The 57671-nt window shown below is 68.2% G+C and carries 43 protein-coding genes, 2 tRNA genes, 4 pseudogenes and 1 riboswitch (1 of these 50 only partly in view); of the genes and pseudogenes, 30 read left to right on the top strand and 19 right to left on the bottom strand.

Annotated elements, in window-relative coordinates; all coding sequences use genetic code 11:
* Positions 1 to 745 carry the 3' portion of an ABC transporter ATP-binding protein gene (locus ASF18_RS08695; RefSeq protein WP_056350879.1) on the top strand. Its footprint begins 1112 nt before the window's first position, so the window shows 745 of its 1857 coding nt (coding positions 1113-1857); the start codon falls outside the window, past its left edge; its stop codon occupies positions 743 to 745.
* A 6-nt stretch (positions 746 to 751) separates the two neighbouring features.
* Here ASF18_RS08695 and ASF18_RS08690 read toward each other — a convergent pair whose 3' ends face one another.
* Positions 752 to 1192: a response regulator gene (locus ASF18_RS08690; protein ID WP_056350877.1), complete on the bottom strand. Its 441-nt coding sequence runs from the start codon at positions 1190 to 1192 to the stop codon at positions 752 to 754.
* Entirely contained in the window at positions 1189 to 2310 is a 1122-nt protein-coding gene (locus ASF18_RS25050; protein ID WP_056350874.1) for a histidine kinase dimerization/phosphoacceptor domain -containing protein, read from the bottom strand. The genes ASF18_RS08690 and ASF18_RS25050 overlap by 4 nt, the downstream gene beginning before the upstream one ends.
* A gap of 424 nt (positions 2311 to 2734) precedes the next feature.
* On the opposite strand from ASF18_RS25050, the gene ASF18_RS08680 reads away from it, so the two are divergent.
* Together ASF18_RS08680 and ASF18_RS08675 are read left to right on the top strand one after the other, a co-directional pair.
* Positions 2735 to 3928 carry a patatin-like phospholipase family protein gene (locus ASF18_RS08680; protein ID WP_056212057.1) on the top strand — a complete coding sequence of 398 codons (1194 nt, stop codon included), beginning with the start codon at positions 2735 to 2737 and terminating at the stop codon, positions 3926 to 3928.
* 158 nt (positions 3929 to 4086) lie between these two features.
* Positions 4087 to 5712 carry an ABC-F family ATP-binding cassette domain-containing protein gene (locus tag ASF18_RS08675; RefSeq protein ID WP_056277513.1) on the top strand — a complete coding sequence of 542 codons (1626 nt, stop codon included), beginning with the start codon at positions 4087 to 4089 and terminating at the stop codon, positions 5710 to 5712.
* An 84-nt stretch (positions 5713 to 5796) separates the two neighbouring features.
* Here ASF18_RS08675 and ASF18_RS08670 read toward each other — a convergent pair whose 3' ends face one another.
* On the bottom strand, positions 5797 to 5925 hold the full coding sequence (locus tag ASF18_RS08670; protein WP_055945825.1) for a hypothetical protein: 129 nt from the start codon (positions 5923 to 5925) through the stop codon (positions 5797 to 5799).
* A gap of 195 nt (positions 5926 to 6120) precedes the next feature.
* Between ASF18_RS08670 and ppk2 the strand changes: the two are divergent.
* Positions 6121 to 7038 (top strand): annotated as a pseudogene (ppk2, locus tag ASF18_RS08665) (polyphosphate kinase 2).
* A gap of 90 nt (positions 7039 to 7128) precedes the next feature.
* A complete protein-coding gene (locus tag ASF18_RS08660; protein WP_056350873.1) occupies positions 7129 to 7923 on the top strand; it encodes an enoyl-CoA hydratase/isomerase family protein in 795 nt (264 codons plus the stop codon).
* Positions 7924 to 7926: 3 nt separating this feature from the next.
* On the opposite strand, the gene minC is transcribed toward ASF18_RS08660, so the two are convergent.
* Positions 7927 to 8592 (bottom strand): septum site-determining protein MinC, encoded by a 666-nt coding sequence (gene minC / locus ASF18_RS08655; RefSeq protein ID WP_056350871.1) that lies wholly within the window; start codon positions 8590 to 8592, stop codon positions 7927 to 7929.
* 446 nt (positions 8593 to 9038) lie between these two features.
* Here minC and ASF18_RS08650 point away from each other — a divergent pair, with 446 nt between their 5' ends.
* The 8 genes from ASF18_RS08650 to ASF18_RS08610 all read left to right on the top strand — a co-directional run bounded on the left by ASF18_RS08650 (position 9039) and on the right by ASF18_RS08610 (position 21045).
* Complete coding sequence (locus ASF18_RS08650) at positions 9039 to 9368, top strand: iron transporter (RefSeq protein ID WP_244472641.1); 330 nt, start codon at positions 9039 to 9041, stop codon at positions 9366 to 9368.
* Positions 9365 to 10894, top strand: a complete 1530-nt coding sequence (locus tag ASF18_RS08645) for a PepSY-associated TM helix domain-containing protein (RefSeq protein ID WP_056277527.1) — start codon at positions 9365 to 9367, stop codon at positions 10892 to 10894. Before ASF18_RS08650 ends, ASF18_RS08645 begins: the two co-directional genes overlap by 4 nt.
* Positions 10891 to 11229 carry a DUF3325 domain-containing protein gene (locus tag ASF18_RS08640; RefSeq protein ID WP_056212070.1) on the top strand — a complete coding sequence of 113 codons (339 nt, stop codon included), beginning with the start codon at positions 10891 to 10893 and terminating at the stop codon, positions 11227 to 11229. The genes ASF18_RS08645 and ASF18_RS08640 overlap by 4 nt, the downstream gene beginning before the upstream one ends.
* 52 nt (positions 11230 to 11281) lie before the next feature.
* Positions 11282 to 12574, top strand: a complete 1293-nt coding sequence (locus tag ASF18_RS08635) for an ArgE/DapE family deacylase (protein WP_056350869.1) — start codon at positions 11282 to 11284, stop codon at positions 12572 to 12574.
* A 96-nt stretch (positions 12575 to 12670) separates the two neighbouring features.
* A complete protein-coding gene (locus ASF18_RS08630; protein WP_244472633.1) occupies positions 12671 to 14197 on the top strand; it encodes a hypothetical protein in 1527 nt (508 codons plus the stop codon).
* A gap of 129 nt (positions 14198 to 14326) precedes the next feature.
* Complete coding sequence (locus tag ASF18_RS08620; protein WP_200917543.1) at positions 14327 to 15655, top strand: MFS transporter; 1329 nt, start codon at positions 14327 to 14329, stop codon at positions 15653 to 15655.
* Between the two features lie 157 nt (positions 15656 to 15812).
* Positions 15813 to 17633, top strand: coding sequence for a translational GTPase TypA (gene typA / locus ASF18_RS08615; protein WP_056212074.1), 1821 nt, complete (start codon positions 15813 to 15815; stop codon positions 17631 to 17633).
* Between the two features lie 436 nt (positions 17634 to 18069).
* Complete coding sequence (locus ASF18_RS08610; protein WP_056350864.1) at positions 18070 to 21045, top strand: N-6 DNA methylase; 2976 nt, start codon at positions 18070 to 18072, stop codon at positions 21043 to 21045.
* A gap of 28 nt (positions 21046 to 21073) precedes the next feature.
* Here ASF18_RS08610 and ASF18_RS08605 read toward each other — a convergent pair whose 3' ends face one another.
* Positions 21074 to 22729: an acyl-CoA synthetase gene (locus tag ASF18_RS08605; RefSeq protein ID WP_056350862.1), complete on the bottom strand. Its 1656-nt coding sequence runs from the start codon at positions 22727 to 22729 to the stop codon at positions 21074 to 21076.
* 522 nt (positions 22730 to 23251) lie between these two features.
* Here ASF18_RS08605 and ASF18_RS24385 point away from each other — a divergent pair.
* On the top strand, positions 23252 to 23404 hold the full coding sequence (locus tag ASF18_RS24385; protein WP_210166755.1) for a hypothetical protein: 153 nt from the start codon (positions 23252 to 23254) through the stop codon (positions 23402 to 23404).
* Positions 23405 to 23869: 465 nt separating this feature from the next.
* Here ASF18_RS24385 and ASF18_RS08595 read toward each other — a convergent pair whose 3' ends face one another.
* From ASF18_RS08595 to ASF18_RS08575, 5 genes are all read right to left on the bottom strand, one after another.
* A complete protein-coding gene (locus tag ASF18_RS08595) occupies positions 23870 to 24151 on the bottom strand; it encodes a hypothetical protein (protein WP_056350857.1) in 282 nt (93 codons plus the stop codon).
* A 263-nt stretch (positions 24152 to 24414) separates the two neighbouring features.
* Positions 24415 to 24489: transfer RNA gene (locus tag ASF18_RS08590), tRNA-Thr, on the bottom strand.
* A gap of 159 nt (positions 24490 to 24648) precedes the next feature.
* Positions 24649 to 25107, bottom strand: coding sequence for an NUDIX hydrolase (locus ASF18_RS08585; RefSeq protein ID WP_056212083.1), 459 nt, complete (start codon positions 25105 to 25107; stop codon positions 24649 to 24651).
* Positions 25108 to 25455: 348 nt separating this feature from the next.
* Positions 25456 to 25920, bottom strand: coding sequence for a MarR family transcriptional regulator (locus tag ASF18_RS08580; RefSeq protein WP_200917550.1), 465 nt, complete (start codon positions 25918 to 25920; stop codon positions 25456 to 25458).
* A gap of 217 nt (positions 25921 to 26137) precedes the next feature.
* Positions 26138 to 27205, bottom strand: a complete 1068-nt coding sequence (locus ASF18_RS08575; RefSeq protein WP_056350855.1) for an HD domain-containing phosphohydrolase — start codon at positions 27203 to 27205, stop codon at positions 26138 to 26140.
* A 244-nt stretch (positions 27206 to 27449) separates the two neighbouring features.
* On the opposite strand from ASF18_RS08575, the gene ASF18_RS08570 reads away from it, so the two are divergent.
* The 4 genes from ASF18_RS08570 to ASF18_RS08550 all read left to right on the top strand — a co-directional run bounded on the left by ASF18_RS08570 (position 27450) and on the right by ASF18_RS08550 (position 31781).
* A tRNA-Ser gene (locus ASF18_RS08570) sits at positions 27450 to 27539 on the top strand.
* 88 nt (positions 27540 to 27627) lie between these two features.
* A complete protein-coding gene (locus tag ASF18_RS08565; protein ID WP_082487271.1) occupies positions 27628 to 29031 on the top strand; it encodes a DUF6538 domain-containing protein in 1404 nt (467 codons plus the stop codon).
* Between the two features lie 750 nt (positions 29032 to 29781).
* On the top strand, positions 29782 to 30351 hold the full coding sequence (locus ASF18_RS08555) for a hypothetical protein (protein ID WP_056350849.1): 570 nt from the start codon (positions 29782 to 29784) through the stop codon (positions 30349 to 30351).
* Between the two features lie 11 nt (positions 30352 to 30362).
* Positions 30363 to 31781, top strand: coding sequence for a hypothetical protein (locus ASF18_RS08550; protein ID WP_244472632.1), 1419 nt, complete (start codon positions 30363 to 30365; stop codon positions 31779 to 31781).
* A 21-nt stretch (positions 31782 to 31802) separates the two neighbouring features.
* Here the strand turns inward: ASF18_RS08550 and ASF18_RS08545 are convergent, their stop codons facing one another.
* Positions 31803 to 32492, bottom strand: a complete 690-nt coding sequence (locus tag ASF18_RS08545) for a hypothetical protein (RefSeq protein ID WP_056350847.1) — start codon at positions 32490 to 32492, stop codon at positions 31803 to 31805.
* Positions 32489 to 34090, bottom strand: coding sequence for an adenylosuccinate synthetase (locus ASF18_RS08540; RefSeq protein WP_056350845.1), 1602 nt, complete (start codon positions 34088 to 34090; stop codon positions 32489 to 32491). Before ASF18_RS08540 ends, ASF18_RS08545 begins: the two co-directional genes overlap by 4 nt.
* A gap of 658 nt (positions 34091 to 34748) precedes the next feature.
* On the opposite strand from ASF18_RS08540, the pseudogene ASF18_RS23610 reads away from it, so the two are divergent.
* A pseudogene (locus ASF18_RS23610) lies at positions 34749 to 35233 on the top strand (transposase); the annotation flags it as partial.
* A 102-nt stretch (positions 35234 to 35335) separates the two neighbouring features.
* On the opposite strand, the pseudogene ASF18_RS23605 reads toward ASF18_RS23610, so the two are convergent.
* Positions 35336 to 35644: pseudogene (locus ASF18_RS23605) on the bottom strand (ATP-dependent RecD-like DNA helicase); the annotation flags it as partial.
* Positions 35645 to 36136: 492 nt separating this feature from the next.
* Between ASF18_RS23605 and ASF18_RS08525 the strand changes: the two are divergent.
* From ASF18_RS08525 to ASF18_RS08475, 11 genes and pseudogenes are all read left to right on the top strand, one after another.
* Positions 36137 to 36646: a sigma-70 family RNA polymerase sigma factor gene (locus ASF18_RS08525; protein ID WP_056350841.1), complete on the top strand. Its 510-nt coding sequence runs from the start codon at positions 36137 to 36139 to the stop codon at positions 36644 to 36646.
* Between the two features lie 97 nt (positions 36647 to 36743).
* Positions 36744 to 37694, top strand: a complete 951-nt coding sequence (locus ASF18_RS08520) for a FecR domain-containing protein (protein WP_056350839.1) — start codon at positions 36744 to 36746, stop codon at positions 37692 to 37694.
* Between the two features lie 112 nt (positions 37695 to 37806).
* Entirely contained in the window at positions 37807 to 40428 is a 2622-nt protein-coding gene (locus ASF18_RS08515; RefSeq protein ID WP_056350837.1) for a TonB-dependent receptor, read from the top strand.
* Positions 40429 to 40485: 57 nt separating this feature from the next.
* Positions 40486 to 42069, top strand: a complete 1584-nt coding sequence (locus tag ASF18_RS08510; RefSeq protein WP_056350836.1) for a PepSY-associated TM helix domain-containing protein — start codon at positions 40486 to 40488, stop codon at positions 42067 to 42069.
* Positions 42070 to 42427: 358 nt separating this feature from the next.
* A complete protein-coding gene (locus ASF18_RS08505; protein WP_056350834.1) occupies positions 42428 to 44209 on the top strand; it encodes an IucA/IucC family protein in 1782 nt (593 codons plus the stop codon).
* Positions 44193 to 47180 carry an IucA/IucC family protein gene (locus tag ASF18_RS08500; RefSeq protein WP_056350832.1) on the top strand — a complete coding sequence of 996 codons (2988 nt, stop codon included), beginning with the start codon at positions 44193 to 44195 and terminating at the stop codon, positions 47178 to 47180. The genes ASF18_RS08505 and ASF18_RS08500 overlap by 17 nt, the downstream gene beginning before the upstream one ends.
* Positions 47177 to 48505, top strand: coding sequence for a DUF6005 family protein (locus ASF18_RS08495; RefSeq protein ID WP_056350831.1), 1329 nt, complete (start codon positions 47177 to 47179; stop codon positions 48503 to 48505). The genes ASF18_RS08500 and ASF18_RS08495 overlap by 4 nt, the downstream gene beginning before the upstream one ends.
* A complete protein-coding gene (locus ASF18_RS08490) occupies positions 48502 to 49344 on the top strand; it encodes a sugar phosphate isomerase/epimerase family protein (protein WP_056350829.1) in 843 nt (280 codons plus the stop codon). Before ASF18_RS08495 ends, ASF18_RS08490 begins: the two co-directional genes overlap by 4 nt.
* A 49-nt stretch (positions 49345 to 49393) precedes the next feature.
* Positions 49394 to 49672: a DUF2218 domain-containing protein gene (locus ASF18_RS08485; protein WP_056350827.1), complete on the top strand. Its 279-nt coding sequence runs from the start codon at positions 49394 to 49396 to the stop codon at positions 49670 to 49672.
* Between the two features lie 52 nt (positions 49673 to 49724).
* Positions 49725 to 50240 (top strand): GNAT family N-acetyltransferase, encoded by a 516-nt coding sequence (locus tag ASF18_RS08480; RefSeq protein WP_056350825.1) that lies wholly within the window; start codon positions 49725 to 49727, stop codon positions 50238 to 50240.
* Between the two features lie 3 nt (positions 50241 to 50243).
* A pseudogene (locus ASF18_RS08475) lies at positions 50244 to 50725 on the top strand (GGDEF domain-containing protein); the annotation flags it as partial.
* 377 nt (positions 50726 to 51102) lie between these two features.
* A riboswitch (cobalamin riboswitch) is annotated at positions 51103 to 51304 on the bottom strand.
* A gap of 96 nt (positions 51305 to 51400) precedes the next feature.
* Here the strand turns inward: ASF18_RS08475 and ASF18_RS08470 are convergent.
* From ASF18_RS08470 to ASF18_RS08445, 6 genes are all read right to left on the bottom strand, one after another.
* Complete coding sequence (locus ASF18_RS08470) at positions 51401 to 51895, bottom strand: AAA family ATPase (RefSeq protein WP_056350820.1); 495 nt, start codon at positions 51893 to 51895, stop codon at positions 51401 to 51403.
* Between the two features lie 50 nt (positions 51896 to 51945).
* A complete protein-coding gene (locus ASF18_RS08465; RefSeq protein WP_056350818.1) occupies positions 51946 to 52908 on the bottom strand; it encodes a hypothetical protein in 963 nt (320 codons plus the stop codon).
* The gene (locus tag ASF18_RS08460; protein ID WP_056350816.1) at positions 52883 to 53701 is read right to left on the bottom strand and encodes an ABC transporter ATP-binding protein; all 819 of its coding nucleotides are present in this window, start codon (positions 53699 to 53701) and stop codon (positions 52883 to 52885) included. The genes ASF18_RS08465 and ASF18_RS08460 overlap by 26 nt, the downstream gene beginning before the upstream one ends.
* Positions 53698 to 54732, bottom strand: coding sequence for an iron ABC transporter permease (locus ASF18_RS08455; protein WP_056350815.1), 1035 nt, complete (start codon positions 54730 to 54732; stop codon positions 53698 to 53700). Before ASF18_RS08455 ends, ASF18_RS08460 begins: the two co-directional genes overlap by 4 nt.
* A complete protein-coding gene (locus ASF18_RS08450; RefSeq protein ID WP_056350812.1) occupies positions 54729 to 55514 on the bottom strand; it encodes an ABC transporter substrate-binding protein in 786 nt (261 codons plus the stop codon). Before ASF18_RS08450 ends, ASF18_RS08455 begins: the two co-directional genes overlap by 4 nt.
* An 83-nt stretch (positions 55515 to 55597) precedes the next feature.
* Entirely contained in the window at positions 55598 to 57550 is a 1953-nt protein-coding gene (locus ASF18_RS08445) for a TonB-dependent receptor (protein ID WP_244472631.1), read from the bottom strand.
* Between the last annotated feature and the right edge of the window lie 121 nt (positions 57551 to 57671).

Below are 57671 nucleotides of genomic sequence, written 5' to 3'. Positions count from 1 at the left end.
AATCGTCTTCGAGGCGGTGGGATTCCGCTATCCCGGCACCGACACCTGGGCGGTGCGCGACCTCAGCTTCCACCTCGCGGCCGGAGAGGTGCTGGCCCTGGTGGGGGAGAACGGCGCCGGTAAGACCACCATCGTCAAGCTGCTCACCCGGCTCTACGACCCGACGGAGGGCCGCGTGCTCCTCGACGGTCGGCCCCTCTCCGCCTACGACCTCGAGGACCTGCGCGGCCGCATCGGCGTGATCTTCCAGGATTTCGTGCGCTTCAGCTTCACCGCCCGCGAGAACGTGGCCGTGGGCCGCATTGAGGCGCGCGACGACCCCGACCGGATCGCCCGTGCGGCCGGGCGCAGCCTCGCCGACGGCGTCATCGGCCGGCTGCCCCTCCAGTACGACCAGCCGCTGGGCAAGCGCTTCGCCGAGGGCGTCGACCTGTCGGGGGGCGAGTGGCAGAAGATCGCCATCGCCCGCGCCTACATGCGCGAAGCCGAGATCCTGATCCTCGACGAGCCCACCGCCGCCCTCGATGCCCGGGCCGAGTTCGAGGTCTTCCAGCGCTTCCGCGAATTGAGCCACGGGCGCACGGCGGTGCTGATCTCGCACCGCTTCTCCACGGTCCGCATGGCGGACCGCATCCTGGTCCTTGCCGGTGGTCGGGTCATCGAATCGGGCAGTCATGCGGAGCTGCAGGCGCTGGGTGGCCGCTACGCCGAGCTGTTCGAGCTGCAGGCGGCCGGCTACCGCTGAGCCGGCCTAGACGCCGAGGGCGTCGCGATAGGCGGGCGCGAGGCGCAGGCCGAGGGGCAGGGGGGAGCGCGGCGGCGGCGCGCGCACGCACTCGCTGAAATACGCCAGGGTGTCGAAGATGACCGCCTCGGTGAAGGGCTTGGCGATCACGCCGGCAGCCCCTTCGAATCCCTCGGGCAGGTGCTGGGCATTGGCGGTGACGAAGACCAGGATCATGGCGGCATCGTCCCGCAACGCCCGGACGATGTCGATGCCGGACGAGCCGCCGCGCAGCTGGAGGTCGACGAAAACGAGATCCGGCCGCACCTCGCGGGCGATCCCGATCGCCTCCGCGGCGGTCGCCGCGCTGCCGAGGACGACGTGGCCGGCATCCTCCACGAGGAATTCCAGCTGCATCAGAATGAGCGCCTCGTCTTCCGCGATCAGTACCCGGAGGGGTTCGCTCACGTGCTGTCCTTGGCGCCCGGGGATTCGCGCGGGAGGCGAATGTCGATCGACGTTCCGGGATCGCCCGGTTGCCAGGCGATACTGGCATTCAGCTGGCGCGCCAAGCTCTCGATCAGGCGCTTGCCGAAGGAGCGCGTGCCGACGACCTCCTGGGGCATGCCGATGCCGTCGTCGATGATCCGGATGCCGAAGTAGCGTCCATCGGGCTGGACCCGGATCGAGAGGCGTCCCGGCCGGTTGCTGGGGAAGGCGTGCTTCAGCGCGTTGGTGATGAGCTCGTTCATCATCAGCGCCACGGGCGGTGCCTTCTCCACCGGCACCTCCACGGGCTCCAGGTCGAGGTGCAGGCTGATCTCGGATCGGCCGGAGCCGCGCACGAGGTCCGTGGCGAGCTCGCGGGCGAACTCGGCCACGTCGAAGCGCTCGACGTCGTGGGACTGGTAGAGGCGCTTGTGCACCGTTCCCAGGGCCTCGACCCGGGTCAGCATCGACTTCATCGCCTCGCGCGCCGTGGGGTCCGAGATGCTCCGGGTCTGCATCGTGAGGAGCGAGGCCACCATCTGGAGATTGTTCTTCACCCGGTGGTCGACCTCGTGCACGAGCATGGTCTTGGCCGCCAGGGCGTCCGACAGCTCGCGCGTCCGCTTGGCGACCTCGCGCTCGAAGTGCTCCTTCTCGTTCTGCGTCCGCATCTGCGCGTCGACCCGGTCGGTAACGTCGAGCTGCGAGGCGAAGAAGTAGTGCAGGTCACCACCCTTGGTGATGACCGGACTCATGTAGAGGGCGTTCCAGAACGAGCTCCCGTCCTTGCGATAGTTCAGGATGTCGACGGAAATGTCGCGCCGGGCACCCACGGCCTCGCGGAGCTGCTGGATCGCGTTCGGGTCGGTGTCGGGGCCCTGCAGGAAGCGGCAGTTACGCCCCATGATCTCGCCGCGCTCGTAGCCGGTGAGGCGCAGGAAGGCATCGTTGACGAAGACAATCGGATTGTCGTCGCGGCGCGGGTCCGTGACGATCATGGGCATGCGGGTGGCCCGGATGGCGGCGGCGAACGGATCGCCCTTGCCGTGCTCGACCATCAGATCGCCCGTCAGGTGCCACGCGTCGTCTCGTTCCATCGCCTCTGCCTCCTCGCGCCACCGATCCCTGGGGCTGTCCTGCTCACGCCGTCATCGTCAGGACCATCGACGGCACATGCGGGCGGCACGGCCGCTCCGCGTGAGCGCGACCGGTCGGCGAAAGCAGGTTTCGCGAGGGAAACTGGACGTCGGATCGTGACCGCAACGGTCAACCGTCACCGTATGGTGCTCCAACGGACGTGTGCGCAGGAAGTTCATTTGATGTCGGGCCGGGCCGCGGAGGCTCCGGCCGTCGACGTGCTTCCGCACGATCCCGTGGGATCGCGCGGCTGCTGCCCGAATGCCACACCGGTCCAGCGTCGCGAAGCGTAGCCGGAACACGGCAACGGCCAAGCTCATTTTCCGTGCTAGGGTCGTGCCGGGGTCGGGCTCCGGGATTGAAGCTGTGGACTTGGCTGTGGACATGTCGAACCTGCGTCGTCGCCGTTGGACCCGGGGGCTCCTGGCCCTGCTCGTTGCGGGCCAGGTCGCGGCCTGTGGCAGCACGCCGCGCACGCCCTACACGGCGAGCGAGGCGGCCGACGCGGTCCTGCCAGGGCTCGATCCGAACGTACGCGCCTATGCGGATGCCTCGGAGAAGACCTTCACCGAGATGTCGGCGCGCCCCCAGAACAGCAGGGTTCCGTTCGCCTACCTCGCCCTGTCCGGCGGTGGCGGCGACGGGGCCTACGGCGCCGGCCTGCTGAACGGCTGGACCGAGTCCGGCAAGCGCCCGGAATTCTCCCTGGTCTCCGGCGTCTCCACCGGTGCCCTGATCGCGCCCTTCGCCTTCGTCGGGCCGGAATACGACGCCATCCTGAAGGACATCTACACCAGCGGCGTCGCCTCGACCCTGGTCCAGTCGCCGAGCTTCGCCAACGTGCTGTTCGGCTCGGGCCTGTTCGGGGACGGGCGCCTGCGGGACCTCGTGCGGCGCTACGTGACGCCGGACCTCCTGGCGGCGGTCGCCGCCCAGCATGCCAAGGGCCGTCGCCTCCTCGTGGTGACGACGAACCTCGATGCCCAGCGCGCCGTGATCTGGAACATGGGCGCCATCGCCACCAGCGGCGGCCCCGCCGCCCTCGACCTCTTCACCGACGTGCTCACCGCATCGGCCAGCATCCCGGCGGTGTTCCCGCCGCAACTCATCGACGTCCAGGCAGCGCAGCGCACCTTCCAGGAGATGCATGTCGACGGCTCCGTGGTGACGCCGGTCTTCACCCTCCCGCAATCGTTCCTGCTGCGCGACGGCCGGTTCAAGGCGGGCGCCAAGTCGGACATCTACGTCATCATCAACGGGCGCCTGGAGCCGGAATTCGACCTCGCCCAGAACAACACGCTCTCCATCGTCGAGCGCGCGTTCACCACGGCGAGCCGAGCCCGCAGCCGCGCCACCCTGGCCTCGACCTATGCCTTCACCCGCAACAACGGCATCGGCTTCAACCTCGCCTACATCGACGAATCCGCGCCCAACACCTCCACGGCCCGCGGCTTCGACACCGGCTACATGCGCAGCCTGTACGAGACCGGCTACGAGACCGGCCGCACCGGCACGTTCTGGCGCAAGAGCGTGCCCGTGGCGCCGCTGGTGAAGGCCTCGGTGGTGGCCGCGCAATAGGCCGGCGCCCGGGTCGTTTCCCGCCCGGGCACGACCCGAGGCGCGTGGGGCGAGGGGGCCGGTTGCGTGCCGCACCCCTCGCGCCGGATGGTGCGGTGCGATAGGGTCCGGCCCGCGTCCGGGTCCGTCCGGTGCCCCCGCCCCCGACGAGCCCCCGCATGATTCAGATCGACGACCTCACCTTCAGCGCCTGGGGCCGGCGCTTCTTCGATCGCGCCAGCGTCGCGGTGCCGCCCGGCGCCAAGGTCGGGCTCGTCGGCCGCAACGGCGTCGGCAAGTCGACGCTCTTCAAGATCATCCTGGGTGAACTGCAGCCGGACGGCGGCGCCATCCTGCTGCCGAAGACCGCCCGCGTCGCCTCCGTCGATCAGGAACACCCCGCGACCCCCGTCAGCCTGATCGATACGATCCTGGCCGCCGACGTGGAGCGGGAGGCCCTGAACGCCGAGCTGGAGACCGCCGCGCCCGAGCGCCTGGGCGAGATCTATGCCCGCCTCATCGAGATCGACGCCGACCGGGCCCCGGCGCGCGCCGGCGAGATCCTCGCCGGCCTCGGCTTCTCCGTGGAGGACCTCACCCGGCCGATGGCGGAATTCTCCGGCGGCTGGCGCATGCGCGTGGCCCTGGCCGCCGCGCTCTTCGCCGAGCCGGACATGCTGCTCCTCGACGAGCCCACCAACTACCTCGATCTCGAGGGCGCCCTCTGGCTGGAGGCGCGCCTGAAGCGCTACCCGCACTCGGCCCTGATCATCAGCCACGACCGCGAGCTCCTGAACAACTCGGTGGACGCGATCCTGCACGTGGCCGGCGGCAAGCTCGAACTCTACACCGGCGGCTACGACGACTTCGAGAAGCGCCGGGCCGAGAAGGCCCGCCTCCAGGCCTCGACCAAGCAGAAGCAGGAGGCCGAGCGCGCGCATCTGCAGAGCTTCATCGATCGTTTCAAGGCGAAGGCCTCGAAGGCCGCCCAGGCGCAGTCCCGCGTCAAGCGCCTCGCCAAGCTGGAGCCGATCGCCACCACCATCGAGGAGCACGTGGCACCGTTCCACCTGCCCTCGCCGAAGCGGCCGCTGGCTCCGCCCCTGATGCACCTCACCGACGCCACCATCGCGTATGGCGACGACGCGCCGGTGCTGCGCGACCTCAACCTGACCCTCGACGTCGACGACCGCATCGGATTGCTGGGGGTCAACGGCGCAGGCAAGTCGACCTTCGCCAAGATGGCGGCGGGCGCCCTCGCGGTGCGGGACGGGCGCATGGTGCGGGAAGGGCGCGTGCAGGTCGGCTGGTTCCACCAGCACCAGATCGAGGCCCTCGACCCGAAGGACACGCCGCTCGCGATCATCCGGCGCGAGCGCCCCGACGACAGCGAGTCGGCCCGGCGCGCCAAGCTCGCAAGCTTCGGCCTCGCCTTCGACAAGCAGGAGACGACGGTGGACGCGCTCTCGGGCGGCGAGCGGGCGCGCCTGCTGCTCAACCTCGTGGCGATGCAGGCGCCGCACCTGCTCATCCTCGACGAACCGACCAACCATCTCGACATCGACAGCCGGAGGGCGCTCCTCGACGCGCTCAACGATTACGGCGGGGCGGTCATCCTCATCACCCACGACCGCTCGCTGATGGAGCTGGTGGCGGATCGCCTGTGGCTGGCGGCCGACAACACGGTCAAGCCCTTCGCGGGCGACATGGACGATTACGCGAAATTCGTGCTCGACCGGACCCGGGCCGGCCAGCGCGCGCCGGGCCAGGGACGCGAGAAGAAGGCCAAGCGCCGGGCGGCCTAAGCCGCGAGCACAGTCCGGAGCCGGGCGGACTCAGCCGCCCAGGGCTTTGGAAACCGGGCGGCCTCGGCCGCCCGGAGAGCGCTCTTACTTCCGCAGGATCTTGGTCACGAGGCGGCCGAGCGGCGTGCCGGAATCGTAGTTGCGGTCGTCGCGGACCACGGGACGATCCTCGTTGCCGAGGAGCTTGGTGACGATGCGTCCGATCAGGCTCATGGGTGGACCCTCTAGATGTGTGGGGCGCCGGGCGAGCCGGGCTCGCGGCCCGCGAAATGGCGCAGCTTGTCGTTCAACCCGCGATGTGCGGTCCCCGTTCCCTTGGACCGTCGCCGGCCCCTCACGTCGTATCAAGCCTGTCATGATGCCGTGGTCTAAGCGCGGCCGGCAATTCGGCGGGGACGGAGCTTCCACATGGACGGCGGACAGCGGGCAGCGCAGATCGAGGCGATCCGCCGGGAGGTCGCCGACGATTTCGACGAGGAACTCGAGCTCGAGATGGAGGACGAGCGCCTCGAGCGCCTGGCCGACGGACTCGGGCAGCCCGCCCGTCCGCCCGGCCTCGACCGCAAGGTCTATTTCCGCGAGCTGTTCCGCCTGCAGCACGAGCTGGTGCGCCTGCAGGACTGGGTCCAGGCCCACAAGCTGCGCGTCGTGGTGATCTTCGAGGGCCGCGACTCCGCCGGCAAGGGCGGCGTGATCAAGCGCATCACCCAACGGCTCAACCCGCGCGTCTGCCGCGTCACGGCGCTGCCCGCCCCGAACGAGCGCTAGCGCACCCAGTGGTACTTTCAGCGTTACGTCGCCCACCTGCCGGCCGGCGGCGAGATCGTGCTGTTCGACCGCTCCTGGTACAACCGCGCCGGCGTCGAGCGCGTGATGGGGTTCTGCTCGCCCGACGAGGTGGAGGAATTCTTCCGCTCCGTGCCCGAATTCGAGCGCATGCTGACCCGCTCCGGGATCATCGTGCTCAAGTACTGGTTCTCGATCACCGACGAGGAGCAGGCCTTCCGCTTCCAGATGCGCATCCACGATCCGCTGAAGCAGTGGAAGCTCTCGCCGATGGACGTGCAGTCCCGTCGCCGCTGGGAGGACTACACCAAGGCGAAGGAGGACATGCTGGCCCGGACGCACATCCCCGAGGCGCCCTGGTGGGTGGTCGAGGCGGTCGACAAGAAGCGCGCCCGCCTCAACTGCATCAGCCACCTCCTGACGCAGATCCCCTACGGCGACGTCGCGCATCCGCCCGTGCACCTGCCGGACCGCGAGCGCCACGACGACTACACCCGCCACCCGGTGCCGCCCGGAATGTTCGTGCCGTCCGTGTTCTGAGGCGGGAAGGGGGCCGGCCGCTTGCTCCGCCCGGCCCCGATGGGCGAGAGGAAGGGGCACGCATCCGCGCCCGGCGCCCAGGGACCCCGCATGACCCAGATCGACGAACTCCTCTTCACGGTCGAGGGCGGCATCGCGCGTCTCACCCTCAACCGGCCGCAGGCGCGCAACGCGCTCACCTTCGGGATGTACCAGGGCCTGATCGACGCCTGTGCGCGCCTCGAGGCGGACGGGAGCGTCAAGGCCCTGGTCATCACGGGTGCGGGCGAGAAGGCCTTCGCGGCCGGCACCGACATCGCCCAGTTCCGGAGCTTCACGAGCGCGCAGGACGCGATCGACTACGAGCGCTTCATGGACCGGGTGATGGGCGCGCTGGAGCGCCTGTCCGTGCCCACCATCGCGGCGATCGCCGGCGCCTGCACGGGCGGAGGCGCTGCCATCGCGGCGGCCTGCGACCTGCGGCTGGCCACTCGCGACGCCCGCCTGGGCTTTCCCATCGCCCGGACCCTGGGCAACTGCCTCTCGCTGGGCAACCTGCGGCGGCTCTCCGCCCTGATCGGGCCGGCGCGGGTCAAGGACATGATCTTCACCGCCCGCCTCGTCGGGGCCGAGGAGGCCCTGGCCATCGGGCTCGTCGGGGAGGTCGTGGCCGATGCCGAGGCCCTGGCGGCCCGCGCCACGGAGCTCGCGACCCTGGTGGCCGGTCACGCGCCGCTCACCCTGCGGGCGACCAAGGAGGGCCTGCGCCGCCTTCAGGACGCGGACGATGCGGGCGACGAGCGTCCCGGCGACGACCTGATCCGCCTCTGCTACACCAGCGCGGATTTTCGCGAGGGCATGGAGGCGTTCCTCGCCAAGCGTCCCCCGGCCTGGACGGGCCGGTAGGGCCTAGTCCAGACCGGCCACCTTGATGGCGTCGCCCTCGAGACGGACCTGGGCGGGCAACCCGCGCTGGACCGGGCCGAGGTCGTCGGCGGTGCGGTAGAGCCCGTCGATGGCGATGAGTTCCGGCTCGAACCGGCGGCAGGTGATGCGCGCCTCCGGGTTGCCGGCCGCCCCCGCGATCGCCCGGCCGCGCAGGGCGCCGTAGACGTGGAGCGAGCCGCCCGCGATCACCTCGGCCCCGGAGGCCACAGAGCCCATCACGGTGATGTCGCCCTCTAGGTGCAGGATCGTCTGTCCGGAGCGCACGGGCGCATCGAGGATCAGCGAGCGGAACGGGGCCGGCGCGGACGGCACGACCGGCGCGTCCGGCGCGGCATCCGCCGTCGCTTCCGGGGTCGGGACCGCATCGACCGGGCGCCCGCCCGCCGGGGGCGGGGGCAGGCCGGCCCCGAGCTGGCCCGGATCGGCCCCCTCGATGCCCATCACGGCCACGTCGCGGGCGGCGAGGTCGGTCACCAGGGCGACGAGGGCCTCCCGCTCGAGCCCGAGCCCGGCCACGTCGAGGATGACGGGGCGACCCACGAAGAAGGCCGGCGAGCGCCGGGCCAGCGCGTCGAGCTCGTCGAGCCAGTCCGAGACGGGCAGCACCGGGGCGAGCACCAGGGCCATGAACGAGCGGCCGCGGAAGCGGATCGGGGGACGGGGGGAGCTTGCGGTCACGATCGGGTGTCTTGTTCTCGGGCGGTGTGGGCGGGAAGCGGACGCTGGCCGTCACCTTATCCTAACCCGCAGTCCGGTTGCACAGGGCGCGACCTGCGGCCTGTCAACACGAATTCCGCGCGCCGCCACCGTCCTGCGCGCCGTCGCGCCGTCGCGCGAACCGCGACGCTGCCGCAGGCGCGACGCAGCATCCCAAAGTCGAATTGGAATGATTCCATAACATAGGGTTTGCGAGCCGAAGACCAGGATCGCTATAGCGGGGGTGATCCTCACGCGTTGGGGACTCGGTCGGCGTTTTGTCCCGGCCGGGATTGCCGATCTTGCCTACCGTTGCGGGGCCTGTCTCCGCACCGGTCTCGCCCGTGTAAGTCTCGAAGGGTTTGCCCGTGACGGAGATTTCCGGTCCCCTCGACAGGGCCCGCTTGCGACGTGGCTGGCGCTACCGCTCCGCGGTGGCGGCACGCGTGGGGCTGGCGGCCTTCGGCGGATACGCCCTGGCCGGGCTCGCGACGGCGTTCCTGTCGCTGACCCTGCCGATGGTGCGCTCCGAGGCGGTGGCCACCGCGACCCTGATCAGCTTCGCCATCCTGGCCGGCGCCGTGATCTGGGTCTTCGCCGCCCGGACCCTGCTGCGCGCCGCTCTGGGCCTCGGGCTTCCGATCGCGCTGGTGGGCCTCGGCCTCTGGCTGGCCCTCGACGGCGTCGCGATGGGACCGCCCGCATGAGACAGGGATTTCGCCAGTCTATGGCCTGGCTCCACACCTGGGCCGGGCTCGTCACCGGGTGGGTGATGTTCGCCGTGTTCGTCACCGGCACCGCCACCTATTACCGCGCAGACCTCTCGCTCTGGATGCGCCCGGAGTTGCACGCCGGTCCCTCCGATCCGGTTCCGGCCGCCGAGCGCGGCGTCGCCTACCTGAAGGCCCATGCGCCGAAGGCCATGGCCTGGTACGTCTCCGTGCCGCAGCCGGACCGGCCGATGATCGCCGTCTACTGGATGGACAGCCTGGAGGCTCCCCTCGGGCAGGCCATGCTCGACGTCGAGACCGGCGCGCCCACCAAGGCACGCGACACCCAGGGCGGCGACTTCTTCTATCGCTTTCATTACGAGCTCCAGATGATGCCGGTCCTCGGCCGCTGGATCGTCGGCGCCGCGGCGATGATTCTTCTCATCGCCCTGATCTCCGGCATCGTCACGCATCGGCGCATCTTCGCCGATTTCTTCACCTTCCGGCGGGACAAGTCGGCCCAGCGCGGCTGGCTCGACGCCCACAACGTCACCGGCGTCCTCGCCCTGCCGTTCCACCTGATGATCACCTATACGGGGATCGTGACCCTCGGCGTGATGTACATGCCCTGGGGCGTGACGGCGGCCTACAAGGGCGACGACCTGCGCTTCTACGTCGAGGCGGCCCAGACCACGACCTGGCGCCCGGCCGCCGGCCGACCAGGCGAGGCCGTGCCGCTGGCGCCGCTGCTGGCCCGGGCCCAGGGCGAGGTGTCGGAACCCCTCGAGATGGTCATCGTCAACAATCCGGGCGATGCCAACGCCACCGTGGTCGCCGTCTTCGAGGAGCCCCACGGCCTCGCCCACCAGCATCCGCAGATCGCCTTCGACGCCACCTCCGGGACCGTCGTCGAGCGGGTCGAGCCCTTGAAGCCGGCCGCCCAGGTCTTCACCAGCTTCATGGGCCTGCACGAGGCGCATTTCGCCAGCACGGCCCTGCGGGCACTGTTCTTCCTCTGCGGGCTGCTCGGCTCGGCCACCATCGCCACGGGCCTCGTCCTCTGGACCGTCGCCCGGGCGCCGAAGGCGGGCGAGGCGCCGGGCTTCGGCCTGCGCCTGGTGCGCGGCCTCAACCTCGGGACGATCCTCGGCCTGCCCATCGGCATGGCGGCGTTTCTCCTCGGCAACCGGCTGCTGCCCGTCGACCTCGCCCACCGGGCGACCTGGGAGGGAAGCGTCTTCTTCGGCGCCTGGGCGCTGGCTGCCTTCGTGTCCCTGCTTCGCCCGCACCGCAGGGCCTGGACCGAGCTGGGCCTCGCCGCCGGCTTCCTGTTCGGCGCCGTGCCGGTGGTCGGCGCGCTGACCACGGATCGCGGCCTGGATTTCCTGGCCTTCGACGCCGCCATGCTGGGGCTGGGCCTCGCCCTGGCCCTCGGGGCGCGCAAGGTTTCCGACTACGAGGCGCGCCGGCAGGCCGCACGCCCCGGCCCGGCCCGGGTGCCCGAAGGTTTCGCGGAAGCATGACGCCGCTCTCCATCGCCCTCAACCTCGCCCTCAGCTTCGCCGGGCTGGCGGCCCTCTGCCTCGCCATGGACCGCCACCACCGGGCCATCGCGGGGCGCAGCCAGACGCGGACCCGCGCCGGGGCGCTGCGGCTCGCCGGCTGGGCCGCCATCGCGGCCTCCTTCGCGGCCGCCGTGGTCACCTCGGACTGGAATTTCGGCCCTGTGCAGTGGATCGGCTCGCTCACCGGCGCGGCGCTCCTGGTGGTCGGGCTGGTGTCCTACCGCCCGGCCTGGATCCGCCCGGCGGCCCTGCTTGCCCTGCCCGTGGCGCTGGCGGCGGCGCTGCTCGCCTGAACCGGCCGGCACCGCTATCCTGGCCGCACCCCTCGCCAGCGCCGGAGCGCCGATGCCCCTCGATCCCGCCCTTGCCGCCCGCATCGCCGAGGCCGTCGCGGCAGGATTTCCCGAGCAGGTCGCCCACACCCAGGCCCTGGTGCGGTTCGGGTCGACGCGGGGCGCGGAGCACGCGATCCAGGATTTCGTCTTCCGGGCCTTCCGCGCCCGCGGCTATGCCATCGACCGCTTCACCATGGACGGGGCCGCCCTTGCCGCCCATCCGGGCGGGGCGGCGATGTCGGAGGCGCATTCGCAGGCGCCCCTCGTCGTGGGCATCCATCGGCCGCGGGCCGAGACCGGGCGCTCGCTGATCCTCCAGGCCCATGTCGACGTGGTACCGCCCGGCCCCGCGGATCTCTGGACCCATTCGCCCTTCGAGCCCGTCATCGACGGCGACTGGATGTACGGCAGGGGGGCGGCCGACATGAAGGCGGGCCACGCCGCCAACCTGTTCGCTCTCGACGCGCTGGCCCGGATCGGCCTTCAGCCCGCGGCCACCGTCACCCTGCAATCCGTGGTCGAGGAGGAATCCACCGGCAACGGCGCCCTGATGACCCATCTGCGCGGCTACCGCGCCGATGCCGTGCTGGTCCCCGAGCCCGAAGACGAGAAACTCGTGCGCGCCAATGTCGGGGTGCTGTGGTTCACCGTCGAGGTCCGCGGCCGTCCGGTCCATGTCCGCGAGATGGGCGTCGGCGCCAACGCCATCGACGCCACCTATCGGGTGATCGGCGCCCTGCGGGCCCTCGAGGCGCGCTGGAACGCCGAGAAGGCGGCCCATCCCCACTTCGCCGACCAGCCCGACGCCATCAACCTCAATGTCGGTCGGATCGCGGGCGGCGACTGGGCCTCCTCGGTGCCGGCCTGGTGCCGGATCGACTGCCGCATCGCCCTCTATCCGGGCGTTTCGGCGGCGGAGGCCGCCCGCGCGGTGGAGCAGGCGATCGGCGATTTCGCCCGGGACGACGCCTTCCTGTCGAACACGCCGCCCCGCGTCAGCTTCGATGGCTTCTTCGCCGAGGGCTACGCCCTGGCGGAGGGATCGGAGGCCGAGGCGGCGCTCGGCCGGGCACACCGGACCGCGACCGGCGCGGACCTGCAGAGCTTCATGTCGCCGAGCTATCTCGATACCCGGGTCTACGCCCTCTACGACCGGGTGCCGGCGCTCTGCTACGGCCCGATCAGCCAGAACATCCACGGCTTCGACGAGCGCGTCAGCCTCGCCTCCGTGCAGCGGATCACCACCGCGATGGCCCTGTTCATCGCCGAGTGGTGCGGGACGGAGGCCCGGGACGCTGGCTGACCCGGCGACCCTGCGCGGAAATGTGAGGACCGACGGTGTGGATGGCGCCCCGGCGAAGCCTTGTCGAACCGCGGGGCTACGCTAACCCTCTCCACCGTGACACATCCGCGGACCTTCCCCCTCGCTGCGCCCTCCGGCGTTCCCCGTCAGCCGGCTCGCCCGCGGGTCGTCCCGTCGGCGTTTCTGCCGCTTCTCCTGTGGTTCGCGGCAAGCCCTGCCGGCGCGCAGACCACCGATACGAGTTGCTACGTCACCGGCGGCGGCACCCTGGAGATCTGCCGGGGGAGCGAGGCCGAAGGGGTGTTCTTCGCGCCCCCGGCCTGTGAATCCGCCAGCGGCGTGCAGGTGATCCGCACGACGCCCGGCACCGGACCGCTCCAGGCCGTATACCAGGCCGAGACGCCCCTGATCGCCAAGAAATCCCGGCGCGGCGCGGCGGACGGGGCCTGCGCGCCGCGCCGTGCCACCGACCCCCTCGACGGCGGCTCGGTCCGCTCCGGGGCGATGCCGGAGCAACTCGCCACCACGATGCCGCCGACCCAGGGGCGCCTGTGGGAAATGGCCCGCGAAGTCGCCCGCACCCAGGAGGGCGCCGGCGCCCAGGAGCGTGGACGCCGCCGCGGCCGTCGCCGGGCCGAACCCGCACCGGCCCCGGCGCCCGAGCCGGCCGGCGAGGGCATCGCGGCCCGGCATCCGATGACGGTGGCGGGACGCGCCTGGGGCGGGGATGCCTACAGCTACGTGTTCTTCCTCGCGGCGGTGCCTACCGAGGCCGGCAACCGGCACGCGCTGCTCCAGGCCCGCACGCTGGACTTTGCCAGCTTCGACATCCGCGGCCGCACGGAGGCGGGCACGGTCTGGACGCCGTTCGGCGGGGACCGTCCGGAAGCACGCTCCCGCCGCGGCCGGTCGCGGACGCCCGAGGCGCCGAGCCCCAGCGCCGTCCTCGACGAGACCGGGGCGGCGCTCATCGGCAACTGCGCCGGGCAGGGCTTCGACCGCACCGATCTGGTCGGCGCGATCAGCGTGGTCGATCAAGTCTACCACTACTACTACACCGACGTGCTGCCCTCGGACTGCAACGAGCCGGCGGCGAACCGGCGAATGGGCCTCTACCTGCGCACCAGCCGGGATCTCACCGCCGACCGCGTCTGGTCGCCGGCCCGGACCGTCGCCGAGCCGCTGCCGGCCCAGAGCCTGGTGCGGGTGGCCAAGGCCCGGGACATGGACCGCTGGGTGGCGGCCTATCGCTGCAACCGCCCCGCCAACACCATGGACGGTCCCGTGGCCGACATCTGCGTGCAGTACACCGCCGACCTCGCGCCGGGCTCGCTCGCGGGCCTGACCTGGTTCTCGGAGCCGCAGGCGATCATGCGCTCCACCGCCTATCTCGGCCTGCGCTCGGGCGGCGACGGGTCGGGCCGTTTCGGGCGCGGCCAGCATTTCTGGATGACGGACCGGTACGGCAACCTCGCAACCCCGACGAACTACCGCGCCAAGGCCGGCTTCCTGACCTGGCTCGACCGGCTCGCGCCGGGGCCGGGCGGCGCGAACGCGTCCAGCGTGTTCGGCCGCCCCGTCTACTGGGCCACCTGGTCCGTGCGGCCGGTGGCGGCGAAGTAGCGGCCGGGCCCGGCGCGTATCGGTTGGAGCGGGGCATCGGGCTCGACCGTGTGCCCCATCGCGTGCGGTGCGGTCCGGGGCTTGCTGGACCGTCCCTCCGCCCCGCTCGATCGCCCGGGAGACCACCGCATGTCCGAACCTTCGATGCCAGAGTCGGCGCCGAGCCAGCCGGCCCGGGCCGCCATCGCCGCCTTCGTGGGCACCACGATCGAGTGGTACGACTTCTTCATCTACGGCACGGCCGCCGCCCTGGTGTTCGGGCCGCTGTTCTTCGCCGAGGCGACGCCCTTCGTGGCGACCCTGGCGGCCTTCGGCACCTTCGCGGTCGGCTTCTTCGCCCGGCCCCTCGGCGGGCTGGTCTTCGGGCATGTCGGTGACCGGCTCGGGCGCAAGAAGGCGCTGGTGGTCACCCTGGTGATGATGGGCCTGGCCACCACCGGCATCGGTCTGCTGCCGACCTATGCCAGCATCGGCATCTGGGCGCCGATCGCCCTCGTGGTCCTGCGCATCCTGCAGGGCATCGCGGTCGGCGGCGAGTGGGGCGGGGCGGTGCTGCTCGCCGCCGAGCATGCCCCGAAGGGACGCTCGACCTTCTTCGCCTCCTTCGCCCAGCTCGGCAGCCCGGCCGGGCAGATCCTGTCGCTGCTGGCCTTCCGCCTCGCCGGGCTGATGGACAGGGAGAGCTTCCTCGCCTGGGGCTGGCGCCTGCCCTTCCTCGTCAGCGTCGTGCTGCTCTTCGTGGGCCTTTTCATCCGCCTCGGCGTCGGCGAATCACCCGACTTCCAGGAGGATCGAGACGCCGCGAGCCGGACGGCCGCCCCGGCCCAGGCCCCGATCCGCGAGGTTCTGATCACCAGCCTGACGCCGCTCGCCCTGGCGGCGGGCGCCAACACCTTCGCGATCGGATCGGTCTACCTCTTCAACACCTTCATGATCACCTACACGACCCAGTATCTCGGCCTGCCCCGGGCGACGATCCTCGACGCGCTGCTGGTGGCGGCCTGCGTCCAGTTCGTGATGACGCCGGTGGGCGCGCGGATCGCCGAGGCGATTCGCAACGAGCGCCTGTTCCTCCAGGGCACCCTGATCTGGGCGATGCTGGCGCCCTATCCCCTGTTCCTCCTGGTCGATCTCGGCTCCGTCCCCGCCCTGATGCTCGGCCTCGCCCTCAACGTGCTCGGCAGCGCCACCTTCTACGCGGTCATCGCCGGCTACGTGGCCGGCGCCTTCCCCACGCGGGTGCGCTACACGGCGATCTCCGTCGCTTACCAGGTCTGCGGCGCGATCGCGGGCGGCCTGACCCCGATCGTCGGCACCCTCCTGGCCGAGCGCTTCCAGGGCCATTGGTGGCCCATCGCCGCCTTCGGTACCACGCTCGCGGCGATTTCGTTCGTGTGCGTCACCGCGCTCGGCCGCTACCGGGTCCGGGCCCTGCGCCTGGAGGCCGCCCGCGCCTGACGGGGGTGGGGCATGCTTGGTCCGACGGCGGTCGCCCCTTGCCCCGGAGCCTCACACCTTATATTGCGACGCGATAGCTCGATCCCGTGACCCGGCGCAGCCGGCCGCATTCCTGCGGCCCGTCGCGTGACGGGCTCTTCTCGCTTCCGGATACCCTATGAAGCTTCGCAACATCGCCATCATCGCCCACGTCGACCACGGCAAGACGACGCTCGTCGACAAGCTGCTGTCGCAGTCCGGATCGTTCCGCGAGAACCAGCGCGTCGAGGAACGCGCCATGGACTCGAACGATCTCGAGAAGGAGCGCGGCATCACCATCCTGGCCAAGGCGACCTCGGTCGTCTGGAAGGACACCCGCGTCAACGTCGTGGACACCCCCGGCCACGCCGATTTCGGCGGCGAGGTGGAGCGCATCCTCTCGATGGTCGACGGCGTGATCGTGCTCGTCGACGCGGCCGAGGGCCCGATGCCCCAGACCAAGTTCGTGGTCGGCAAGGCCCTCAAGATCGGCCTGAAGCCGATCGTGGCGATCAACAAGGTCGACCGTCCGGACGCCCGCATCACCGAAGTGGTGAACGAGGTGTTCGACCTCTTCGCGGCCTTGGACGCCACCGACGAGCAGCTCGACTTCCCGATCCTCTACGGGTCCGGCCGCGCCGGCTGGATGGCGACGGCGCCCGACGGCGACCAGAGCGAGGGCCTCGCCCCGCTGTTCGACCTCGTGCTCGAACACGTGCCCCAGGCCAAGGTCGAGGAGGGTCCGTTCCGGATGCTCGGCACCCTGCTGGAGGCCAACCCGTTCCTCGGTCGCATCATCACCGGCCGCATCGCGTCCGGCACCGTGAAGCCGAACCAGGCCATCAAGGTCATGGACCGCACGGGCAAGCTCGTGGAGACCGGTCGCGTCTCGAAGATCCTGGCCTTCCGCGGCCTGGAGCGCGCGCCCATCGATGTGGGGGAGGCCGGAGACATCGTCTCCATCGCGGGCCTCGTGAAGGGCACCGTGGCCGACACCTTCTGCGATCCGCAGGTCGAGACCCCGATCCAGGCCCAGCCGATCGATCCGCCCACCGTCACCATGTCCTTCATCGTCAATGATTCGCCGCTGGCCGGCACCGAGGGCGATAAGGTCACGAGCCGCATGATCCGCGACCGCCTGTTCAAGGAGGCCGAGGGCAACGTCACGCTCAAGATCGAGGAGGCGGCCGACAAGGATTCGTTCTTCGTCTCCGGCCGCGGCGAACTCCAGCTCGCCATCCTGATCGAGACCATGCGCCGCGAGGGCTTCGAGATCGCCGTCTCGCGTCCCCGCGTGGTGCTCTCCAAGGACGAGAACGACAACGTCCTCGAGCCGGTCGAGGAGGTCGTGGTCGACGTCGACGAGGAGTATTCCGGCGTCGTCGTGCAGAAGATGTCCGAGCGCAAGGCCGAGATGATCGAGATGAAGCCGTCGGGCGGCTCCCGCCTGCGCCTCGTCTTCCATGCGCCCACCCGCGGCCTCATCGGCTACCAGGGTGAGCTCATGACCGATACGCGCGGCACCGCGATCATGAACCGTCTGTTCAAGGCCTACGAGCCCTACAAGGGCGAGATGCCCGGCCGCCGCAACGGCGTGCTGATCTCCAACGACAAGGGCGAGGCCGTGGCCTACGCCATGTGGAACCTTGAGGATCGCGGCCCGATGATGATCGAGCCCGGCGCCAAGGTTTACCAGGGCATGATCATCGGCGAGCACAACCGCGAGAACGATCTCGAGGTGAACGTGCTCAAGGGTAAGAAGCTCACCAACATCCGCACTACCTCGAAGGACGAGGCCGTGCGCCTGACGCCGCCGATCCGCATGACCCTGGAGCGCTCGCTCGCCTGGATCCAGGACGACGAGCTGATGGAGGTCACGCCGAAGTCGATCCGCCTGCGCAAGACCTACCTCGACCCCAATGAGCGCAAGCGCTTCGAGCGCTCGGGCGGCGTCGCCTAAGCACGCACACCCTTCTCAAGCACAGACGATGGGAGGCCGGGCGAAAGCCCGGCCTTTTTTCGTTTTTCCGTCCCGCCTCTCGCGCCCTCGGCGGCGCCTCAGGATCGCGAAATAATACCTAGAATATATTTATTACCAACGTTAGGTTGGAACATGTTCAGCGTTCCCGCTTTCGATCGCCCCCGCCCTGCAGCCTTCCCCAGGTGGCCCCTGCAACGACCTCGATCCCGCCCCGGTCGGAGACCGGCCTCTTCGGGTCTGCCCGGTCCGTTCGGACGCGAGTCGCGGGCGCCCGCGCTGTGGTGCTCCGCAATGCCGTGCGGACAGGCCCGGCAGGCGGCCGGGCCTGTCCGTCTTCGCCCCGGTGCCGGTCCGGCGATCGGATGACGCCGGAACACGCGGTCGAGATGGATGCGCAAGCGTTGGAGTGTTTCGGATGGACCTGCAGCGAGGCCGCGAGTTCGATCAGTTTCTCGTCGTCCTGGACCGGTTGTGCCAGCGCTTCGCGAAGTATCGTCCGGAGTATCGCAAGGGGCTGGACGAGTACTCGCTGCGGAACGAGTACCTCGATCCATTCTTTGAGGCGCTGGGCTGGGACGTCAGGAACACGAAGGACGACCCGCCCTTCATGCGCGACGTGCGGGTCGAGTACAGGGCCTATGACGGCGTCATCAACGGCAAGGCGGATTACGTCTTCCGGATCGGCGGGTTCGATCGCTTCGTCTGCGAGGCGAAGAAGTTTCCCGAGAAGCTGGAGAACCACCGGTTCCAGCTGCAGAACTACGTCTACAACCTGCGTCTCTGGATCGGCCTGACGACGAATTTCGACGAGTTGAACCTGTTCGTCGTCGGGGGGAAGCCGAGTCGGGAGAAGCCGTTCAGCGTCGTGCCGGGCTGGCGCCTCTGCTACCAGGATTACCGGGATGCGGCGCCCAAGATCTGGGACCTGCTGTCACGGCAAGCCGTCGCGGCCGGATCCCTGGAAGCCTTCATCCAGAACCTGCCCAAGGTCACCTCCCGGACCGACCGGCAACTCTGGCTGATCAAGCCGGACCGCAACCGGGCCGTCGATACCGATTTCCTGCAATACCTCGAAGGCGAGCGCGCCCGGCTGGCCAAGTCCCTGATCCGGCACAACGCAGCCCTGCACTGGGACGTGGAGTCGATCAACGAGGCCGTCCAGGTGATCCTCGATCGCCTCATCTTTCAGAGGGTCTGCGAGGACCGCGATATCGATACCTTCCAGACGCTCCGGCAGGCGTTGTCGCTCTGGGAACGGCACGGACGCCGGAAGGGCGAGCTGTGGACCGTGATCGTCGGCAACCAGGCGAACATGCGGGCGGCCTTCAACGGCGGGCTCTATGGACGGGCCGGAGCGCCGGCCCACTTCGTCGAGTCCTGCGTGGTCGATGACCGATGGCTCGCCGATTTCATCGATCATCTGGCCGGTGACGAGTCGCCCTATCTCTTCAGCACCCTGCCGATCGAGATCCTGGGGTCGGTCTACGAGCGCTTCCTCGGTTCGGTCATCGACGAACAGGGGAACGTCACCCCGAAGCCCGAGATCCGGAAGCAGGGCGGCGTCTTCTACACGCCCGAGCACATCGTCGCCCACATCGTCGACGGCGCCCTGGCGCCGCTCCTCGACGGCAAGACGCCGGAACAGATGCGTCGCATCCGGATCCTCGATCCGGCCTGCGGGTCCGGAACCTTCCTGATCCGTGCACTGGAAAAGCTCTTTCAGGCGCATATCCACTATTACCACCTCAACGTGGACAAGCGGGACGGCAAATCCGTCTATCTCGACGCCCATGGCGACCTGAAGCTGACCAGCGAGCTGAAGAAGCGCATCGCCAAGGATTGTATCTTCGGCGTCGATATCGATCGCCAGGCCACCGAAGTCTCGGAGATGTCGATCTATCTCAAGATCCTCGAGGGCGAGACCCAATCCACCCTGGGGCGGCAGAGGGTACTGTTCCCGAACGAGACGTTTCTTCCGGACCTGACCGGCAACATCCATGTCGGAAACAGCCTCGTCGGACAGGATGCCTACGCGCTTCTGCCGGCCGGCCTGCGGATCACCGAGGCGAAACCGTTCTCTTGGGAGCTGTCGTTTCCGGAGGTCCGTGCCCGCGGCTGGTTCGACGCGGTCATCGGCAATCCGCCCTACGACGTCATCGAGAAGGAGCGCGGCGCGGCCTCCTGGCCCCACGACGTCTTCCGCGCCTACCTCGCCCGGACGGACCGACTGGACGCCGCGAAGGGCGGCAAGCTGAACCTGTTCCGGTTCTTCCTGATCCAGAGCCTGCAGCTCGTCAGGCACAACGGTTCCCTGGGCATGATCGTGCCCATGGCGCTGCTCGCCGACTTCAGCTGCAAGACGACGCGCCTCGCGGTCCTGGATCAGGTCGACGAGCTGAACGCGCGGGCCTTTCCCCAGAAGGACATCCGCCAGCATCGCGTCTTCTACGATGCCAAGCTGTCGACGGTGATCGTCGGAGGCCGCAAGCGCCCGCCGTCCCGGCGCAAGCACAACCCGCGCATCAGCCTCCACGTCTATCCCCGGGCGTCGTTCGACGATCCCTCCCGGGACGTCACGATGCGACGGAGCGAACTGGCGGCCATCGATCCCCTGGGCCTGCCGATCCCGATCACCGATCAGGCCTCATGGGAGCTGGCCAAGAAGCTGCATCAGGCGAACTCGGTCGCGCGCCTCGACGGAATCGCGGGGATTCGGATCGCGCGCGGCGAGATCAACCAGACGATCTACCGCGCCTACATCACGGACGATCCCCGACACAGCAGGCTCCTGAAGGGCGTGGAGGTCTCCGCCTACGCGATCCATCGCACCCTGAGCCAGGGGCGCGTCGAATGGTTCGACCGTGCGCGCTACGAGCAGGCCCACATCACGCCGGATGCCGTCGGCGTCCGGCGCATCGCGACCCAGAGGATCACCGGCGTCGACGAGCGGCATCGGATCGTCGCGACCCTCTCGGAGCCGGGCTGGTACTTCGCCGATTCGACCAACGCGGTCGTCGTCGCACCGACCTGCGATCTGTCCCCGGAATACATCCTCGCCTGCCTGAACAGCCAGCTGCTGCAATGGCGATTCCAGCTGACCAGCTCCAACAACAATGTCGGAACGAACGAACTCGCCGCCCTGCCGATCAAGTTGCTCGACCTCGGAGATGCCGGCGAGGCCCGGACGCACGCTGCGATCGTCGCCCAGGTCGGACACCTGATGCAGCTGGGTGCGCGCCTCAATGCCAATCCCAGCGTGAAGGTCCGGGCGGAGGCGATCGAGCGCTTCCGAGAGGTTCGCTCCAATCTCGATCGGACGATCGAGACGCTCTACAGCCTGACGACGGATGAAGCGGCTCTGGTCCATCGCAGGTTCGCGGCCCCACCGTGAGCGGGCGACGGGCGGGGCCGTCGCCCGCTCACGTCTCCTTCGCCCGTTCCCGCAGCAGGTACTTTTGCACCTTGCCGGTCGAGGTCTTCGGCAGCTCTCCGAACACGATGTGGCGCGGGAGCTTGTAGCCGGCCAGCCGCTCGCGGCACCAGGCGATGAGGACGTCGGCCTCCACGGTGGCATCGGGCTTCAGCTCGACGAACGCCATCGGGGTCTCACCCCACTTCGCGTCGGGGCGGGCCACGACCGCGGCGGCGGAGACGGCGGGGTGGCGGAACAGGGCGTCCTCCACCTCGATGGAGGAGATGTTCTCGCCGCCCGAGATGATGATGTCCTTCGAACGATCCTTGAGCTGGATGTAGCCGTCCGGATGCTTGACCCCGAGGTCGCCGGAGCGGAACCAGCCGCCCGCGAAGGCGGCCTGCGTCGCCTTCGGGTTCTTCAGGTAGCCGCGCATCACCACGTTGCCGCGGAACATCGCCTCGCCCATCGTCTCGCCGTCGGCGGGCACGGATTCGCAGGTCTCGGGATCGCGGATGTCGAAGCCCTCGAGCACGGGATAGCGCACGCCCTGGCGCGCCATCCTGGCGGCGCGGACCTCGTCGTCGAGGGCGTCCCAGTCCCGATGCCAGGCATTCACCACGGCCGGGCCGTAGGTCTCGGTGAGACCGTACAGGTGGGTGACGTCGAAGCCGGCGGCCCCCATGGCGCCGAGAACCGCCTGGGGCGGCGGCGCGGCCGCCGTCAGGAAGGCGACCCGCCGGGGCAGGGGGCGGCGCTCCGCCGCGGGCGCGTTCAAGAGGAGTTGCATCACGATCGGCGCGCCGCACAGATGCGTGACGCCGTGCTCGGCCAATGCAGCAAAGAGCGCGCCGGCCCGGACCTGGCGCAGGCAGACATGGGTGCCGGCGACCACCGAGAGGGTCCAGGGAAAGCACCAGCCGTTGCAGTGGAACATCGGCAGGGTCCAGAGATAGACCGGGTGCTGCCCGAGGTTGCCCGTGATGACGTTGCCGAGGCAGAGCAGGGCGGCGCCGCGATGGTGGTAGACCACGCCCTTCGGGTCGCCGGTGGTGCCCGACGTGTAGTTCAGCGAGATCGCGTCCCACTCGTCGCCGGGCATCGCCCAGTCCCAGGCCGGGTCGCCCTCCGCCAGCAGGGCCTCGTAGCCGAGGCTGCCGACCGCCGTGCCGGGGCCGGTGAATTCCGGATCGTCGACGTCGATCACCAGGGGCTTGACCCGGGCCTGGGCCAGCGCCGGGGCCACAACCTTCGAGAATTCCCGGTCGGTGATCAGCACCTTGGCCTCGCCGTGGTCGAGGCAGAAGGCGAGACCGGCGGCGTCCAGGCGGGTGTTCAGGGTGTTCAGCACGGCGCCGGTCATCGGCACCCCGTAATGGACCTCGATCATCTCGGGCGTGTTGGCAAGGACGACCGCGACGGTGTCGCCGCGCCCGATGCCGCGTGCCGCGAGGGCCGCCCCGAGGCGGCGGCAGCGCGCGTAGAGCTCGGCATAGCTGCGCCGCAGGGGGCCGTGGATCACCGCACAGTGATCCGGGAAGACCCGCGCCGACCGGTCGAGGTAGCTCAGGGGCGTCAGCGGCTGGTAATTCGCCGGGTTCCGGTCGAGGTCCCGATCATAGATCGATGGCGCGGCCCTGGCGGCCGTCGTTGAGGCGGTCATCGGCGTATCTCCCTGGCGAGAGAGTACCCCGTCGCGGCGTTCCGACAAATCGCCCCGGATCATCGCCCACAAGGGGCCTTGCGTGGCGACGCAGGTTCGAACGGCCGGCAGCTGCGGCAGCGGCGCCCTGTCTCAGGTGGTAGGCGATCTCCCGGCCGCCGGAGCGGATCGGCGACGCGGTGCCCGGGGGAAGGGTGTCCCCCGCGAGGGAGACGAGGCGCGGCTGGGTCTGCCCGAGCCCGTTCGGGAACAGGGACACGGCCATCGTGCGAGAGAGCAGACCCTCCGCCGCGATTCCAGCGTCCTCGGTTCGGACCGGACGGACAACCTCCTGAACGCGCACATCCAGGCGACGCAGGGTAGTGAGCTGCCGACGGCGCGGACATGACGATCCGCGGGAGCTGACGGGCTGCCAGACGAATGCGCTGCTCCGAGCGACCGTAAGGCAGATGGATCCTGCGCGTCTGCGTTTCGCTCAGAACGCTTTGCTTCGGATCTGGCGAATGCCGGATACGCTGCGGCATGAAAGCCGATCACGACATCGGCCTCAGCGTCGCTCCCCATTCCGCCCTCCCGCTGGCGGAGGCCGTATCGACGCATCTTCCGCAGTCCAGACTTGCTGCCCAGGCTGCCGCAATGCGGCAGGCGATTTCCATAGCGATATGCGCGGCGTGACATGGTTACGATATCATCGCCCGGCTTCTCTTAGCGGCTGTCGGCAAAGCTTGTGCATGCGGCAACGTTTCAGGCGCCGCGCTCCCTCGCTCGGTTCATGACCCTCAGGCGAAGGGGGCGCCCCGCGACGGCACCGCCGAGACCGTCCGTGATCGAGAGCGGGAAACACCGCGCGATGCCCCCGAGTACGCCAGCGAGGAACTCTTTCTGAGCCGCATCGTCGCCCGTAAGCTTCGCGTGCGTGATCCGCGGTTGCCCCTGGAGGCTGCCATCACGCCTGATGCTGAGCAGCACCGTGACCTCTGAGCCGGCCGAGCCTGCCGGGCCCCCCACCGACTGCGAACACGAGCCGAGAGCCTGCCACAGCCCGGCCAGGGTCGATGCCGGCTCAGCGCGGGCGGCGGGAGTGGTCGCGACGGCCAGTAGCAGGGCGAGGATCGGAGAGCGCATGCGGTCCGCAGACGATCAACGGGCCTGCGGCTCGGCGGGCTGAGCCCCACGGAGGGCCTCCCCGAGATCGTCGTCCTCCTCGTCATCGGGCTCCTCGGTGGAGTACCCGTCCCGGTCCGGAGCCGACAGTTCTCTTTGCCCGCGTGGCTTCCCGTCCAGGCCGAGATCACGCTCACGCTTCGTGCGTGGCGCTTCGCGCGTGCTCGGGCCATCGGATGGAGGCTGAAGGCTCTGCGCGCTCGCATGCGCCGCCATGAACAGGCTGATGGCCACCAGCGATAGGGTCGCGCGTTTCATGGGAATGCTCCAAGGCCGGCGGTTCCAGACCCATGCACGGTCCTACACCCTGCTTCGCCCCGTGTCCGCTTCCGCCATCCGCTGCCGGTCGGGGGGCTTCGAACGGCCGATAGCAGGGTCGTACGGGGCGTGCGGGCGGCTTACGCAAGGGTGCGAAAACCGCGTTCCGAACCTGGACCGCCCGCGTGCTGCCCAGACCAAAAGCCGGACCGGGCGGCAGTCGGCACCATCACCCCGAACGCGCTGTTTTTGTTGGAGAATAATGGTGCTGCTGGACAGGATTGAACTGTCGACCTCCTCATTACCAATGAGGTGCTCTACCACTGAGCTACAGCAGCTAAACGTCCTGGGTTGCGGCGAGGGCCGTGCGAACCGGACGGACGGGCAATTAGCCGATCATCATCCCCTTGGCAATCGCATCGCAGCGAATTGTGTCGGTTTCTCTCGGGGCGGTGGCCGAATTCCCACGGGCGCGGCGGGGACGTCGCCCGCCCGTCTCAGGCGAGGGCGCCGGTTTCCCGCTTGCAGGCGGCACGGATGATCGCGGCGAGCCCCGCCTCCGCCACGGCGTCGGCCGCCTCGGACGGCTTGAACCAGCGATCCTCGCGCTGATGGCGCTCCGGCCAGTGCTTGAGCTGCTTGCGCACCTCAAGGGGAAACACCTTCACCTGGCACAGGACCGCATCGCGGCTCTTCAGGCGCTTCTCGTAGAGGTAGAAGCCGAGGGGACGCTTGCCGACGGTGCCGAGGAGGCCGGCCTCCTCGTAGGCTTCCCGGGCGGCGGCGTCGTAGGGCTTGCGCCCCTTCATCGGCCAGCCCTTCGGGATCACCCAGCGCCGGCTCTCCCGCGAGGTGATGAGCATGATCATGAAGCCGCCATCGGGCATTCGCCGGAACGGCAGAACACCAACCTGCCGTCGCGGGGCCAGATCCGCTTCGCCCGCATGCGCACTCATCGGTCGGAAACGCCGGACCGACCGGCAAGTTCGACCCTGATGCGTCCTGGCCCGGACACGCCAGCGATCGACGGGCACGGCCCGGGGAATCCGTTCGTCGGAACCGGGGACGGGGTCGCGATGGCCTGCTGAACCAGTCGGTGGGAATCCACGATACGCTCAATCCCGCACAGGTTGTGAACGAGGGCTTGTCCGCGGCATCGCGCGCTCGACAGCACCGCCTTAGCGGCACTGTCCCGTTCGGTTCAAGAAAAACTTATCCGGCAAAATTCCCGGCCTTCCAGGGAGCGGCGGCGTCCGAAGCCGGGCTCGGCAGCCCGGCGGGGTGCGGGGCCGGCGCTCCGGTCGTTACCCGGCCGCACTGAGGTTCTCGATCAGGGCGTTCAGGTCCGCCCGCATGGCCTGCACCTCCGGCTCCGACATGTTGAGCTGGCACATCACGGATTCTCGCACTGCGGCCGCCTCGGCCCGGAGCCCCTGTCCGCGCGGCGTGAGCGCGATCTCGACCTCGCGCTCATCGGAGCGCCGTCGGCTCCGGACGAGGAAGCCCGCCACCTCCAGGCGTTTCAGGACAGGGGTCAGGGTGCCGGAATCCAGGCGCAGGCGCCGCCCGATCTCCGAAACCGTGATGCCGTCGGTCTCCCACAGCACCAGGAGGACGAGGTATTGCGGGTAGGTCAGGCCCATCCGCTCCAGCATCGGGCGGTAGGACTTCGTCATCCGGTGGGCGGCCGCGTAGAGGGCGTAGCAGAGCTGGTTGTCGAGGAGCAGCGGATCGGTGAGGGGCGCGGTTGTCTCGCGGGAAGCGTCCATCATGCATGCCATGCCACTGAAATCCCGAAGCCCGCGACCGCGGCGTCCCAGCAAGACGACGGGGACCGCCCCTGCGGACAATCGAGGATAGCGGACGTAGATGCCTCTAGTATATGCCTGTTTCGCCGCAGCGGTAACAGGATCCCGGCCTTCTGTCGCCCTCTGGATCCGGTGATGTCTCGCCGGCCGAGCCGGGATCCGCGGCGTCCGGCCGGGGTCAGGCGGCCGCGTTCTCGGGCGGATGCTCCGCGATCAGGCCGACGATGTCGGTCCACCGCGAGACGAAGGCGGCGACGCAGTCGGGATCGAAATGCGTCCCGGCCTGTGCCTCGATGTGCTGGCGAGCCCGCTCCAGGGACCAGGCCTTCTTGTAGACCCGCTCGGAGATGAGGGCGTCGAACACGTCGGCCACCGCGATGATCCGGCCGGCCAGGGGAATCTCGGTGTTCCTCAGGCCCTGGGGGTAGCCTTCGCCGTCCCAGCGCTCGTGATGGGTGAGGGCGATGTCGGAGGCGAGCTGCAGCAGGTGGGACGGGCTGTCATGGAGCATGCGGTAGCCCCGCAGGGCATGCTGCTTCATCTCCTCGCGCTCGGCCTCGGTGAGGGCGCCCGGCTTCATCAGGATATGGTCCGGGATGCTGATCTTGCCGATGTCGTGCATGGTCGACGCGAAGGCGATGTCGTTCGCCTCCTGCTCCGGGAGGCCGAGGCCCTCGGCGATCGCGATGGCGCAGCCGGCGACGCGGGTCAGGTGGCCCCCCGCCTGGTCGTCGCGGAACTCCGCGGCCAGCATCAGGCGGCGGATGATCTCCCGCTCCCGGGCTGCGGCCTCGACGACGGCCCGCTCGACGGTGTGGGCCGCCAGCCGGCCCTGGTGCTCGGCGGCCCGGCGGGCGAGGGCGAGTTCGATCAGGTTGCCGACCCGGGTCCGCAGATCGAAGGGATCGACCGGATACGCCATGAGATCGGTGGCCCCGGCGGCCGCGGCCGCGCGCCGGACCGGTGGCGCATCATCGGCCGCGATCAGCAGGATGGGCGTCCGAGCCTGCGCCCCCAGGCCGCGCACCCGTGCGATCAGCGCGAGCACTGCGCAGGACTCCTGGGCGCCCGCCTCGACGATGATCAGGTCGCAGGCCGGCAGAGGGCCGCGATCGGTCGCGAGATCCTGGGGCAGGCCGCTGACGGGGCGGATCACGCAGCCGAGGGGGGCCAGGACGCGGATGAGATGCAGGGGCGCGGAGCCGGCCAGGACGGCGATCACGGCAGTGGCGGCGTCCGATGCCATCCCTGGGCTTCCCGATCCTGTCAATCCCCGTACGGCGTCCAAGGCGTCGCCGACGGGTTTCCGATTCGCGTCCCGCAGACCGTCGCACCGCCCCGGTTAAGCAACGCTGAAGACCCCGGCGCATCCGAACCGCGACACCGCCGGCTCCCTCGTCTTCTCCTCGGTCACGCTTTCCCGCGATCCCCGCTTGTGAAAGCCGGAGCACTCGTGCTAGTGACCGCCCGTCTCATCGAGGCGCCTTCGCGGAGAGGTGGCAGAGCGGTTGAATGCACCGCACTCGAAATGCGGCATGCCTGCAAGGGCATCGGGGGTTCGAATCCCCCCCTCTCCGCCACGCTACCCTAACCAGTTGATATATAAGCGAAATTTATCCCCTGAGGGGGCGTTTGCCGTCGTGGTGGTACACAAAGGTGGTACACACGATGGTTCTGGCGATGGCCCGACCGTGGCGTCACCCGAAGACCGGCATGTACTGGTTCCGGCGGCGCGTCCCGAGAGAACTGCGGTCCCTTCTCGGAAGGAACGAGGAGCGCAAGACCCTCGGTACGAAGGAGCCGGCGCTCGCCAGAACGCGCTATCTGGAGAAGGCCGCCGAGGTCGAGGCGCGGTGGTCTCGGCTCCGTTCGGGCGAGACTGCGCTCGAGGCGCAACCGATCGCAGGTCATTCTACTCCCGCTACGTGCAACCACGACGTGCCTGCCGCTCGTTCCTTCGGAGGATGGCCCAGACGCCACGTTGCCGTCCATTCGGGTTTCTCCAACGGAGCGGCTTTGATCTACGATGGAACGCATCCGCTGCAGCGACCGGCGCCCTGGCGCCCCGTCTTCGAAGCCTATGCCGCGGAAGCCAAACTCGCTCCTTCGACGATCAAGCGCTGGACCGGTGTTCTGGCCTCCCTCGAAGGTGTCATGGAAACGGACGATCTCGCCCGAATCACGCGCCACGATCTGATCGAGTGGAAGACGGCCTTGCTCGCCTCCGGTCGGGATCCGCGTACCGTGCGCGATGCCTACGTCGCCGCGGTCAAGGCGGTCATGAACTGGGCGGTCGCCAACGGGCGCTTGACCACCAACGCCGCCGCGGGTGTCACGGTCCTCGTCCCCAGCAAGCCTCAGACGCGGGATCGGGAGTTCACGGATGTGGAAGCCGATACGATTCTTCGGGCATCGCTCGGGCCGCACAGCCCCCGCCTATCGCGCGAAAAGGCGGCGTCCCGTCGCTGGATCCCATGGCTCTGCGCCTATGGCGGAGCACGCGTGAACGAAATGACCCAGCTTCGGGGGCAGGATGTCAGGCTTGAGAATGGAATCTGGATCGTCCGAGTCACACCGGACGCAGGGCGCGTAAAGACCGGCCGATGGCGCGACGTGCCGCTACACCTCGATCTCGTCGCCCAAGGATTTCCGGATTTCGTTCGCGCCCGTGGGCACGGGCCGCTCTTCTACGACCCGAAGCGCGGCCGTGGGGGTTCCGCTGCGCATCCGATCTACAAGAAGGTCGGTGAACGGCTCGCCTCTTGGGTACGAACCTTGGGGGTCGACGATCCCGGGGTTGATCCGAACCATGGTTGGCGGCACCGCTTCAAGACGGTGGGGCGTCGTGCCGGCATCGATCCTGCAGTTCTGGATGCCATCCAAGGGCATGCGGCACGGACAGAGGGCGAGCAGTACGGCAGGTTTCCCACGGAAGCCCTGTTCGACGCGATCCGTCGCCTTCCGACCTTCGAAATGGGCGCCGCCGCCGGCTGGTCCTGCGAAGTCCCGTCGGCGGGAGGGAGTTCCGTTCCCCGCCGAGGAGTCCCCACCGCGGCGGAGGCGATCCGCTGAAGCCGGGAGCGATCCGCGGTTCCGATGTCGATGCCTCCGTCGCCCCCTAATGCATCGTCCGCACGGCCGCTCGGCTGGTGGATCCGGAACGGGCTTTGAAAGGCCCTCGGACGAACTGCCCGAACCTGGGAGCTGTCACGCTCGAGCAGCCTCTGCGGTGCCTGCGCCGGACACGGGTGGTCCGACCGAATCGCGGTATCCAGCTAACCTCATGGTAGGAGTTCTCGTCGCATACAGAGACATTGCGCGGAGTCGGACCGGGTCCGAACGCACCGAGAAACGAAGCAAATTATGCATCTTGATGAATAAGCGTGAGCGCAGCTCGGACTAGATCGCGGAACTGTTCGGACTCCCGGAGAGCCTTCAGAGTCCGGTCGATCAGGCGGGCCTCACGTGCGATCTCGGGCGCGAGCTCGTCGGCTATCTCGAAGGCAAGGTCGGAGGCTGCGCTGTTGAGATGGCCCCTTCCGTTGAGAGCTCGCGACACCTGGGACTGTGAGATTTTGAGCCTCTCGCCGAGTTCCGACTGACTTATCCCGAGTTTGACATACAGGCGTTGCAGGGATTGCTGGTCCACTCCGGACCCCTTGTGTCATGCGTGTTCATGCATAACAATTCTCGTGTTCGATCTGCAAGCGTGCCATCGCCTGCGGTTCGGAGTGGTTGCAAAAATGGACAAGTCGGCGCTGCGTCTTGCAGAACGCAAGCCGACCGGTGTTCCGACGGTGTCTGTCGACGGAGGGCAGATCGATGATCGCAGTGAACGTTGCCATCGGCCCGAGGATGATGCTCTCGAGCGGAGCCTGGTTCGATTTCCTCGATCCCGAGAGTAGCGATTTCACGATCGAGGATATCGCGGCCGGGCTCTCGAAGCTGTGCCGATATGCAGGCCAATGCGATGCCTTCTACTCGGTGGCCGAACATAGCCTGCTGGTAAGCGACATCCTTCCTCAACACGCCTTCGCAGCGCTGATGCACGACGCTGCCGAGGCGTTCCTCGGCGACATCACGCGCCCCCTCAAGCAGCTGCTGCCCGAGTTCAAGCGTATCGAGGCACATGTCGAAAGCGTCGTCTTCGAACGCTTCGGCGTACCGACGCCCATGCCCAAGGAGGTCAAGCAGGCGGATCTGCGCGTCCTGGCCGCTGAGCAGATGCAGCTGATGCCTCCGGAGACCTCGAGTTGGGTCTTCAGCGATCGCGTGGAGCCGGCACCCGTCCGCGTCCGTCGGCTCGATCCCGACGCCGCCCGGGAAGCCTTTCTCAAACGCTTCAACGAACTCGCTCCTTCGAGCTCCCATCGCCATGTCCGCGTCGCGTGACCGACGTATCCATGGCCGTCGATATCAACGAAACACTCGACGCGTCGCTCATGTCCGAACCCTACGCATCACCGCAGATCCGCAAGGACCGTTCGCTCGATCGGCTGGCGGACACGGGCAACGTCGCTCAATTCATCAGTTTCTCCCCGAACGCTGGAAGGGTGCGGCAGGAGTACAGCCGGATGGCCGGCCATACTCCGAACGATCCCTTTCTCTCGGAACGCCTCGCGCTGGAAACGCTGCTGAGGCTCAGTCCGGAGGCTTCGATCAATCTTCGAAGCTTCAGTCCGGACAGCCCGCGTAGTCGCGAGTTCGTCTATGGCATCGGCAATGTCGAGGATGCCATGGCCGCGCTCCACCGGCTGCTGGGCGAAGGTCTCTTCGTAATCGCCAACGAGACCGTCGACGTGCGCGACGGCGGCGTCTCCGGTGTCGCCCAGGGTGGCGTGCTCGAATTTTCTCCCGACGACACACCTCGCTGCGTCGAGAAGGATGGCGTTGCCTCCCTCCCCCTTCACATCGGCCTTTCGATGCTGGAGACGATCTACGGCTTTCGACCGGATTTGGGCGATACCCAAGGGGCCCGACTCGAGTTCAGCGTGCATCCCAGGCCGCGCGGCTGGCGGCAGACGCATACTCTTCTCTGGGAACACGAGCATCTCGGACCCGAAGCCCACGTGCCGGCGCTCACATGGCCCAACAATTTCAGTCGGCATATCGGCGACAAGGCCTACGGACTGCTGATGGCGTTCCTAGTAGGCCTTCCAACGCCGACGACCACCGTCATCAGTCGCCGCGTCGCTCCCTTCACCTTCGGAGCCCAGGCTGCGAGCCGCGAAGTCTGGACGAGGACATGCCCTCGCGAACCGGAGCCCGGCCTCTACACCACGGTCAAAGGTTGGGTCGATCCGTTCGCACTTCTGTCGAAGGAGGACGCGACCGGATCCGCCATTTCCTCCGTTCTCAGTCAGGCCGCCGTTCCGGCCAGGTATTCGGGGGCGGCGATCGTCATGGCCGATGGTGTTCTGGCCGTCGAAGGCAAGCAGGGCGAAGGCGACCTGTTCATGTTGGGCGTCAACGCCCCGGAGCTTCTTCCCGGTTTCGTGATCGAGGACGTACGAGCTGCCCATCGCCGACTGCACGATGCGCTCGGACCCGTACGGTTCGAATGGGTTCACGACGGAGACAAGGCGTGGATCGTCCAGCTCCACCTCGGTGCAACTCGAAGCACGGCGAAGGTTCTCGTGCCTGGCGAGGCAGAGCAATGGATCAGATTCGAAGCGCGTGATGGCCTCGAAAAGCTGCGCGTCGCACTCCGCGACCTCCCGACGGATGCCGGCCTTTCCCTAGTCGGCAACGTCGGTCTAACCAGTCACATCGCCGACGTGGTTCGGAAGGCAGGCAAGCCCGCGCGGATCGTCGTCGGCTGAGGACGCGGCGCCGGGTCGCTTTCATGGGCCGTCGTCCAGCGACGATCCGGGACGCCGCCAGAGTTCGGTTGGATTCGCTTGTTCGACGCGGTGGACCGCGATGACATAGTCCCTGATGTCGGGCACGCCGCCGACTACGACGAGTTCGACGACGGCGTCGCTCTTTCCTCTCTTCGTTTTCCAATCGTCGAACGGGTAGTCCGCGATCGGAAGAAACGTCTTCCTGCCGCGTTCGACGGGTTTCATGATCGTGGACCCGCTATTGATCGGGCTGAGCAGGATCGAAGCCTGATGCTTCTCGACCAGCCCGGCCGTGTCGAGGGTCAGCACGACCTGTGGATCCTTCCGGTACGCGCGCGCGCCGAGCAATCTCCTGAGTCGCTTGCGCGACAACCAGAAGAAGCATTGGGAATTCAGGGTGCGATACCAATCGACCGGCTTCAATTCGTCGAGCAGACACTTCTGCAACGCGCTGTCCGACATGGGGATCTGATCCCGGACGATCGCCCCGGGCAGTCCGGGAGCGGCGATGGCCACGGAGCTGGGGCGACGCGTCAGCTCGATCGCCCGACGTTTCGCGCCCTCGTAGCCATATAGATCGAGCAGCGCGCTGGTACTGAGAAGTCCGTGCTCTTGGATCGACGTCCAACTGCCGTCCATCGCCATGTGCCATAGTCGCGGATACGTTGCGACGAGCTCGTCGACGGTCATCGCCAGCTCCTGCGATCGATGATTCCGCGTGGCTCGAACCGCGTGGTGATGAGAGAGACCCGCGCGTTCGTGACCTGTTCGACCCCTTCGATGAAGTCGCGTGTTGCGTCGGTCAGATCCTCGAACCGCCGCGCGTCGCGGTTTGCCACGTCGATGTAGTCCGAGAAGCTGAGTGCGATGTCGGTTGCCCCGTTCAGCACGGCCGCACGACGCACCTGTTCCCAATCGAACTCGCCGATCCTCCGCGCATTGTTCGAGATCGAGCCTTTCTCTGTCTGAGCTATTTCTTCTTCCGATATCCCCGAACGATCCGAAATCTCCTGGTAGGTGATGGGACGGCTCATAGGGCCGGACGTCCCTCCCACACGGATGGGATAGGTTCTCGTCACCATGACGACTTTTCTGACACGCCCGGGTGCGATACCCGCGTCGGCGAGACAGCCGGCGACTGTCGTGTCGCGGGATGTGACGTGCGGATAGGAGCCGTGGTGGAGGCTCAGTTCCGTACCCTGGGTACCTTCGAGAAACACTTTTCGGCCACGCGCGAAGGCGTCTTCGAACAGCGGCGCAGTCGGACGTACGAAGGGCTTCAGTTCCTCGGCTTCGCGGGCGAGACGAACTGCGATTCCGAAAGGTTGCGGGTCGAAGCGACCGAGGATCTTTCTGGCCGTTGCGGCACCGACGCCCTGCTTGGTCGACCCGATGCGGTCGCCATGCTGAGTCTCGTGTTCCCGGTCGGACTGCTCGATGATCATGGCCTGCGGGTCGATCGAAAGTCGATCGGGCGTCAGACCGATGTCGGCGATCTCCTCGAGTAGACGCGGGATCCAGATCGTTGCGCCAGCGCCCAGAACGATCTTGGCATCCGGATTGGCTGCAGAACCTGAGGGTAGATGTACGTAGGTGGTCGGCGTCGACCGGGGCGGCAGAACAGCCTTGTGGCCGGCATTCGGCCCACCCACGCGCACGAGCATGTCATAGCCGGGCGCAAGATAGCTGCAGACATGACCCTTGCCTTCGCTACCGTACTCACCGCCGACGACGACATCCACGAGCCGATCGAGTTCGAGCGGGTAGAGGCCTAGTCCCGCGACTGCCTGGGCGACGACCGAAACAGGATCGCAGCGGGTCGCATCGACGACGCGATCGGCCACGCACTTGAGTGAACGGATCGCGCGTTCCGTCTCGCTGTCCTTTAGCTGATCATAGTCCGCGAATTCAGCAATCTTTCTTTTGCGGCCAGCATAGCGCTCGGCCAGCACGGCGTCGTCTGCGTCGACGAAGACGTGCCAGACGCGCCATTGGCCGCTGAACCTCGTACGGATATGGTCAATCTGCTTTTTGATGCGGATCGCATCCACGATCACGACCTGGTCGGGGTCGGTCTTCAATACCCTTTCGAGTTCATCCGCGACCCATCTACCATCGGTGGTCTGATCAGCCGTCTCGCCGGCGTTCTGCAACTCCTTGCGATCCGAAGCGGTGCCCCGACTCTGAAGCATTTCTCGCGTTGAATAAGTGATTGCGGCGAATCGTTCTTCGAGTACTTTGGTGAAACTCGACTTCCCAACCCCTACAGGTCCGGACAGCGCCAACATCAAACGCACTTTCGATCCTCCCTTGGCCTACCACCTCTTGCCGACACTCGAAGCAATCCGACCTAGAAGCTGTTATGAACCGGCGGCCTGCTAAGTCATTGTTTTTGCTAGGCCGAGATGCAGGCCTGTTTTGGCAGCCCGGCAGATGGACCCGCCCCCGAAGCTTTCACCGGGCAGATCCTCGTGCTTGAACAGTCGCGCGGAAGTATCCCGGTGTGATCCACGTCGGAAATGGCAACAGGGATTTGCGAGAGGTTCATAACAGCCTCTAGGCTTGCGGCATGGCGTGTCGCAGCAACGAGAGGTCGACTTGTTATCTGCTGATAAGCGGCCACATCTTCACGTCTGGAAGGTCGGGGGCGGTCATATTGCAACCGGTCGCCATGGTGGGGCAACCTTCGGTCAAAATCAACTTAAAGAAAAATGTAGATAGCAGGCGCCGAACCCAGGTTGCGCTTTAACCCAGATCGGCTCCGTTTGCTGTCTCTTCGCTCCTTCGAAGCCATTCCTTCGCAGGCGCATCATGTTCCAAAGCGCCGGCATCGGTGTGGACGTGGTGAAGATGCAGGTGCGCCAGCAAGGACCCTGACCCAGCAAACTGGTCCGCGCTGAGCGCAAGTTTTTCGGGCATCCTGAACCCTGAAGGAGGGTGGATGCCATGCCTCGCAAACGCTTCACGAATGAACAGATCGCCTTCGCCCTGCGGCAGGCGGAGAATGGCGTGACGGTGGACGAGGTCTGTCGGAAGATGGGCGTCTCTGAGCCGACATTCTACCGCTGAAAAAAGCAGTTCGTCGGCATGGGCGTGCCGGAGATCCGACGGCTCAAGCCGCTGGAGGACGAGAACGGCAAGCTCAAGCGGCTGGTCGACGATCTGACGTTGGACCGCTCCATGCTGCAGGATGTCCTGAAGGATCAATGGTAAGGCCCGCTGCTCGCCGCGAGGTCGCCGGCCACCTGCAGGTGGTCTACGGCATCAGCGAGCGCCGGGCCTGTCCAGCTACGGGCTTCGGCCGTTCGTCCCAGCGCTACAGGAAGCGCTCGGACCCTTCGGTCGCGCTGCGGATGCGGTTGAAGGAACTGGCCGCCGCACGGGTGCGCTACCGCTATCGGCGGCTGCACATCCTGTCGCGACCGGAGGGTTCTCCCCCCCAAATGCTCGTCGATTGCCTCGATAAGGCCGGTCTGCAGAACGTCCCGGCTGCCGACGAAAACGACACGTTCGATGCCTTGCGTCAGGGCCGTGTAGATCAACGATCGATCCAGTAGCCTTGAGGCGACTATCGGGATCACGACGGTGCGGAAGGCAGAGCCCTGAGCCTTATGCACGGTTATCGCATAGGCGTGGTCCAGATCATCGAGAGCTCGACCAGTCAGGCGATGCTCGGTCCCGTCGAAGAAAGCGATCACGTCGCCGTCCGTCTCGATGGAGACCACCTCGCCCAGGCTGCCGTTGGGGAGATCCCGCCGGCAGTCGTTGCGCAAAAAGACCACCGGCTCGCCGGCGACGAAGCGAGATGGTCCTGCCGTGCCTCCGAGAGAGCCGGTCGGCATAAAAGCGGGTCAGAGCGTGATCGTCGCGCCGCCTAGCGGCAGGTTCCATTTGCATATCTGCCAGGACTAGTTCGCCTCCGAGTTCTGATGGTGTGGGTTGGAGACGGGCGATCCTGATACGATCCGGTTCATCGGTCCAAGCGATTGGATTGAACGCGAAGGGCGGTAAGCCAGCGTCGGGTCGTGCCCTTTGAGGAAACGCGCTTGCGCCCCCCGCCACTCCCGTCGTTTCTCGCCGAGGTCAAGATGTGTGGGCATACTGCAACAGCCTGCGGCATTTGCAATCAATAGAGGGCGAGGCCGTGCGGAGCGTACCGTCCCTCGGGGGTAATGTTTCCGACAGAACGACAGCGCCTTGAAGCACCATGGCCCGTGCATTTTAGAAACTATCTAAACTATTGAAACACTTGCATAATTCCCGAATAGCTGTTTCCTCGGTTCATCGAGATCGAGCGATCACGGATTGATCCAGGGGTGATTGGAGCGGGGTTCATGCAGCCGACATTGATCGAGACGCTGCATCGGAGCGAGGGCGTCAGGCTTCGGCGCTTTCTTCTGCGCCTGCTCGGCAGCCCCGACGCCGCCGCCGATGCTCATCAGGAAACCTACCTGCGGATGCTTGGCGCCGTGTCGCGTGCGCCTGTCGAGCACCCGTCCGCCTTCCTCTTCCAGGTCGCCAACAACGTCGCGCTGCGGATGCGGAACCGGCATCGGCTGGAAGGCACGCTGTTCCAGGCCGTGACCGACGGGGACCTTGCGGAGATCGTCGATGGATCTGCCATGCTGGAGCGCCAAGTGATCGCGCGCCAGGATCTCAGACGGTTGGCGGCGGCCATCGACGCCTTGCCGCCCCGGTGCCGCGAGGTCTTTTTGCTCGTTCGGTTCGAGGGCCTGTCGAACGGTGAGGTCGCCAGCCGCCTGGGCATCACCCGGAACATGGTCGAGAAGCACCTCATCAAGGCGCTCCTGCACTGCCGCCGCCGCTGCGCCGATCTTCTTTGAGAGACGACGTCAGGAGATTGGCGGCCCGTTGATCTGAGGGTGTAGGAGCAGGGGGCTGGGCCGTCCGGGCTTGGTGCATTCCGGATGGAGCAGGGCTGTGGCTGGCCGCGACGAGACCGACGCGCACGACGCGGGAGAAGACCCGGTCTACGAGGCCGCCGCGGCGTGGGTCGCGCGCCTCGCCTCGCCCGATGCGACGGACCGGGACCGGGACGCCTTCGAGGCCTGGCGCGCCGCCGACCCCGCCCATGCCGATGCCCATGCCGAGTTGGAGGGGTTGTGGCGCAAGCTCGGCCAAGTGCCAGATCCCAGGCTTCGCCGCGCATCGTCCAAGGGGGTAGCCGGGATTGCCATCGTCCTCGTCCTCGGGGCCACGCTGGCCTTTCAGCTCGGGCTGATCGACTGGCTGCGTTCCGATCTCTGGAGCGGCGTCGGCGACATCGTCCACGCGACCCTGGCGGATGGCAGCCGGATCGACCTCAACACCGATACGGCCATCGCCCTTCGCTTCAGCGAGACCGAGCGTCGGGTCGAGCTCCTGCGCGGAGAGGCGTTCTTCGACGTGGCCTCCGACCCGCAGCGCCCGTTCGTGGTGCGCGGCGACGGGTTGAGCGTCCGGGCCGTGGGTACGCGCTTCGTCGTCCGCGCCGACAGCGCGGAGATCCCGGTCGGCGTGATCGAGGGTCGCGTCGATGTCGCGGCGTCGGGGCGCCCCGTCCGGATCTCGGCGGGCGAGGCGGTCCGCCGCGCGGAGGCCGAGTCCCTCTCGGTGACGGCGGCGAACACGGACCGGATGACGGCGTGGCGGGAGGGACGCCTGCGCTTCTCCGGCGAACGGCTCTCCGCCGTGCTGGCTGAATTGGACCGCTTCCGTCACGGACGCATCGTCCTCCTCGACGCGGCGGCCGGCGAGCGCCGCGTCACCGGGGCCTTCGACGCGCGCAACACGGACGAAGCCCTCGACGCGATCGCCGCGACCATGGGCGTTGAAGTCACGCGCCTGTCGCCACTCCTCGTCCTCGTCGGATCACCGTTTCGGAAATCGTGAAATAAGTTCGTCATCGAACGTCAGGATTCCGGGGCCTCGTTGATCTCAATCGGTGGGGGGCGAGCGGGCGCGACGCGTGCCGCCTCCCTTCGAGAGATGGACGGGGCTTGGAATGACGGCGCGCGGGCGTGGGATTGCGAATGAACGGCGGGTCGGTCTGGCCCTTGCCGGCGTATCGATGCTTGTGATGGTCCCGCCGGCCGTTCAAGGTCAGGAAGTGCTTGGTCCGGACGAGCACGCCCGAGAGGCGCAGGGCCAGTCTGCGCGTCGCACCCGGCCCGTGCATGAGCGAACCGGGAGCATCCTCGCCCTCGCGCCGGAGGCTTCAGCCCCGAGCACCGCGAAGCGTGTCGCCCTGGCGATCCCGAAAGGGCCGCTCGAATCGGCCCTCGTCGCCTTCACCGAACAGGCCGGGATCAAGCTCGTCTACGCGACCGACCTCACGACGCGGCTAGTAACGGACGGCCTCGACGGCGCCTTCGAGCCCCTCGACGGCCTCGGCCGGCTCCTCGCCGGAACCGGGTTGAGCTTTCGCGCGGTCGGCCCCTCCACCATCACGCTGGTGAACCCGCGCTACGTCCAGCTCGGCGGCGAGCCGGCCAACGCGGTCGCGCTCGAGGAACTCCACGTGGCCGGGTCCGCGCAGGCTCCGGGGGTGGTCACCGGCTTGCCGCCGCGTTCCGGCACCGTGGGGCAACCGCCCGTCCCCTATGCGGGCGGCCAGGTCGGCAGCGGCACGCGGGTCGGCCTCCTCGGCAACCGCTCTGTCCTGAAAACGCCCTTCAACGTGACGGGCTACACGGAGAAGCTGATCAACGATCAGGAGGCACGCTCCGTCGGCGACGTCGTGCTGAACAATCCGTCCGTGCGCAGCGACGCCCCGCCCTACAGCGAGCGCGACTCGTACTTCATCCGCGGCTTCTCGGTCACCAACCTCGACACCGCTTTCGACGGCCTGTTCTACATTGCCAATCCGCGCCGCAGCTTCACCGAGGGGCTGGAGCGCGTCGAGGTCCTGCTCGGGCCGACGGCGCTTCTCAGCGGTGGCACCGGTCGCGTCGGAGGCACCATCAACCTCGTGCCGAAGCGGGCCTATGACGAGCCGCTTACACGGATCACCACGAGCTACTTCAGCGATTCGCAGTTCGGGACCCATCTCGATTTCGGGCGGCGCTTCGGCACGTTTAAGGAGTGGGGCGTGCGCTTCAACGGCGCCTACCGCAACGGCGACACGCCGCTGGACAAGAACGCCATCGAGGTCGGCGTCGCGACGCTTGGCATCGACTACCGCAACGACCGCTTCCGCGCCTCGTTCGATTTCAACCACTCGACCCAGAACATCACGGCACCGACCTCGCTGTTCAATGCGGTCGCGCCCGGCATTCCCGTGCCACGCGCGCCGAACGCACGCCGCAACACCGCGAATGCCTTCGAGTACAACGACAGCCGCTACAACATGGCCGCTGGCCGGGTCGAGTACGACATCCTACCCGAGACGACGATCTACGCGGCCGGCGGTCTCAGCCGATACAACGAGGACTTCCTGACTTCGAACTACCGCGTGATCAACACGACCGGGCTGGCGACGAACTCGCTCGCCATCCAGCCCCTGGAACTGCAGGGGTTCACCGGTGAGGTGGGCATCCGGACGAGCTTCCAGACCGGTATCGTCGGGCATCAATTTACGGTGGCGGCCGTCGAGGCGGTCAACAAGAACTACTCGCGCGGCTTCGTCCCCTTCGCGCTGCCGATCTACAACACCAACATCTACAACCCGGGCGACCTGCCGTTCGGCTCCGTCGCCACGGGCCTGTTCCCCCGCTCCGAACAGCAGCCTCTGTTTACGGAACTCTCCGCGCGCAGCGTCGCCATCGCCGACACCCTGTCGCTGGGCGAGGACCGGTTCCTGCTGACCCTGGGCGGTCGCTTCCAGGACATCGATCTGAAGAGCTACGCCACGCGTCCGGGCCCGACGCAGGGCAACCTGGCCACCAGCTACCAAGAGGGCCGGTTCAGTCCCGCCATCGCGTTGGTAATCCGTCCCTTTGAGAACCTGTCGTTCTACGGAAACTACATCGAGTCCCTCGATGCGGGGCCGTCCGCCCCGGCGACGGCAATCAACTCCAGTGACGTCTTCGCCCCCGTGGTTAGCCGGCAGAAAGAGGTCGGCGCGAAGGTCGATTTCGGCACGGTTTCGCTAACGACCTCACTCTTCGAGATCGAGCAGCCGAGCGCCTTCACCGATCCCGCCACGAACCGGTTTTCCGTGAGCGGCCTGCAGCGCAATCGCGGCATCGAGGTCAACGTGTTCGGCGAACTCGTTCCGGGTGTGCGCCTGCTGGGCGGTGTGACCCTGATCGACGCGAAGCTCGTCAACACGGTGGGCGGCCGGTTCGACGGCAAGGCGGCGCCGGGCGTTCCCGATACGGCGTTCAACCTCTACGGCGAAGTCGACCTGCCGCCGTGGCTGGTTCCGGGCCTGACCCTGACGGGGCGGGCGATCTACACCAGCAGCATGTTCTACAGTCAGGACAACACCCAGTCGGTACCGGACTGGACGCGGTTCGATGCGGGCCTGCGCTACACGTTCGAGGGCGTGAACGGGAAGCCGGTGGTGATGCGCGCCACGGTTCAGAACATCCTCGACGACTCGTACTGGGCCTCCGCCGCGCGCGGCTTTCTCGCGGTTGGCGCTCCCCGGACGGTCATTCTCTCCGCGACCGTCGACTTCTGACGTGACCGGCGGACCCGACATCGTGCGATCCGGGCCGGTGATGCGGGAGGGCCCGGCATGAGGGCAAGCTTTCGCCAGTCCATGGCGTGGCTGCACACCTGGTCGGGCCTGATCGTCGGCTGGGTGCTGTTCGCGATCTTCGTGACGGGCACGGCGAGCTACTACCGGACCGACATCTCCCGCTGGATGCGGCCCGAACTCGGCCTCGCCGAGCCCCTGCGCGGCCCCGAGCTCGCCGACGCTACCGAGCGGGCCGTGGCCTACCTCGCCTTGCACGCGCCGCGGGCCCGGTCGTGGTTCATCGGCCTGCCACGGCCCGAGAAGCCGGTGCTCGACCTGTTCTGGCGCACCCGTCCGGGTGAGCCGCCGGGCCACGTGCACCTCGATCCGGCCACCGGGGCCGAGGCGGTCGTTCGCGACACCGAGGGCGGCGACTTCCTCTACCGGTTCCATTTCGAGCTGCACATGGCGCCTCTCTGGGGGCGCTGGGTGGTCGGCATCTGCGCGATGATCATGCTGGTGGCGCTGATCTCCGGCATCCTCATCCACCGGCGCATCTTCGTGGATTTCTTCACCTTCCGCCGGGACAAGGCGCCGCGCCGCAGCTTCCTCGACGCGCACAACGTCAGCGGCGTGCTGGCGCTGCCGTTCCACCTGATGATCACCTATACGGGCGTCGTCACCCTGGCGACGTTCTACATGCCCTGGGGCGTGACGACAGCCTATCAGGGAAACACCCAGGCCTTCTTTTCCGAGGCCGCCTGGATCACGACGCCGCGCCGGCCGGCGAACCGGCCCGCCGTCCCGACCCCGGTCGGCCCCCTCGTGGAGCGCGCGGTCGCGATGGTCGCCGAGCCCCTGGAACGCCTCACCATCGTCAACCCGGGCGACGCCCACGCGACCGTCGTCGCGCTGTTCTCGGAGCCGCGCGGCATCGCCCGCGACCATCCGCAGATCGCCTTGGACGGCGTCAGCGGCGCGGTGCTGGAGGTGCGCGGACTCGATCTCAGGGCCGCCGCCAAGACCTTCACGACCATGACGGGCCTGCACGAGGCGCACTTCGCCGGCGGTGCCTTGCGCCTGCTGTTCTTCCTCTGTGGCCTGATGGGCTGCGCCACGGTGGCGACCGGGATCATCCTGTGGTCCCTCGCGCGGCTGCCGCGGGCGGGCGAGCGAGCCTTCCCGGGCCTTCGCCTCGTCCAGGCCCTCAACGTCGGCGTCGTGGTGGGCCTGCCGGCGGCCGTGGCCGTCTACTTCCTGGCCAACCGGCTGCTGCCCGTCGGCCTTGCCGGCCGGGCCGAATGGGAGATCCGCGCCTTCTTCGGGGCCTGGATCATCGCCGCGCTGGTGCCGTTGGCCCGCTCGCATCGCCGGGCGTGGTGCGAGGGGCTCTGGGTGGTGGCGCTCCTCTGCCTCGCCGTCGTGGCGGCCGACATCCTCACCCTGCCGCAGCACAGCCTGCGCCGGTCCGGCGCCGATCCGCTCTTCGCGTGGTTCGACGCCGCGATGCTGGCGCTGGCATTCCTGTTCGCCGTCGCGGCCCGGCGGGTCGCCCGCTACGAGGCGCCCGAGCGACGGCACCGGCAACCCCTCATGGCAGGCTCCGCGATGTCGACGCCAGCCACTCGGATCGGCTCGTGAGCACCAATCACCAGACGCATATTGGAAAGACGTAAGTTGGCTCCATCGAGTTTGATTCGCGTCTTGATCAAAAGTAATTCTAATGAAAGTCTCGCAAAAAGACATTACTTGTTTCTATGTTGACTTTGTCATAGGGAATAAGTAATATGAAGCGCGATTTGGTTCATTTTATGGAACCGTTCTGCTCGAAATATCATTTCGAAAGCTAGAATGCTTCATCCAAGGCGAGTTGTCGCCTCGATCTTCTGAGGGATGATCGAGGGACATCTATGGTCCATTCGCGCCGGACAAGCCGGCTGTTGCTGGTCCCGCTCGCGGATCGCTCGATCATCCAGGGCTCGAACGAGGTTCGGTCGTCATGCCACCATCGTCTCAAGCCGTCGCGGAGGCGGCGGCGTTCCGCAGCTTCGCCAACGGCTACCTGCGCGAGATCGACCCCGGCATTCCGGTCCGCCACACGCTGCCGGACGGCCCTACGGCGGGATGCGTGGAGTGGAATCTGCGCAGCCGCCGCCTCGCGATCCGCGCGGAGATCCGGTCCCCGTCCCTATGCGGCGCGCAGGGCTTCGGCCGCCTCTGGACCCGCCATCTCCACGAGCCGCGGTGGCGCGATGTGCCGCCGATGCACGCGCTTCAGGATCTTCTCGGCGAGGCCTATGCCCGCGTCGGCCTGGGCGAGGCCGCCCGCACGCAGGAACTCGAACTGCTCGGGCGCATCCTCGACAGTTATCGCGAGACGGCCCGCCAACTCGACCTCGCCGCACGGGAGACGGGCGAGGATACGAGCTTCATCGGAGCCGAGCGCGCCCTGGTGTTCGGCCACTGGCTCCACCCGACGCCGAAGAGCCGGCAGGGCCTCTCGATCTGGCAGGCGCGCGCCTACGGACCTGAGGAGGCGGGCGGGTTCCGGCTCGCGGTGTTCGCCGTCGATGCGGCCCGCGTCCGCCACGATTCGGCTGTTCGGCGATCCGCGCCGGAGATCGCCCTCGACCTCCTCGGCGCCGATGCCGCGAGCCTGCCGCTGCGCCCCGGCGAGATCGCCCTTCCCATGCACCCGCTCCAGGCCGACGCGCTGATGCTGGAGCCGCATGTGTCCGCGATGGTGGAGGCGCGGCACGTCCGGCGCCTCGGCGATTTCGGCCCTCGCTACACGGCGACCTCCTCGTTGCGGACAGTCTACGCACCAGACAGCCCGTGGATGGCGAAGTTCTCGCTACCGGTCACGCTGACCAATTCCCTGCGGCTGAACCGCTTCGCCGAACTCGAAGCCGGCGTCGCCATGGCACGGCTGCTGGCCCTGAACCGCTTTGGCACCTGCCATTCCACCTTCCGGATCGTGTCCGACCCGGCCTACCTCACCCTGCACTGTCCGGGGCGCGCCGAGAGCGGATTCGAGACGGTTTTGCGCGAGAATCCGTTTCGCGGCGGCGCCGAGCGGGGCGTCGCGACGCTGGCGGCCCTCACGGCCGAGCCGCTGCCCGGCCGCGCTTCGCGGCTGGAAGCGCTGCTGCGCCGCGTCGCTCCCGGTGGCGTCTCCGCGCGGGCCCACGCCGCGCGGGCATGGTTCGGCCTCTACCTCGACTGCATGCTGGAACCCATCGTCGCCCTCTACGATGCCCATGGCATCGCCCTGGAGGCGCACCAGCAGAACGCGCTCCTTGATGTCGCCACCGGCTGGCCTCGCCGGGGCTATTACCGGGACAACCAGGGCTTCTACCTGTCCGAGGCGGCGCGGCCCCGGCTCCTGCGCCAGGCGCCCGAGACGGCCACCATCGCGGGTCTCTACTTCCCTGAGTCGGAGGTGAACCGGCGCCTCGGCTACTACTTGGTGGTCAACCAGATCTTCTCCGTGATCGCCCGGATGGGGCATGACGAGATCCTACCCGAGGCGATCCTCCTCGACGACCTCGCCGCCCGCCTGGAGGCGATGGCGCGCCGCATGACCGGCGCGGGCCGCACCTTCGCTCGTTCGGTGGTGGAGGGATCGACCCTCTGCACCAAGGCCAACTTGCGTGTGCGCCTCGCAGACCGCGACGAGCTCGCCTCGGGGGACGGGACGGACAACTATCGCGATATGGCGAACCCGCTCCGCGCGCGGGCGATGCTGCGCAGCGAGGCCGGCCGTGCCCTTGCCTCTTGAGCGCGTGGACCAACCGGAGGCGCGCGTCCTGCGCCAGCTCGCGGAAGCGGCCCTGTTCGAAGGCCTCGCCGAACGGGAGCCGGCGCAGGATACGGAATACCTCGCCTGGCGGATCGGCGCGCTGCGCCTGCGTGCCATCGGCAGCCTCGGCCCGTTCGACCGCCCGCGTCTCGCCCCCGGAATGATCGAGATGGCGGGGTCGGACGGGTCCTGGCATGCGGCCGACCTCGTCACCCTGGTGGAGGCTCTTCCTGGCGAGGGGGAGCGCCGGGTTCGCCTGCTGGCGGAACTCCGGCAGACGATCGCGCTCTGCCGCTGGAATGCCGAGACTTTGCGCGGGCCCGACCGCCGCGCCCTGACCTTCGCGGCCCTCGACGCCGCGCTATCGGAGGGCCATCCCTATCACCCGTGCTTCAAGGCGCGCACCGGCTTCAGCCTGGACGATCACCGTCGCTACGGGCCGGAATCCGCCGCACCCTTCCGCCTCGATTGGCTGGCCATTCGCCGGGACTCCCTTGCCCTGTCGCTGCCGGGGCAAGAGGCGGCTTTCTGGCAGGCCGAACTCGGCGGGGAGACGCAGGTTCTGGGGCGTCGCCTCGGACAGGCCGGGCATTCCTTCGAAACCCACGCCCTGCTCCCCGTCCATCCCTGGCAGATGCGTCGGCTCACGGTGGGGCCTCTGCGGTCCTGGTTCGCCGAAGGACGTGCGGTAGCCCTGGGATCCGCCGGTCCACGCTACCGCGCCACCCAATCCCTTCGCACCCTGCACAACCTCGACGATCCAGGCGCCGCCAGCGTGAAGCTCGCCCTCGACGTCGTCGTGACGTCGAGCCCGCGAACCCTCGATCCGCGCTTCGTCCTGACCGCCCCCGCCCTGTCGGACTGGCTGGCGGGGATCGTCGCGGGCGACCCGCTCCTGCGCGGACGCTACAGGCTGGACGTCCTGCGCGAATACGCGGCCGTCCTCGCCGACCGCAACGGGTCGTGCGCGGGCCAGCTCGCGGCGATCTGGCGCGAGAGCCCGGATCTCGCTCACGGCGAGGCGGCCGTGCCCTTCAACGCCCTGATGGTGTGCGAGGCCGACGGTACCGCTTTCATCGAACCTTGGCTGGCGCGCCATGGGCTGGCGGCGTGGCTCGACCGCCTCGTCGAGATCGCGCTCCTCCCGGTCTGGCATCTTCTGGTGGCTCACGGCATCGCCCTGGAGGCGCACGGCCAGAACATGATCCTTGTCCACCGCGACGGCTGGCCCGAGCGGGTGATCTTGCGCGACTTCCACGAGAGCGCGGAATACGGCGTCGACTTCGTCGCCGAGCCGGGGCGCGTGCCGGATTTCGGCGCCATCGACCCTGCCCATGCCGGCCCGGTGGATGACCGTTTCCATGCCATGCGTTCGCCCGCCGTGCTGGCCGAACTCGTCAGCGACAGCCTGTTCGTCTTCGGCGTCTCCGAGATCACCCACCTGCTCGGCCGGCTGCACGGACTGGACGAGGCGAACTTCTGGCGCGGCCTCGGCCTTCGGCTGGCGCGGCACGCCACCGAGCACGGCCTTCAGGACCGCTTCGCACGCCTCTGCATCGACGCTCCCTCGCTGACGGTGGAGGCGCTGCTGGCGCGCAAGCTCGGGCTGGCGGAGGCGGATTGCAGCCGCCGCGTGTCCAACGCGCTGTTCTTCTTGCCCCGACAATCTTCCGGAGACGCCATGATCGAGATCGACGGATGCACCATCGATACGGATGCGATGGAGGCCGCCATCTGCCGGGTCGGGCGCCAGGCCCGGCTTACCGGCGGCAGCGGCGAGCGTGTCGCCATGCGCCTGCGCGACACCACCGAATGCCTCGCCTTCATCCTGGCCGCGCGCCGGGTCGGCGCGACGCTCCTGCCCATCCACCCCGCTGTCCCGGATGACGGTGCCCGGCGGCTCGCCGCCCGCGCCGGCTGTCACCGGATCTTCCTCGATAACCTGGACGGCGAGGCGATCGCGGACGCAAGCCCACCGGTCCCGGGCGAGGGGCAGCTCCTTCAGATGAGTTCCGGCACGACGGGCGAGCCCAAATGCATCGCGCGGGCCTGGAGCGCCGTGGAGCGCGAAGTGGAGAGCTATGTCGCCGCCTTCACCGAGCCGGCCGGGATGACCCCGGTCGTCGCCTGCCCGATCACGCATTCCTACGGGCTGATCTGCGGGGTGTTCGTCGGCCTGCGGCGTGGACGCGTGCCGGTGCTGCTCGACACCACCAATCCGAAATACCTGCTGCGCCGCCTGCGCGAGGTCGAGCGTCCGCTGCTCTACACGGCGCCGGCCCTCCTCCACACCCTCACGCGGATGCTGCCGGAGGACGCGCGCATCCACGCGGCCATGACCTCTGGCACCCTCCTGCCCGCGCCCTGGTTCGAGACCATCCGGGGCCGGGTCGAGCACCTCTTCCAGCAATACGGCTGCTCGGAGGCCGGTTGCATCGCCATCAACCCGAATTTGCAACAGCCCAACGCCATCGGCCGCTCCCTGCCCCATCACCGCGTCGCGGCGGGCGCAGAGGCGGACCACCCGGCCGAGATCGTGGTGGAGACCGAGGCCGGGTCCATCCGCACCGCGGATCTTGGGTATCGCCGGGCCGACGGCATGCTGATCTTCGTGTCGCGCCTCGACGACACGATCAACGTCTCCGGGCTCAACGTCTATCCGGGCGAGGTCGAGGACGTGGTGATGGCGATGCCGGGCATTACCGACGCGGTGGCCTTCGCCCGGCCCGATCCCTTCGCGGGCGAGCGGGTCACGCTGATGTTCAGCGCCGAGGCGCCCGTGCCGCCCCGAGCCCTCCAGGATTGGTGCCGGCGCTGGCTCGCCGGCCATCAGGTCCCCGGCGAGGCCGTTCAGGTCGCGGCGATCCCCCGTCAGGCCAACGGCAAGATTTCGCGCCGCGCTGTGGCCGAGCGCCATCGCAGTGGCCTCCTCGAGGAGGCCGAGGCATGAAGCGCGAGACCATCGTCACCGCCATCGGCACCGTGCTGCGCGAGGAGATGCACCATCCCCACCTCGACGGCTTCGGTCCGCAGGCCCGGCTCAACGAGGACCTCTACCTCGACTCCGTCCAGCTCCTGCAACTCATCCTCGCCCTGGAGATGACGCTCGGCCTGTCCGTTCCCGAGACGTCGATGAGCCGGCAGGCGATCGCCACCGTCGCCGATCTCGCGGAGATCCTCGCCCCTGCTGAGCAGCCCGCAGCACAGCCTCGGCAGGTCACGGTGCAAGCCGATGGGTCGGCAGCGATGGCCGAGGGCGTCCATGGCGAGATGCCGTACGACCTGAAGATCCACTGCTTCGTCAGCTGCGTCTGCGACGGGCTGAAGGCGCGCGGGATCGACCACCGGCCGTTCTACGCCCTGATCTGGGACGCCGAGTTCGCCATCACCGAGGATTTCCGGCTCGCCTACCATTCCGACGCGATGGACCACGAGTCCTTCCGCTACTGGTTCGAGCGCCTCTACGGCGTACCGCTCCTGGCCTGGTACGACCATGTGGCCTCGAAGGACGCGAACGTCGCCACCCTCCTCGGCCTCCTCGCGCGGCGCTCGCCGGACGAAATCATCATGGTGATGCTGGACATGTTCCACCTGCCGGAGCGGGAGAACAAGTTTAACCAGAACCCCTTCCCGCACTACCTGCTGGTGGCGCTCTCCGACGACCCCGAGGCCTGGCAGGTGCGCGATCCCGATTTCCGCTGGGAAGGACGTATCGCGCGCGACACACTCCTCACCGCGATCCGCCAGCCGACCGTCGCTGGCGGTTACCGCTTCGATCCGTCCCTCGCCCACCCGCCGGCGGATGCCGATCTCGCGCCCTTCTTCGCGGCGTGCTTGCGCCCCGACGCCAATCCGCTGATCGACGCGGTGCGCGCCATCGTCTCGGCGCATGCGGAGGCGCGGGGCGGCTTGCGTCTCGCCGATGTCGGCACGGCGCTCCGGGAACTGCCGGTCATCACGATCCGCAAATGGGCCTACGAGCACGGCTTCGCCTTCATCTGGCGCGCCCTGCGCTGGCCCGACGCCGAGTTCCAGCGGATCTGCGACGCGATTGAGGCGCTGGTGAACGGCCTGACCGCGCTGCACTACGCCGTCCTCAAGCTCGCCAGGACCGAAGACGCCACCCTCGTCGCACCGATCTTCGAGCGTCTCGACACCCTCGACGCGGCGGAATTCGCGATCAAGCGGCAACTCGGCGAAGCGTTCGAGGCGTGGCGCGAGACCAAACTCGTCTCTGGGCGAGGAACCCCTTTCCGCGAAAGGCTCGACGCATGAGACTGTCCCTCTGCACCATCAGCTTTCGCCACCACCTCTTGTCGATCGGCGAGATCGCCCGTTTCGCACGCGGCAGCGGCTTCGACGGCATCGAGCTCTGGGGCGTCCACGCGCGCAACATCGGGCCGGGTGATCACGGCGCCTGGCTCGCCCATTACGGCCTGCGCGTGCCGATGCTGAGCGACTATCTTCTCCTCGACGCACCATCAGAAGCCCTGACGCGGAGCCTCGCCGAATTGTGCCGGCTGGCGGAGATCTGGCGGGCGCCGCGCCTGCGCACCTTCGCGGGGAGCAAGGCCAGCGCCGCTACCTCACCGGAGGAGCGCGCCCTGATCGCGCGCCGCCTCCGAAGCGCGGCCCGCACCTTGTCGGACCACGGCCTGCGGCTCCTCGTGGAGACCCACCCCGGCACCCTGGCCGACACGACGGACTCCCTCGAGCGCTTGCTGCACGAGGTCGACCACCCGGCGCTCAAAGTGAATTTCGACATCCTCCACGTCTGGGAAGGGGGAGACGACCCGCGCGCGGCACATGACCGGCTCGCGGAGCACATCGACTACTATCATCTCAAGAACGTGCGCGACCGCGCCGACCTGTCGGTGTTCGAGCCCGCCAACGTCTACGCCGCCGCCGGGCGGCGCGACGGCATGACCGGCCTGTTCGACGGCGTCCTGGACTACGCGGCTTTCCTCGAAACACTGCATCCGGACGCGGAGGGCTCCCTCGAATGGTTCGGCGGCTCCTGCTTCTCCGTCCTGCCCGCCGACCTGTCCGGGGTCCGGCGCACCACCGCCCGGCGCCATAACGAACAGGCGTTCCATCTCGACGTCGCGGGTTGAGCGCGCCGCCTCCGCGAACGAAGCTTCCTCCACCCAGCAGGATCGTGCCATGCCCGAGAGCCGCGCCGTCGTCCCAACGCCCCACGCGAGCCGCTACCTTCAGCAACTTTGCAAGCACTGGTCGCACCGATTCGAGATTGAATCCAGCGCCACCCTCGCTCGGATCGCCCTGCCTCTCGGCGAGACGCGGCTGAGCGCCGATGCGGAAGCGCTGACCATCGATCTGTCGGCCGACGACGCAGCCAGGCTCCCCGGTCTGCGCGATGTCGTGGTGCGCCATGTCGAGCGCTTCGCGTTTCGCGAGACCCTGAGCTTCCAGTGGTCGTGACGCATCCGGCCCGATCCGGGGCCGAAAATTCTTCCGACATCGGGGAGGTGACATGATGGATTCCGAAGCCAAGATCCGGGCCATGCGCGACACCGACGCGTCGGGCATCTTCGAGATCTACAATCAGCCGTCCTTCCGCTTCGGAACGCTCGCGCTGCCCTATGAATCCTTCGAGACCGTTCGGAAATGGGCGGAGCCCCGGTCCCCGCGCGACCTGCACCTCGTGGCGGACTGGGGCGGCCGCGTCGTGGGCGCGGCGGCCCTGCGCCCCTTCTACGGGCGCCGCGCCCATGCGGCGGAGTTCTGGATCGCCGTGCACGATGACATCGCCGGGAAGGGTGTCGGCTCACGCCTGCTCGCGGCGATCATCGACACCTCGGACAACTGGCTTAACGTCACGCGCATCGAGATGACGGTATTCACGGATAATGCGCATGCCATCGCCCTCTACGAGAAGTTTGGATTTACCATTGAGGGGACGCACCGGGCCGCGAGCTTCCGGAACGGTACGCTCGTCGACGCGCATTGCATGGCGCGTCTGCGGCCTGACGGGTCGGCGCACACGTGATTCAAGGGTAAGCCCGCCGCCCTGATCGGATTGATCCAGAACATCACCGAGCGACATGGCCTTGAAACACAGCTTCGGCGGCTGGCCCGTACCGACGACCTGACGCAGCTGGCCAACAGGGCCGAGTTCAACCGCGTCCTCGACGCGCGACTGCATGAGGCGCGTACTGCGAACAGCGACGTTGGGCTGCTGCTGATCGATCTCGACGGCTTCAAAGGCGTGAACGATGCGCTCGGCAATGCGGCGGGCGACGTCGTGCTGCGCCATGTAGCCGACTGGCTGCGTTCATTTACCTACGAGCGGTGGCTCCCGCCGCGTCTGGAGGCGATTAGTTTGCGGTCGTCGTACCTTCCGGCCTCAATCGCGCAGGACTGGACCGAATGGTGCGGCGCCTCCTGCCCAACCTTGAGATCGTCATAGATGGACAAGGTCAGATCGCGCGTGTGACGGGAACCATCGGCATCGCTTGGTCAAATTGGGCGGCTGTTGATCTGCGCGCCTGAAATCACTCCAGCGCTCGCCGCATCGACGGTCCTGAGGCTACCCCCGATGCCGGTGACACCGCCGACGTACCCTGCGCTCGCGGCAGGCCCGCTCGTGCTCGTGGTTAGCGCCTCCGCCGCCACCGCGAGTTCGGCAAGATTGGCTTCTGCTGCCTGGGCAGAGGCTCTTTAAGCCTGAGCGCCGTAGGGCACGAGCTGGCGCAGGAGGCGAGGAGAAGGGTTCGGTAGGCGGGCCGTGAACGAAGGGGCGACTTAGGACCTCGGGCGACGTCTGTGGCACGTCACCGCGAAGACGCCGGTCCGCCCGCGACATGCTAACGCCTGGACACCCACCAAGACACCCCGCCCAATGCGTTTCGCGTGTGGCCACGACTGACGGCAGGTCTCCTGGCTCGCGGGTCGCCGCCCTCTCATCGCCTTCCCAGATCCTCGCAGATCCAGTGACGTGTTGATGATGTGCTCGCCGCTTACAGTTGCGGGGGCAGCCACGGCGTTGGAGCTGCCCCCGCACCGCGTTCCCTTTTGATCCTCCGGGGAGGAACCGTCACGGCCGAGGTACCATGCCGACGCCCATTTCCGTCAACGGACCAAGTGCAATGCACGAGGAGTTATGCTCTGCCGGCAACACTCGAGAAGACGGATCGCGCGCTCCGTCCGTCAGCTCAGGACCTCGACCTGCTCCGGCGGCAAGCTACGCCACCAAGCGTCCGGGGATCGGAAAACCTCGTAGGTGAACCGGAGGACCTCATCCGGCTGGCGATGCGACGGGTCCACGCGACCGCGCTCCGCGTTGCGGGACTTGAGGACCTCCCACGGCACGTCGAACACTTTCCACTCCACGGTGAGCCCGTGTCGGGCGACGATCCCGAGCTCGCGCTCGAACACGGATCTGGTGAGATGGGTGTCCGCCATCACCACGCTGAAGCCGTTCGTCAGGGCGGCAAACAGGGCTGCTTCCTTGACCCGGTGCAGGACTTCCCGGGCCGCATCGTCAAGTGAGCTCTGCCTGAGTTCCCAGTAGACCTGCCGGTGCGGCGGCCAGAGTGTTTGCCGAAAGTCGTCGAGGGTGAGGTGGACCCAGCCGTCGAGAGGATCGAAGCGGCGGGCGTAGGTGGTCTTCCCCGCGCCCGGGCAGCCGATCAGGCCGATCACCCTCTGGGGCGCCCCAGGACGATTCCTGCCGGGCAACGTCCGGGTCACGGTCAGGCCGCCGAATCCGCATCCTCGTCGTCGCCGGACGAGCCCTCAATGATCTCGCCGCGCAGGTAACGTGCCTGGGCCTCGGCGACGCGGCGTGCGCCCTGGGCATGGCGGATCGACACCGTGCCGCCGGGCGCCTCGGGCCCGCCGCGCTTGATCGCCACGAGTTCCGGGTCGCCCCACTGGTCGAGCATCGCCTGGAACGCTTCGTAGCGGCCGGTATCGAAGGCGATGCGGTCGCCCATCATGTCCTTGTAGGGGTGGGCCGGGTGCAGGCCTCCGCAGGGGACCCAGCCCGCCGGGATCGGCGTCGTGGCGGCATGGGTCCGACCGCTGCGCAGGAGCTTGGGCAGGACGTGCGTGTGCGGACCTTCGGGACTGGTACCTCCGGGGCCGGGGATCGGGGCATAGACCTCGACGCGCCCGACCCGCGCCAGGAACACCCGGTGCGGGCTCATGGAGACGAGATGCGGCCCGATGGGGTTGGCGTGGTCGAACAGCGGCATGCCGACGCCGGTCCGAAGCCGCTCGACGGCCTCCGGATCGCGTACCCGCACGCAGGCATCCACGGCGAGCAGGTCTAGGCCGAGGTCGAACAGGATGCCGTCGCGATCCTCGATTCGGGCGGCGTTCCGGTCGGGCCCGAGTTCCGTCACAACGGTCCTGCGGTTCATCGCGCAGGTCGCCTCCGGTAGGCAGAGGGCGACCGCGTGGTTCCAGCCCGAGGCGACCGCGGTTTCGTAGGCGATTGGCCTCAGGTCGGAGCTAGGTGTCAGGGCGATGGCCCCGCGCGCCGTCGCAAGTCCCAGGCGATCGTCAGGGAGGGCCAGGGCAGGCTCGTCCGGATCGCGCATGAACTCGGCGATGGCGCCGAAGCTGCCGAGGCTCCAGGCCGTGCCCGGATCGGCAAGCGCCTCGCGCAGGAGGGCCACGACAGCATCAGGGCTGGTGGGGGAAGGCTGCATCGATGTCCTCCGGATGTGGCCCCGAACGGCTCCAGGGCAGGATATAGGCGGTTCCGTCCGGTCCGGCCCCACGGCACGCCGTGACGCCGAACGCGTCGGCGAGCAGCCGGTCCGTCAGAGCGTCGTCCGGGCGTCCGTCGGCGACGAGGCGTCCCGCACCCAGGACTATGATCCGGTCGCAGAACCGTGCGGCGAGGGTGAGATCGTGCAGGACGGCGACGACGCCGGTGCCGGCCAGGGCCACGCTCCGCAACAGCGTCATGGCGTCGAGCTGGTGAGCCGGGTCGAGGGCGGTAATGGGTTCGTCGGCCAATAGCCACTCGGCTTCGACGGCGAGCGCCCGCGCCAGCAGCACGCGCATCCGCTCGCCCGTGGACAGGGTCGGCTCGGTCCGCTCGGCGAAGTGCGTGACGTCGGTCCGTGCCATCGCCCGGTTGATGGCGGCGTGGTCGACCCCGTCGAGGCCACCGAACGCGCGTCGATGCGGCAGCCGCCCGAGGGCGACGAGGTCACGCACCTTCATCGGCCAACCGGCCCCCGCGCCCTGGAAAAGGACCGCGATGCGCTTGGCGCGCGTATCGCGGGAGATGCCCTTGAGCGGCATACCGTCGAGATCCACGCGGCCCTTGGTCGGGGCGACCAAGCCCGCGAGGGTGCGCAGGAGGGTGGTCTTGCCGGCGCCGTTCGGACCGACCAGGCCGACGAGGGTCCCGCGTTCCAGGCACAGGGTGACATCCGAGAGGATGGGACGTCCGCCGAGGCGAACATCGAGGGCTTCGGTCGCGAGGCTCATGCGCCGCGCCCTCGCTCACGCAGGAGGAGCACGATCAGGAACGGCGCCCCGACGAGCGCGGTCACCACACCGAGCTTGAGTTCCGGGCGCGTCGCCAGAAGGCGCACGCCCAGATCCGCCGCCAGCACCAGGGCGGCCCCGGCGAGGCCACTCGGCCACAGGCTGGCACCGGGACGCGCGCCGACCATCGGTCGTACGAGGTGGGGCACCACGAGACCGACGAAGCCGATCGCGCCGCTCACGGCGACGCCGCTGCCCACGGCCAGGGCTGCGCCAGTCACGAGGCGCAGGCGCACCGAGACCAGATGGAAGCCGAGGCTCGTCGCCGTGTCCTCGCCCAGCGTCAGGGCATCGAGCGCGCGAGCCGTGGACAGCATCAGGCCCCAGCCCAATGCCATCAGCGGCAGGCAGAGCCAGACGTGGTCCATGCTGCGGTCCGCGAGCGACCCCATCAGCCAGAACACGATCTCCAGGGCCGCGTAGGGATTGGGCGACAGATTGAGCGCCAGCGCCGTCATGGCACCGGCGAGGCTCGACAGGGCGACACCGGCGAGGATCAATCCCAGCGTGGTGCCGCCCCTTGCGGCAACGAGGTTCAGGGCGAGCGCCGCCACCGCGGCGCCGGCGATCCCGCCGAGCGGGAGGGAGAGGCTGAGGGAAGCCGCGAACCCGCCGTAGAACACCACCACGGCCCCGAGGGCCGCAGCCGAGGAGATGCCGAGGATGCCGGGATCGGCGAGCGGGTTGCGCAGGTAGCCCTGCATCGCCGCCCCGGTCAGTCCGAGGCTGAAGCCGACGAGGCCACCGAGCAAGGCGCGGGGCAGGCGCAACTCCCAGAGCACCAGCGCCGGCAGTGTCGCGCGTCCTGCGAGGAGGTCACCGGCTGCCGCCGGCACGTCGAAGGGGGCATAGCCGACGGCGATGGACGCCAGCGTCAAAAGGAGAACCAGCAGGCCAAGGAGCCCGACGATGCCGCGTGGTCCGACGACCGCGCGTTCGATCCGGGCGGGAGGTGGAATGGGTACGTTCATGGCACTCCCCGTTCGCGTGCGGCGGCGGCGAGCAAGGCCACGACCTCGGCGACCTGGGGGCCCGGGCATGTCCAGAGCCGGTTCGGGATCGAGACGGTGCGACCCTGTCGGCGCAGGGCGTCGAGGACTGGGTGATGCAACAGGGCGTCGGCGAGCGACGGCCTGCCGGGCTCCCCCTCGTCGAGGACGATGAGGTCGGCGTCGGCGAAGGCAGCCGCTTCCAGCGGGACCTGGCCGAAGCGGTCGCGACCGAGTTCGGCGGCGACGTTGACGAGGCCGGCGGCGCGGATGATCGCATCGCCAAGGCTGCCGGACGCGACCGTGAAGGCATTCGGCCGCATGACGAGTGCCCGCAACGGTCTTGCCGCCGGCACCACCTGTGCCAGCAGTGCATCGAGTTCCGCGACCATGGCCTCGCCGCGCGTGGCGTGCCCGAGAGACGCCGCGACGGTCCGGATCTGGGCACGCACCCCATCGAAGTCGTTGGGTACGCCGAGTTCGAGGAGGGGGAAGCCGACGCGGTTGAGCAGGCCGACGGTCGTTCGCGTCGTGAAGGCGCCGGCCACGACGAGGTCGGGCCGGAGGGCGACGATCTCCTCCGACAGGCCGCGTGTCACTGCGATGCCCATGGCCTCCCGCGCGACGGTCGAGCCGCGTGGGTCATGGGCGAGGTAGGTCACGGCGGCGACCTGATCACGGTCGGCAAGCCGAAGTACGAGCTCGTCCGCGCAGAGGTTCATCGAGACGACATGCCGGGGTCCCCCGGATGCCGGGGCGGCCATCCCAGCGGCAATCGACCAGATTTGGCTGACCGCCAGCATCACCGTCAGGACCGCGAAGCCTGACCGTCGTGCCATCGGCGGTCTCAAAACGCGGTCAGGCGGACGCCGCCATACACGGCGAGGCCTGCCCCGAGGAAGCCGGTGGGGTTCTCGTAGCGGCGGTCGAACAGGTTATCGACCCGCCCAAACACGCTCACCGTCTCGCTGACGTCGTAGTTCACCGCGAAGTTGACCAGGGTAAAGCCCGGGTTCTTGAGCCGGGCGACCGAGAAGTCGCGGTTGCCGTCGACGAAGTGGCCGAGCACGATCACGGTCCCGCTGACGGTCAGGCCCGGGAGGGGGGTCCAAAAGGCTGTCGCGCTGCCCTTGTGGCGGGGCCGTCGCAGGAGCTCCTGGTGGGTGATCTCGTTCTTGGTCACCGTGTTGGTGTAGTCGACCCGGCCCGTAAGGGTATCGGAGAACCGGACAGCGACGAAGGCTTCCGCCCCGTACGATTCGGCCCGGCCGACGTTCTCGTTCGAGGTGAACGTCGCGTTCGAGGTGATGAGGTTCTTGAAGTCGTTGGCGTAGTAAGTCGCGCCGACGAGGACGCGGTCCCCCAGGGGCTGCTCGATGCCGGCGTCGTAGCCGAGGCTCTCCTCAGGCCTGAGGTTCGGGTTGGCGAAGAAGTTCGAGGCGGGGAAACTCTGGAACAGCTGGCTCAGGGTCGGCGCCTTGAACCCGGTGCCGACGCTGCCTTTGATCCGGGTCTCGGTGAGGGGCAGGACGTAGCTCGGGGCGACGCGGAACGTAGTGGCCGGCCCGAAGGCGTCGTTCTCGTCGTGGCGGATGTTGGCCACGAAAGACGCTCGCTCGAAGGGCGTCAGCTGAACCTCCCCGTAGCCGGCCGTGTTGCCGTTCCTCGCCCGCAGGTTGCCGGCCCCGAACGGGCTCGGGTCGGTGGTCGACAGGCTCTCGTTATCGCGCTGCGCCCCGAACAGGACGAGGTTGCCGGGCGAGAGCTCGTAGTCGCCGCGGTACTCGTAGCGCGTGCGCTCGCCCAAGCCCGTCGTCGCGTCCGGCGTGGCAAGGGGGTCGAGGGGGCCCTGCTGTCTGTTGAACAGGTTCGAGTAGTTGATCGCGAAGAGGTTGTGGAACCCAGCGAACGGCGTCCACTCGGCCTCGTTGCGGGTGAAGACCTGCTGCACGTCGGCGGCACTCCGGAACGCCGCCGGGAAGGCCGGGAAGGTGCTGTAGTCGGTGCCGGTGAACAGGAGGCGGGAATTGATGAATCGCGTCACCGAGTTCATGCGGAAGGTGTCGGTGAACTGGTAGCCGAACTTCGCCGAGACGGTCTCGTTGTCGTAAAAATTCGGATGGATCGCGCGGCCGAACGGGACGAAGTTCGGCGGCGTCACCGGCGTCGCGGCCGCACGGAAGTGCTGGATCGACACGGAGTAGTCGAAGCCATTCTCCGACCCGCTGACCCGGCCGCTCTGGTTGAAGGTCCCGAACGAGCCGCCCTCGATCCGCGCGGTTGCCCTGGCCGGTCCCTCGCCACGCTTCGTCGTGAAGGAGATCGCGCCGCCGATGGCGTCGCTGCCGTAGAGCCCGCTCTGGGGGCCCCTGAGCACCTCGATGCGGGAGAGGTCGTCGGTCAGGAGCTGCCCGAAGTCGAAGGAGCCGTTCGGGTTCGACGGGTCGGTCGCGTCGATCCCGTCGATGAGCACCTTCACGTGGTTCGAGTTCGAGCCGCGGATGAACACCGAGGTCTGACCGCCCGGGCCGCCGGTCTGCACGACGTTGAGGCCCGGTACCTGCTGGAGGGCATCCGGGACGGTGCGGCGCTGCTGGGCCTCCAGCGTGGCGGCGGTGAGCACGGTGACGCTCGATCCGATCCGGTCGACCGGGGTCGGAACGCCGGTGGCGGAGACGGAGAGCTCGGAGAGCGTGACGGCCGCCTCGGCCCCGCGCGGGACATCGGCGAAGGGTACGGCAGTCTGCTGCGCAAGCACGGGAGCGGGAAGGGCGGCGCAGGCGAGCGCGAGCGTGCGCAAGCACGCGGATCGGGAGGGGAAGGACACGGGACAAGCCTCGGGCGACGTCTGTGGCACGTCACCGCGAACGAGGCCTGGGCGCTGGCCTGCCGTGAGGACAGCCGAACGCCTCGACACCCAT

The sequence above is a fragment of the Methylobacterium sp. Leaf89 genome, from assembly GCF_001422215.1.
Classification (GTDB): Bacteria; Pseudomonadota; Alphaproteobacteria; order Rhizobiales; family Beijerinckiaceae; genus Methylobacterium.
The sequence above is the reverse complement of the archived record's forward strand: the minus strand, read 5'-3'. Positions and strand labels throughout refer to the sequence as shown.

Coding starts and splice junctions, on each gene's coding strand:
- ASF18_RS25050 (WP_056350874.1), bottom strand. CDS start 2,310: ATGGAACGAGACGACGCGTGGCACCTGACGGGCGATCTGATGGTCGAG.
- ASF18_RS08680 (WP_056212057.1), top strand. CDS start 2,735: ATGTCGAACCTGCGTCGTCGCCGTTGGACCCGGGGGCTCCTGGCCCTG.
- ASF18_RS08675 (WP_056277513.1), top strand. CDS start 4,087: ATGATTCAGATCGACGACCTCACCTTCAGCGCCTGGGGCCGGCGCTTC.
- ASF18_RS08670 (WP_055945825.1), bottom strand. CDS start 5,925: ATGAGCCTGATCGGACGCATCGTCACCAAGCTCCTCGGCAACGAGGAT.
- ASF18_RS08660 (WP_056350873.1), top strand. CDS start 7,129: ATGACCCAGATCGACGAACTCCTCTTCACGGTCGAGGGCGGCATCGCG.
- minC (WP_056350871.1), bottom strand. CDS start 8,592: ATGGCCCTGGTGCTCGCCCCGGTGCTGCCCGTCTCGGACTGGCTCGAC.
- ASF18_RS08645 (WP_056277527.1), top strand. CDS start 9,365: ATGAGACAGGGATTTCGCCAGTCTATGGCCTGGCTCCACACCTGGGCC.
- ASF18_RS08640 (WP_056212070.1), top strand. CDS start 10,891: ATGACGCCGCTCTCCATCGCCCTCAACCTCGCCCTCAGCTTCGCCGGG.
- ASF18_RS08635 (WP_056350869.1), top strand. CDS start 11,282: ATGCCCCTCGATCCCGCCCTTGCCGCCCGCATCGCCGAGGCCGTCGCG.
- ASF18_RS08620 (WP_200917543.1), top strand. CDS start 14,327: ATGTCCGAACCTTCGATGCCAGAGTCGGCGCCGAGCCAGCCGGCCCGG.
- typA (WP_056212074.1), top strand. CDS start 15,813: ATGAAGCTTCGCAACATCGCCATCATCGCCCACGTCGACCACGGCAAG.
- ASF18_RS08610 (WP_056350864.1), top strand. CDS start 18,070: ATGGACCTGCAGCGAGGCCGCGAGTTCGATCAGTTTCTCGTCGTCCTG.
- ASF18_RS08605 (WP_056350862.1), bottom strand. CDS start 22,729: ATGACCGCCTCAACGACGGCCGCCAGGGCCGCGCCATCGATCTATGAT.
- ASF18_RS24385 (WP_210166755.1), top strand. CDS start 23,252: ATGAAAGCCGATCACGACATCGGCCTCAGCGTCGCTCCCCATTCCGCC.
- ASF18_RS08595 (WP_056350857.1), bottom strand. CDS start 24,151: ATGAAACGCGCGACCCTATCGCTGGTGGCCATCAGCCTGTTCATGGCG.
- ASF18_RS08585 (WP_056212083.1), bottom strand. CDS start 25,107: ATGAGTGCGCATGCGGGCGAAGCGGATCTGGCCCCGCGACGGCAGGTT.
- ASF18_RS08580 (WP_200917550.1), bottom strand. CDS start 25,920: ATGGACGCTTCCCGCGAGACAACCGCGCCCCTCACCGATCCGCTGCTC.
- ASF18_RS08575 (WP_056350855.1), bottom strand. CDS start 27,205: ATGGCATCGGACGCCGCCACTGCCGTGATCGCCGTCCTGGCCGGCTCC.
- ASF18_RS08565 (WP_082487271.1), top strand. CDS start 27,628: ATGGTTCTGGCGATGGCCCGACCGTGGCGTCACCCGAAGACCGGCATG.
- ASF18_RS08555 (WP_056350849.1), top strand. CDS start 29,782: ATGATCGCAGTGAACGTTGCCATCGGCCCGAGGATGATGCTCTCGAGC.
- ASF18_RS08550 (WP_244472632.1), top strand. CDS start 30,363: ATGGCCGTCGATATCAACGAAACACTCGACGCGTCGCTCATGTCCGAA.
- ASF18_RS08545 (WP_056350847.1), bottom strand. CDS start 32,492: ATGACCGTCGACGAGCTCGTCGCAACGTATCCGCGACTATGGCACATG.
- ASF18_RS08540 (WP_056350845.1), bottom strand. CDS start 34,090: ATGTTGGCGCTGTCCGGACCTGTAGGGGTTGGGAAGTCGAGTTTCACC.
- ASF18_RS08525 (WP_056350841.1), top strand. CDS start 36,137: ATGCAGCCGACATTGATCGAGACGCTGCATCGGAGCGAGGGCGTCAGG.
- ASF18_RS08515 (WP_056350837.1), top strand. CDS start 37,807: ATGACGGCGCGCGGGCGTGGGATTGCGAATGAACGGCGGGTCGGTCTG.
- ASF18_RS08510 (WP_056350836.1), top strand. CDS start 40,486: ATGAGGGCAAGCTTTCGCCAGTCCATGGCGTGGCTGCACACCTGGTCG.
- ASF18_RS08505 (WP_056350834.1), top strand. CDS start 42,428: ATGCCACCATCGTCTCAAGCCGTCGCGGAGGCGGCGGCGTTCCGCAGC.
- ASF18_RS08495 (WP_056350831.1), top strand. CDS start 47,177: ATGAAGCGCGAGACCATCGTCACCGCCATCGGCACCGTGCTGCGCGAG.
- ASF18_RS08490 (WP_056350829.1), top strand. CDS start 48,502: ATGAGACTGTCCCTCTGCACCATCAGCTTTCGCCACCACCTCTTGTCG.
- ASF18_RS08485 (WP_056350827.1), top strand. CDS start 49,394: ATGCCCGAGAGCCGCGCCGTCGTCCCAACGCCCCACGCGAGCCGCTAC.
- ASF18_RS08480 (WP_056350825.1), top strand. CDS start 49,725: ATGATGGATTCCGAAGCCAAGATCCGGGCCATGCGCGACACCGACGCG.
- ASF18_RS08465 (WP_056350818.1), bottom strand. CDS start 52,908: ATGCAGCCTTCCCCCACCAGCCCTGATGCTGTCGTGGCCCTCCTGCGC.
- ASF18_RS08460 (WP_056350816.1), bottom strand. CDS start 53,701: ATGAGCCTCGCGACCGAAGCCCTCGATGTTCGCCTCGGCGGACGTCCC.
- ASF18_RS08455 (WP_056350815.1), bottom strand. CDS start 54,732: ATGAACGTACCCATTCCACCTCCCGCCCGGATCGAACGCGCGGTCGTC.
- ASF18_RS08450 (WP_056350812.1), bottom strand. CDS start 55,514: ATGGCCGCCCCGGCATCCGGGGGACCCCGGCATGTCGTCTCGATGAAC.